Annotated in this window: 54 protein-coding genes and 1 pseudogene (2 of these 55 only partly in view); 31 read left to right on the top strand and 24 right to left on the bottom strand. The window is 60.6% G+C overall.

Annotation, left to right across the window (positions count from 1 at the left end):
- Nucleotides 1-71: the 5' end (the start) of a Do family serine endopeptidase AlgW gene (gene algW, locus N8H71_RS16180; RefSeq protein WP_192563541.1), read on the bottom strand. Its footprint begins 1,087 nt before the window's first position; 71 of the gene's 1,158 nt are visible here — the first part of the coding sequence; it begins with the start codon at nt 69-71; its stop codon lies beyond the left edge, outside the window.
- Nucleotides 72-174: 103 nt separating this feature from the next.
- Here algW and N8H71_RS16175 point away from each other — a divergent pair, with 103 nt between their 5' ends.
- From N8H71_RS16175 to cysN, 3 genes are all read left to right on the top strand, one after another.
- Nucleotides 175-933, top strand: a complete 759-nt coding sequence (locus tag N8H71_RS16175; protein ID WP_262194757.1) for a Nif3-like dinuclear metal center hexameric protein — start codon at nt 175-177, stop codon at nt 931-933.
- Between the two features lie 248 nt (nt 934-1,181).
- Nucleotides 1,182-2,099, top strand: coding sequence for a sulfate adenylyltransferase subunit CysD (gene cysD / locus N8H71_RS16170; RefSeq protein ID WP_007953546.1), 918 nt, complete (start codon nt 1,182-1,184; stop codon nt 2,097-2,099).
- A gap of 9 nt (nt 2,100-2,108) precedes the next feature.
- The gene (gene cysN, locus N8H71_RS16165) at nt 2,109-4,007 is read left to right on the top strand and encodes a sulfate adenylyltransferase subunit CysN (protein ID WP_262194756.1); all 1,899 of its coding nucleotides are present in this window, start codon (nt 2,109-2,111) and stop codon (nt 4,005-4,007) included.
- Between the two features lie 560 nt (nt 4,008-4,567).
- Here the strand turns inward: cysN and N8H71_RS16160 are convergent.
- From N8H71_RS16160 to N8H71_RS16150, 3 genes are read right to left on the bottom strand one after another with little or no spacing between them, the layout of a single operon-like run.
- Nucleotides 4,568-5,473 (bottom strand): acyltransferase, encoded by a 906-nt coding sequence (locus N8H71_RS16160; RefSeq protein ID WP_262194755.1) that lies wholly within the window; start codon nt 5,471-5,473, stop codon nt 4,568-4,570.
- Between the two features lie 4 nt (nt 5,474-5,477).
- On the bottom strand, nt 5,478-7,577 hold the full coding sequence (pta, locus tag N8H71_RS16155) for a phosphate acetyltransferase (RefSeq protein WP_007959085.1): 2,100 nt from the start codon (nt 7,575-7,577) through the stop codon (nt 5,478-5,480).
- A gap of 60 nt (nt 7,578-7,637) precedes the next feature.
- Nucleotides 7,638-7,946 carry a DUF3565 domain-containing protein gene (locus N8H71_RS16150; RefSeq protein ID WP_262194791.1) on the bottom strand — a complete coding sequence of 103 codons (309 nt, stop codon included), beginning with the start codon at nt 7,944-7,946 and terminating at the stop codon, nt 7,638-7,640.
- Here N8H71_RS16150 and N8H71_RS16145 point away from each other — a divergent pair.
- The 3 genes from N8H71_RS16145 to N8H71_RS16135 all read left to right on the top strand — a co-directional run bounded on the left by N8H71_RS16145 (nt 7,945) and on the right by N8H71_RS16135 (nt 10,296).
- A complete protein-coding gene (locus N8H71_RS16145; protein WP_262194754.1) occupies nt 7,945-8,430 on the top strand; it encodes an FKBP-type peptidyl-prolyl cis-trans isomerase in 486 nt (161 codons plus the stop codon). The genes N8H71_RS16150 and N8H71_RS16145 overlap by 2 nt on opposite strands.
- A gap of 122 nt (nt 8,431-8,552) precedes the next feature.
- A complete protein-coding gene (locus N8H71_RS16140; RefSeq protein WP_007959082.1) occupies nt 8,553-9,035 on the top strand; it encodes a glutathione peroxidase in 483 nt (160 codons plus the stop codon).
- 157 nt (nt 9,036-9,192) lie between these two features.
- Complete coding sequence (locus N8H71_RS16135; RefSeq protein WP_262194753.1) at nt 9,193-10,296, top strand: NADH:flavin oxidoreductase; 1,104 nt, start codon at nt 9,193-9,195, stop codon at nt 10,294-10,296.
- Here the strand turns inward: N8H71_RS16135 and N8H71_RS16130 are convergent.
- Nucleotides 10,265-11,485 carry a glycosyltransferase family 4 protein gene (locus N8H71_RS16130; RefSeq protein ID WP_262194752.1) on the bottom strand — a complete coding sequence of 407 codons (1,221 nt, stop codon included), beginning with the start codon at nt 11,483-11,485 and terminating at the stop codon, nt 10,265-10,267. The two genes, N8H71_RS16135 and N8H71_RS16130, sit on opposite strands and share 32 nt — an antisense overlap.
- Nucleotides 11,486-11,527: 42 nt before the next feature.
- A complete protein-coding gene (cysZ, locus tag N8H71_RS16125) occupies nt 11,528-12,280 on the bottom strand; it encodes a sulfate transporter CysZ (RefSeq protein WP_011332493.1) in 753 nt (250 codons plus the stop codon).
- Nucleotides 12,281-12,590: 310 nt separating this feature from the next.
- On the opposite strand from cysZ, the gene trxB reads away from it, so the two are divergent.
- Entirely contained in the window at nt 12,591-13,553 is a 963-nt protein-coding gene (gene trxB, locus N8H71_RS16120) for a thioredoxin-disulfide reductase (RefSeq protein ID WP_262194751.1), read from the top strand.
- A gap of 184 nt (nt 13,554-13,737) precedes the next feature.
- Here the strand turns inward: trxB and N8H71_RS16115 are convergent, their stop codons facing one another.
- The 6 genes from N8H71_RS16115 to N8H71_RS16090 all read right to left on the bottom strand — a co-directional run bounded on the left by N8H71_RS16115 (nt 13,738) and on the right by N8H71_RS16090 (nt 16,724).
- The gene (locus N8H71_RS16115; RefSeq protein ID WP_108559624.1) at nt 13,738-14,076 is read right to left on the bottom strand and encodes a HopJ type III effector protein; all 339 of its coding nucleotides are present in this window, start codon (nt 14,074-14,076) and stop codon (nt 13,738-13,740) included.
- Complete coding sequence (locus N8H71_RS16110; RefSeq protein WP_085608092.1) at nt 14,069-14,365, bottom strand: DUF1244 domain-containing protein; 297 nt, start codon at nt 14,363-14,365, stop codon at nt 14,069-14,071. The genes N8H71_RS16115 and N8H71_RS16110 overlap by 8 nt, the downstream gene beginning before the upstream one ends.
- A 68-nt stretch (nt 14,366-14,433) precedes the next feature.
- Entirely contained in the window at nt 14,434-14,805 is a 372-nt protein-coding gene (gene folX, locus N8H71_RS16105) for a dihydroneopterin triphosphate 2'-epimerase (RefSeq protein ID WP_096819038.1), read from the bottom strand.
- Complete coding sequence (gene folE, locus N8H71_RS16100) at nt 14,806-15,366, bottom strand: GTP cyclohydrolase I FolE (RefSeq protein WP_115076574.1); 561 nt, start codon at nt 15,364-15,366, stop codon at nt 14,806-14,808.
- Between the two features lie 21 nt (nt 15,367-15,387).
- On the bottom strand, nt 15,388-16,098 hold the full coding sequence (gene folM, locus N8H71_RS16095; protein ID WP_262194750.1) for a dihydromonapterin reductase: 711 nt from the start codon (nt 16,096-16,098) through the stop codon (nt 15,388-15,390).
- Between the two features lie 56 nt (nt 16,099-16,154).
- The gene (locus tag N8H71_RS16090; RefSeq protein WP_007957213.1) at nt 16,155-16,724 is read right to left on the bottom strand and encodes an antibiotic biosynthesis monooxygenase; all 570 of its coding nucleotides are present in this window, start codon (nt 16,722-16,724) and stop codon (nt 16,155-16,157) included.
- A gap of 212 nt (nt 16,725-16,936) precedes the next feature.
- Here N8H71_RS16090 and N8H71_RS16085 point away from each other — a divergent pair, with 212 nt between their 5' ends.
- Nucleotides 16,937-17,896 (top strand): MerR family transcriptional regulator, encoded by a 960-nt coding sequence (locus tag N8H71_RS16085; protein ID WP_262194790.1) that lies wholly within the window; start codon nt 16,937-16,939, stop codon nt 17,894-17,896.
- 3 nt (nt 17,897-17,899) lie between these two features.
- Here the strand turns inward: N8H71_RS16085 and N8H71_RS16080 are convergent, their stop codons facing one another.
- Together N8H71_RS16080 and N8H71_RS16075 are read right to left on the bottom strand one after the other, a co-directional pair.
- Complete coding sequence (locus N8H71_RS16080; protein WP_262194749.1) at nt 17,900-18,505, bottom strand: hypothetical protein; 606 nt, start codon at nt 18,503-18,505, stop codon at nt 17,900-17,902.
- Between the two features lie 54 nt (nt 18,506-18,559).
- Nucleotides 18,560-19,036: a PAS domain-containing protein gene (locus N8H71_RS16075; protein WP_262194748.1), complete on the bottom strand. Its 477-nt coding sequence runs from the start codon at nt 19,034-19,036 to the stop codon at nt 18,560-18,562.
- Between the two features lie 153 nt (nt 19,037-19,189).
- Here N8H71_RS16075 and N8H71_RS16070 point away from each other — a divergent pair, with 153 nt between their 5' ends.
- On the top strand, nt 19,190-19,645 hold the full coding sequence (locus N8H71_RS16070) for a flavodoxin (RefSeq protein WP_085608096.1): 456 nt from the start codon (nt 19,190-19,192) through the stop codon (nt 19,643-19,645).
- On the opposite strand, the gene N8H71_RS16065 is transcribed toward N8H71_RS16070, so the two are convergent.
- Nucleotides 19,635-20,522 carry a LysR family transcriptional regulator gene (locus tag N8H71_RS16065; RefSeq protein WP_262194747.1) on the bottom strand — a complete coding sequence of 296 codons (888 nt, stop codon included), beginning with the start codon at nt 20,520-20,522 and terminating at the stop codon, nt 19,635-19,637. The two genes, N8H71_RS16070 and N8H71_RS16065, sit on opposite strands and share 11 nt — an antisense overlap.
- A 95-nt stretch (nt 20,523-20,617) precedes the next feature.
- Between N8H71_RS16065 and N8H71_RS16060 the strand changes: the two genes are divergently transcribed.
- From N8H71_RS16060 to N8H71_RS16020, 9 genes are all read left to right on the top strand, one after another.
- Complete coding sequence (locus tag N8H71_RS16060) at nt 20,618-21,004, top strand: CidA/LrgA family protein (protein ID WP_262194746.1); 387 nt, start codon at nt 20,618-20,620, stop codon at nt 21,002-21,004.
- Complete coding sequence (locus tag N8H71_RS16055) at nt 20,994-21,680, top strand: LrgB family protein (RefSeq protein WP_262194745.1); 687 nt, start codon at nt 20,994-20,996, stop codon at nt 21,678-21,680. The genes N8H71_RS16060 and N8H71_RS16055 overlap by 11 nt, the downstream gene beginning before the upstream one ends.
- Nucleotides 21,681-21,812: 132 nt before the next feature.
- Entirely contained in the window at nt 21,813-22,595 is a 783-nt protein-coding gene (locus N8H71_RS16050) for a class II aldolase/adducin family protein (RefSeq protein WP_262194744.1), read from the top strand.
- A complete protein-coding gene (locus N8H71_RS16045) occupies nt 22,595-23,497 on the top strand; it encodes an alpha/beta fold hydrolase (RefSeq protein WP_262194742.1) in 903 nt (300 codons plus the stop codon). Before N8H71_RS16050 ends, N8H71_RS16045 begins: the two co-directional genes overlap by 1 nt.
- A 152-nt stretch (nt 23,498-23,649) precedes the next feature.
- On the top strand, nt 23,650-24,561 hold the full coding sequence (locus tag N8H71_RS16040) for an SDR family oxidoreductase (protein ID WP_011332507.1): 912 nt from the start codon (nt 23,650-23,652) through the stop codon (nt 24,559-24,561).
- 543 nt (nt 24,562-25,104) lie between these two features.
- Nucleotides 25,105-26,898, top strand: coding sequence for a DUF1302 domain-containing protein (locus tag N8H71_RS16035; protein WP_262194741.1), 1,794 nt, complete (start codon nt 25,105-25,107; stop codon nt 26,896-26,898).
- Between the two features lie 23 nt (nt 26,899-26,921).
- Nucleotides 26,922-28,289, top strand: a complete 1,368-nt coding sequence (locus N8H71_RS16030; RefSeq protein ID WP_262194740.1) for a DUF1329 domain-containing protein — start codon at nt 26,922-26,924, stop codon at nt 28,287-28,289.
- Nucleotides 28,290-28,428: 139 nt separating this feature from the next.
- Nucleotides 28,429-30,975 carry a helix-turn-helix transcriptional regulator gene (locus N8H71_RS16025; protein ID WP_262194739.1) on the top strand — a complete coding sequence of 849 codons (2,547 nt, stop codon included), beginning with the start codon at nt 28,429-28,431 and terminating at the stop codon, nt 30,973-30,975.
- A 162-nt stretch (nt 30,976-31,137) separates the two neighbouring features.
- Complete coding sequence (locus N8H71_RS16020) at nt 31,138-34,656, top strand: dermonecrotic toxin domain-containing protein (protein WP_262194738.1); 3,519 nt, start codon at nt 31,138-31,140, stop codon at nt 34,654-34,656.
- 12 nt (nt 34,657-34,668) lie between these two features.
- On the opposite strand, the gene N8H71_RS16015 is transcribed toward N8H71_RS16020, so the two are convergent.
- Nucleotides 34,669-35,451, bottom strand: a complete 783-nt coding sequence (locus tag N8H71_RS16015; protein WP_262194737.1) for an IclR family transcriptional regulator — start codon at nt 35,449-35,451, stop codon at nt 34,669-34,671.
- 163 nt (nt 35,452-35,614) lie between these two features.
- Here N8H71_RS16015 and hmgA point away from each other — a divergent pair, with 163 nt between their 5' ends.
- The 4 genes from hmgA (at nt 35,615) to N8H71_RS15995 (ending at nt 40,382) form a co-directional block, all read left to right on the top strand.
- On the top strand, nt 35,615-36,910 hold the full coding sequence (gene hmgA / locus N8H71_RS16010) for a homogentisate 1,2-dioxygenase (protein ID WP_262194736.1): 1,296 nt from the start codon (nt 35,615-35,617) through the stop codon (nt 36,908-36,910).
- Nucleotides 36,911-36,913: 3 nt separating this feature from the next.
- Nucleotides 36,914-38,218, top strand: a complete 1,305-nt coding sequence (fahA, locus tag N8H71_RS16005; protein WP_262194735.1) for a fumarylacetoacetase — start codon at nt 36,914-36,916, stop codon at nt 38,216-38,218.
- 12 nt (nt 38,219-38,230) lie between these two features.
- A complete protein-coding gene (gene maiA / locus N8H71_RS16000; RefSeq protein WP_262194734.1) occupies nt 38,231-38,866 on the top strand; it encodes a maleylacetoacetate isomerase in 636 nt (211 codons plus the stop codon).
- Between the two features lie 145 nt (nt 38,867-39,011).
- Nucleotides 39,012-40,382 carry an MFS transporter gene (locus N8H71_RS15995; RefSeq protein ID WP_262194733.1) on the top strand — a complete coding sequence of 457 codons (1,371 nt, stop codon included), beginning with the start codon at nt 39,012-39,014 and terminating at the stop codon, nt 40,380-40,382.
- Between the two features lie 50 nt (nt 40,383-40,432).
- Here the strand turns inward: N8H71_RS15995 and N8H71_RS15990 are convergent, their stop codons facing one another.
- Nucleotides 40,433-41,236, bottom strand: a complete 804-nt coding sequence (locus N8H71_RS15990; RefSeq protein ID WP_262194732.1) for a SirB1 family protein — start codon at nt 41,234-41,236, stop codon at nt 40,433-40,435.
- Nucleotides 41,237-41,420: 184 nt separating this feature from the next.
- Between N8H71_RS15990 and N8H71_RS15985 the strand changes: the two genes are divergently transcribed.
- On the top strand, nt 41,421-42,440 hold the full coding sequence (locus N8H71_RS15985) for a Leu/Phe/Val dehydrogenase (RefSeq protein WP_085685803.1): 1,020 nt from the start codon (nt 41,421-41,423) through the stop codon (nt 42,438-42,440).
- A gap of 167 nt (nt 42,441-42,607) precedes the next feature.
- Here the strand turns inward: N8H71_RS15985 and N8H71_RS15980 are convergent.
- Nucleotides 42,608-42,865, bottom strand: a pseudogene (locus N8H71_RS15980) (YebG family protein); the annotation flags it as partial.
- Between the two features lie 293 nt (nt 42,866-43,158).
- Between N8H71_RS15980 and N8H71_RS15975 the strand changes: the two are divergent.
- Entirely contained in the window at nt 43,159-43,659 is a 501-nt protein-coding gene (locus N8H71_RS15975; RefSeq protein ID WP_007957255.1) for a phosphate-starvation-inducible protein PsiE, read from the top strand.
- On the opposite strand, the gene N8H71_RS15970 is transcribed toward N8H71_RS15975, so the two are convergent.
- From N8H71_RS15970 to N8H71_RS15960, 3 genes are all read right to left on the bottom strand, one after another.
- Entirely contained in the window at nt 43,656-43,973 is a 318-nt protein-coding gene (locus tag N8H71_RS15970; protein WP_262194731.1) for a DUF3509 domain-containing protein, read from the bottom strand. The genes N8H71_RS15975 and N8H71_RS15970 overlap by 4 nt on opposite strands.
- A gap of 199 nt (nt 43,974-44,172) precedes the next feature.
- The gene (locus N8H71_RS15965; RefSeq protein WP_262194730.1) at nt 44,173-45,474 is read right to left on the bottom strand and encodes an HAAAP family serine/threonine permease; all 1,302 of its coding nucleotides are present in this window, start codon (nt 45,472-45,474) and stop codon (nt 44,173-44,175) included.
- 63 nt (nt 45,475-45,537) lie between these two features.
- Nucleotides 45,538-46,914 (bottom strand): L-serine ammonia-lyase, encoded by a 1,377-nt coding sequence (locus tag N8H71_RS15960; protein WP_262194729.1) that lies wholly within the window; start codon nt 46,912-46,914, stop codon nt 45,538-45,540.
- A 135-nt stretch (nt 46,915-47,049) separates the two neighbouring features.
- On the opposite strand from N8H71_RS15960, the gene N8H71_RS15955 reads away from it, so the two are divergent.
- Together N8H71_RS15955 and N8H71_RS15950 are read left to right on the top strand one after the other, a co-directional pair.
- Nucleotides 47,050-47,997, top strand: a complete 948-nt coding sequence (locus N8H71_RS15955; protein ID WP_011332523.1) for a LysR substrate-binding domain-containing protein — start codon at nt 47,050-47,052, stop codon at nt 47,995-47,997.
- A 200-nt stretch (nt 47,998-48,197) separates the two neighbouring features.
- Entirely contained in the window at nt 48,198-48,605 is a 408-nt protein-coding gene (locus tag N8H71_RS15950; protein WP_011332524.1) for an HPF/RaiA family ribosome-associated protein, read from the top strand.
- A 71-nt stretch (nt 48,606-48,676) separates the two neighbouring features.
- Here the strand turns inward: N8H71_RS15950 and fecA are convergent, their stop codons facing one another.
- From fecA to N8H71_RS15935, 3 genes are all read right to left on the bottom strand, one after another.
- Entirely contained in the window at nt 48,677-51,010 is a 2,334-nt protein-coding gene (fecA, locus tag N8H71_RS15945; protein WP_262194728.1) for a TonB-dependent Fe(3+) dicitrate receptor FecA, read from the bottom strand.
- A gap of 89 nt (nt 51,011-51,099) precedes the next feature.
- Nucleotides 51,100-52,029, bottom strand: a complete 930-nt coding sequence (locus tag N8H71_RS15940) for a DUF4880 domain-containing protein (RefSeq protein ID WP_262194727.1) — start codon at nt 52,027-52,029, stop codon at nt 51,100-51,102.
- Nucleotides 52,026-52,514, bottom strand: coding sequence for a sigma-70 family RNA polymerase sigma factor (locus N8H71_RS15935; protein ID WP_262194789.1), 489 nt, complete (start codon nt 52,512-52,514; stop codon nt 52,026-52,028). Before N8H71_RS15935 ends, N8H71_RS15940 begins: the two co-directional genes overlap by 4 nt.
- Nucleotides 52,515-52,689: 175 nt before the next feature.
- Between N8H71_RS15935 and N8H71_RS15930 the strand changes: the two genes are divergently transcribed.
- The 5 genes in view from N8H71_RS15930 to N8H71_RS15910 are tightly spaced (at most 1 nt apart) and all read left to right on the top strand, a layout consistent with a single transcriptional unit that may run on beyond the window.
- A complete protein-coding gene (locus tag N8H71_RS15930) occupies nt 52,690-52,995 on the top strand; it encodes a DUF3649 domain-containing protein (protein ID WP_085685817.1) in 306 nt (101 codons plus the stop codon).
- Complete coding sequence (locus N8H71_RS15925; protein ID WP_262194725.1) at nt 52,992-54,581, top strand: PepSY-associated TM helix domain-containing protein; 1,590 nt, start codon at nt 52,992-52,994, stop codon at nt 54,579-54,581. Before N8H71_RS15930 ends, N8H71_RS15925 begins: the two co-directional genes overlap by 4 nt.
- The gene (locus N8H71_RS15920; RefSeq protein ID WP_262194723.1) at nt 54,582-54,908 is read left to right on the top strand and encodes a DUF3325 domain-containing protein; all 327 of its coding nucleotides are present in this window, start codon (nt 54,582-54,584) and stop codon (nt 54,906-54,908) included. It begins immediately after the preceding gene.
- A 1-nt stretch (nt 54,909) separates the two neighbouring features.
- The gene (locus N8H71_RS15915; RefSeq protein ID WP_007957274.1) at nt 54,910-55,476 is read left to right on the top strand and encodes an RNA polymerase sigma factor; all 567 of its coding nucleotides are present in this window, start codon (nt 54,910-54,912) and stop codon (nt 55,474-55,476) included.
- Nucleotides 55,473-56,007: the 5' portion of a FecR family protein gene (locus N8H71_RS15910; protein WP_262194722.1), read on the top strand. Its footprint extends 455 nt past the window's final position; only the first 535 of its 990 coding nucleotides appear in the window; the start codon lies at nt 55,473-55,475; its stop codon lies beyond the right edge, outside the window. Before N8H71_RS15915 ends, N8H71_RS15910 begins: the two co-directional genes overlap by 4 nt.

Below are 56,007 nucleotides of genomic sequence, written 5' to 3'. Positions count from 1 at the left end.
TGAATAATCAACAGAGCGATAAGCACGCCGGCCAACAGCGGCCAGCCGAAAAAACGCAGCGCCTTGAGCATTAATCACGTCCTGGAAAAGTTGCAGGCGGGGTCAGACCGCCCATAATGTCGCGCATTATACGAGGCCGCGCGTGCCTCTGAACGGGATTTTCAGGAGTCTTTCATGGCCGTTGCCCTCAGTACCCTGGTCGAAGAAGCCGACCGTTACCTCGGCAGTGCGAAAATTGCCGATTATTGCCCCAACGGCCTGCAGGTCGAGGGCCGCCCTCAGGTGATGCGTATCGTCAGCGGCGTCACCGCCAGCCAGGCGTTGCTCGATGCCGCTGTCGACGCCGAAGCCGATCTGGTGCTGGTGCACCACGGTTATTTCTGGAAGGGCGAGAACCCGTGCATCACCGGCATGAAGCAGCGCCGACTGAAGACGCTGCTCAAGCACGACATCAGTCTGCTCGGTTACCACCTGCCGCTGGATCTGCACCCGGACGTCGGCAACAACGTGCAACTGGCCCGTCAGCTGGACATCACCGTCGAAGGGCCGTTGGATCCGGACAATCTGAAGATCATCGGTTTGGTCGGTTCACTGAGCGAACCGATGACCCCGCGCGACTTTGCCCGCAAAGTGCAGGAAGTCATGGGCCGCGAGCCACTGCTGGTCGAAGGCAGCGCTATGATCCGTCGGGTCGGCTGGTGCACCGGCGGCGGTCAGGGCTATATCGACAATGCCATCGCTGCCGGCGTCGATCTGTTCCTCAGCGGTGAGGCCTCCGAGCAGACATTCCACAGCGCCCGGGAAAACGACATCAGCTTCATCGCCGCCGGCCACCACGCCACCGAACGCTATGGGGTGCAGGCGCTGGGCGATTATCTGGCGAAGCGGTTTGCCCTTGAGCATATCTTCATCGACATCCCGAACCCGATCTGAATTCACCCAAATCCTGTGGGAGCGAGCTTGCTCGCGAAGAGGCAGTATCAGTCGCCATCATTGTTGAATGGCAGACCGCTTTCGCGAGCAAGCTCGCTCCCGCAGGGTCCGTATTGGCCGAACCAGCAGGCATATTCATATGCCCTTTCGATCTAGTTGGCGTCCTGATTAGAAGAGGTCGCTGTGCTAGGATTCCCCGCTCGAACACGGCCCGCTGGCCGTTCATAAGAAAGCTTTCGTGAGTAGCCATGGTCGACAAACTGACGCATCTGAAACAGCTGGAGGCGGAAAGCATCCACATCATCCGCGAGGTGGCCGCCGAGTTCGACAACCCGGTGATGCTGTACTCCATCGGTAAAGACTCCGCCGTGATGCTGCATCTGGCACGCAAGGCGTTCTTCCCGGGCAAACTGCCGTTTCCGGTGATGCACGTCGACACCCGCTGGAAATTCCAGGAGATGTACAAGTTCCGCGACAAAATGGTCGAAGAGCTTGGCCTGGACCTGATCACCCACGTCAACCCGGATGGCGTTGCGCAGGGCATCAACCCATTCACCCACGGTAGCGCCAAGCACACCGACATCATGAAGACCGAGGGCTTGAAGCAGGCACTCGACAAGCATGGTTTCGACGCAGCCTTCGGCGGTGCCCGTCGCGATGAAGAGAAGTCCCGCGCCAAGGAGCGCGTCTACTCGTTCCGTGACAGCAAACACCGCTGGGACCCGAAGAACCAGCGCCCCGAGCTGTGGAACGTCTACAACGGCAAGGTCAACAAGGGCGAATCCATTCGTGTGTTCCCGTTGTCGAACTGGACCGAGCTGGACATCTGGCAGTACATCTACCTCGAAGGCATCCCGATCGTACCGCTGTACTTCGCAGCCGAACGCGAAGTGATCGAGAAGAACGGCACGCTGATCATGATCGACGACGAGCGCATCCTCGAACACCTGTCCGACGAGGACAAGGCGCGCATCGTCAAAAAGAAAGTGCGTTTCCGTACCCTTGGCTGCTACCCGTTGACGGGCGCGGTGGAGTCCGAGGCCGAAAGCCTGACGGACATCATTCAGGAAATGCTCCTGACGCGAACTTCCGAGCGCCAGGGCCGGGTCATCGACCACGATGGCGCAGGCTCGATGGAAGACAAGAAACGTCAGGGTTATTTCTAAGGGGTTGTCATGTCGCACGCATCTGATTTGATCAGCGAGGACATCCTCGCCTACCTGGGCCAGCACGAACGTAAAGAGCTGCTGCGCTTTTTGACCTGCGGTAACGTCGATGACGGCAAGAGCACCCTGATCGGGCGCCTGCTGCACGACTCGAAGATGATCTACGAAGATCACCTCGAAGCCATCACCCGCGATTCGAAGAAAGTCGGCACCACCGGTGACGACATCGACCTGGCGTTGCTGGTCGACGGCCTGCAGGCCGAGCGCGAGCAGGGCATCACCATCGATGTCGCCTACCGCTATTTCTCCACCGCCAAGCGCAAATTCATCATCGCCGACACCCCCGGCCATGAGCAGTACACCCGCAACATGGCCACCGGTGCGTCCACCTGTGACTTGGCGATCATCCTGGTCGACGCCCGTTACGGCGTGCAGACCCAGACCCGTCGCCACAGCTTTATTGCCTCCCTGCTGGGCATCAAGCACATCGTTGTCGCCATCAACAAGATGGACCTCAAGGGCTTCGAACAGGGCGTGTTCGAGTCGATCAAGGCCGACTACCTGAAGTTTGCCGAAGGCTTGAAGATGAAGCCGACGAGCATGCACTTCGTGCCGATGTCCGCTCTGAAGGGCGACAACGTGGTGAACAAGTCCGAGCGCTCGCCGTGGTACACCGGCCAGTCGCTGATGGAAATCCTCGAGACCGTGGAAGTGGCGGGCGACCGCAACTTCACTGATCTGCGTTTCCCGGTGCAGTACGTCAACCGTCCGAACCTGAACTTCCGCGGTTTCGCCGGCACTCTGGCCAGCGGCATCGTCAAGAAGGGCGACGAAGTCGTGGTCCTGCCGTCGGGCAAGAGCAGCCGCGTGAAATCCATCGTCACCTTCGAAGGTGAGCTGGAACACGCAGGTCCTGGCCAGGCGGTAACGCTGACCATGGAAGACGAGATCGACATTTCTCGTGGCGACCTGCTGGTCCACGCCGACAACGTTCCGCCAGTGACCGACAGCTTCGAAGCGATGCTGGTGTGGATGGCTGAAGAGCCGATGCTGCCGGGCAAAAAATACGACATCAAGCGCGCGACCAGCTACGTGCCGGGCTCCATCGCCAGCATCGTCAACAAAGTCGACGTCAACACTCTCGAAGAGGGCCCGGCGAGCGCGTTGCAGCTCAACGAAATCGGCAAGGTGAAGATCGCGCTCGATGCGCCGATCGCCCTCGACGGTTACGACAGCAACCGCACCACTGGCGCCTTCATCATCATCGACCGTTTGACCAACGGCACCGTCGGCGCCGGCATGATCGTCGCCCAGCCGGTGACTCACGGTACCGCTACGCATCACGGCAAACTGGCCCATGTAGCGACCGAAGAACGCGCTCAGCGTTTCGGTCAGCAACCGGCTACCGTGCTGTTCAGCGGCCTGTCGGGCGCTGGCAAGAGCACCTTGGCTTACGCGGTCGAGCGCAAGTTGTTCGACCTCGGTCGTGCGGTGTTTGTGCTGGATGGCCAGAACCTGCGTCATGATCTAAACAAGGGGCTGCCGCAGGATCGCGCCGGTCGCACCGAGAACTGGAGCCGTGCGGCGCATGTTGCCCGTCAGTTCAACGAAGCCGGTCTGCTGACGCTGGCGGCATTCGTGGCGCCGAGTGCGGAAGGTCGCGAGAAGGCCAAGGATCTGATTGGCAAGGATCGTTTGCTGACGGTCTATGTTCAGGCTTCGCCGACTGTTTGCGCCGAGCGTGATCCGCAAGGTTTGTACGCTGCCGGTGGCGATAACATTCCGGGTGAGTCCTTCCCGTATGATGTGCCGCTGGATGCTGATCTGGTGATCGATACCCAGTCGTTGTCGCTGGATGAAAGTGTCAAGCAAGTGCTGGATCTGCTGCGTAAGCGTGGTGCGATTTAAGCGTTAGCTGCGAATAAAAAAGCCCGCCGATGAGTGATCATCGGCGGGCTTTTTTATTTCGGGCCAGTTCGGTTAATTGTGGGAGCTAGCCTGCTAGCGATGACGGCCTTTGGGCCGATCAGGCTCTTGGAGTTTTGGGTGAATATCCGTTGCTTCGGGTGCTGCCGCTGGCGGTTCCGCTCTTACAGCGGCTCACTTTTTCAAACGCCAAAAAGTAAGCAAAAGGCTTGGCCCCGGCGTTCGGCACCTCGCTTTGGCTCGGCGTTCCTTCGTTCCGGGATTCATCCGGGGGCATCGCCTACGGTTTGCTTCGCTGCACCTCCTCTCGATGCATGCGGCTTCGCCGCACGGTCGCTGCGCTCCCACCCCCGGATGAATCCCTCCACTCAGCCGGCCGAAGGGGCCGGCACGTCAAAAGCGGTACTCGAGCTAACGCTCATTGTGTTGAGTGGTGGGAAGCTAAAAGCTGAAAGCGAACTGTTTTCCTGTGGGAGCCAGCCTGCTGGCGATGGCGGCCTGACAGACGACCAATTTCTGTCAGGTGTTCCCACAGGGGGGGCTCAGCGTCGTTTGGGATATTCGCGGTGCATCTGCTCAAGCAACGCATCCTTGTCTTGCCACAGCTGGTTGATCCAGCCTTGGAATTGCAGGCGGTATTCGCCGTCCTGGTCGTAGTTCTTGCCGATGAACTGCGGTGGGATTTTCAGTTCTTCGAAGTGCACCACTACGTCTCGTACATTGCCGCACAGCAGGTCCCAGAAGCCAGGGCGTCCGCCGGGGTAGTGGATGGTGACGTTGACGATCGATTCCAGCTGTTCGCCCATTGCATCCAGCACGAAGGCAATGCCGCCGGCCTTGGGCTTGAGCAGGTATTTGAACGGTGACTGCTGCTGTGCGTGTTTGCCTTCGGTGAAGCGTGTGCCTTCGACGAAGTTGAAGATGCCTACCGGGTTGTCGCGGAATTTCGCGCAGGTCTTGCGGGTGGTTTCCAGGTCTTTGCCTTTCTTTTCCGGGTGTTTTTCCAGATAGGCTTTTGAATAGCGTTTCATGAACGGGAAGCCCAGCGTCCACCACGCCAGACCGATGATCGGGACCCAGATCAGTTCCTGCTTGAGGAAGAATTTCAGCGGCTGGATACGTCGGTTGAGCACGTATTGCAGCACCAGGATGTCGACCCAGCTCTGGTGGTTGCTGGTGATCAGGTACGAGTGTTGATAGTCCAGGCCCTGCAGGCCGCTGAGGTGCCAGCGGGTGCGGCGGACCAGGTTCATCCAGCCTTTGTTGTTGCTGATCCAGGCTTCATGGGTGTGGCTCATCAGCCAGCGCGAGGCGCGGCGTGCGAGGTCGAACGGCAGCACTTTGATCAGTGCCACGAGAAACAGGAACGAGCACAGCAGGATCGTGTTCAGCGCCAGCAGCAGCGCGGCGATTACGCCGCGCAGGGTGGCAGGGAGAAAAGCCAGCATCGGGTCAGATATCCAGAGGTCGGTTGGCAGCCTGAATCGCAGTCAGGGCAATGGTGTAGACGATGTCGTCGACCTGCGCGCCGCGCGGCAGGTCGTTCACCGGTTTGCGCAGGCCTTGCAGCATCGGGCCGAGGCTGACGCAATCGGCGCTGCGCTGCACGGCTTTGTGGGTGGTGTTGCCGGTGTTCAAGTCGGGGAATACGAACACCGTGGCGCGACCGGCCACCTGGCTGTTTGGCGCCAGTTGCCGGGCCACGGTTTCGTTGGCGGCGGCGTCGTATTGCAACGGCCCGTCGATCAGCAGAGAGTGCTGTTGTTCGTGGGCGAGCAGGGTGGCCTCGCGGACTTTCTCGACTTCTTCGCCGGTGGCCGATTCGCCGCTGGAGTAGCTGATCATCGCCACGCGCGGGGTGATGCCGAACGCGGCGGCCGAGTCGGCGCTTTGCAGGGCGATCTCGGCCAGTTCACTGGCGCTCGGATGCGGGTTCATCACGCAGTCGCCGTAGACCAGCACTTCTTCGGGGAACAGCATGAAGAACACCGACGACACCAGCGTACAGCCCGGCGCGGTCTTGATCAGTTGCAGGGCCGGGCGGATGGTGTTGGCGGTGGTGTTGATGATGCCGGAAACCAGTCCGTCGACTTCATCCAGCGCCAGCATCATGGTGCCGATCACCACGGTGTCTTCCAGTTGCTGCTCGGCCATCGGCGCGTTGAGGCTTTTGCTCTTGCGCAGGGCGACCATCGGTTCGACGTAGCGCTCGCGGATCAGATCCGGATCGAGGATCTCCAGCCCCGGCGGCAGCACGATGCCTTGGGCACGGGCCACGGCTTCGACGTCAGCCGGTTTGGCCAGCAACACGCAACGGGCAATTCCACGCTCCTGACAGATTGCAGCCGCTTGCACAGTGAACGGCTCGCTGCCTTCGGGCAGAACGATGCGTTTGTTGGCGGCCTGCGCGCGTTGAATCAATTGATAGCGGAACACGGCTGGCGACAGGCGCATTTCCCGTGGCGTACCGCAGCGCTGGTGCAGCCAGTTGGCATCCAGATGGCTGGCGACGAAATCGGTGATGATCTCCGCGCGTTCGCGGTCGTCGACGGGGATTTCCTTGTTCAGGCCGTTGAGCAGGTTGGCGGTGTCGTAGGAGCCGGTGCTCACCGACAGCACCGGCAAGCCAGCCTGCAAGGCGCCACGGCACAGATCCATGATGCGCGGATCGGGCAGGGTGTCGCTGGTCAGCAGCAGGCCGGCCAGCGGTACACCGTTGATGGCCGCGAGGCTGACGGCGAGGATGATGTCGTCGCGATCGCCGGGGGTCACCACCAGCACGCCGGGTTTGAGCAAGTCCACGGTGTTGCGCATGGTGCGTGCGCAAATGATGGTCTTGGTCATGCGCCGGGTTTCGTAGTCGCCGGCGTTGAGCACCTGGGCGCCCATCAGGTCGGCCACATCGCGGGTGCGCGGGGCGTTGAGTTCGGGCTGGAACGGAATGCAGCCGAGCAGACGGAAATCACCGGTGCGGAGCAAGGGCGAATGCTCTTTCAGACGCGCAGCGAAGGCGTCCATGCTTTCGTCGGTCTTGACCTTGTTGAGGATCACGCCGAGGACTTTCGGGTCTTTCGGTCCGCCGAACAGTTGCGCCTGTAACTCGACGCGGCCGGACAGTTCGGTCAGCACTTCGTTTTCCGGCGCCGAGACCAGAATCACCTCGGCATCCAGGCTCTTGGCCAGGTGCAGGTTGACCCGCGCGGCATAGCTGGCGCTGCGGGTCGGCACCATGCCTTCGACGACCAGCACGTCTTTGCCGATGGCTGCCTGCTGGTAGAGAGTGATGATTTCTTCGAGCAACTCGTCGAGCTGACCGTCGCCAAGCATCCGCTCGACGTGGGCCAGGCCCAGTGGCTGCGGCGGTTTCAGACCGTGGGTGCGGGCCACCAGTTCGGTGGAGCGCTCAGGGCCGGTGTCGCCCGGATGCGGCTGGGCAATCGGTTTGAAGAAGCCGACTTTCAGCCCGGCCCGCTCCAGCGTACGCACCAGCCCGAGGCTGATGGAGGTCAGACCCACACCAAAGTCGGTGGGCGCGATAAAAAAAGTTTGCATGCGGATTCTCTAAGGGTGCATGGCAATGGCGATCGTCTCCGTGTGCCGATCTGCCTGAATTCAGTCGCCAAGGTTATCGCTAACCGAGCCTTGAGCGCACCAACCGCAAGCAAAGGGTTGGCCTATTTTTTCAATACGTTGCGCGGCGTCCAGGACCCATGCCCGGGACTGCCAGGGCGGGAGGTGGCGCAGGTGCTGGGTGTGGCCGCAGGACAGCTCGGCGACCCAGTGGCCGTCCTCGTCCTGATGGAATCCGGTGATGGTCACGGGCGCCAATCCGTCCCGTCTGTCCGGGTTCTGTTCGCTTTCGGGCAAATCCTTGTTTAGACTTGTCCGTTCTTCATTCTTATGCAAAAGGTCTCGCCCCATGCTGATCGCCGCCAATAAGGCTGTCTCCATCGACTATACCCTGACCAACGACGCTGGTGAGGTCATCGACAGCTCCGCCGGCGGCGCTCCGCTGGTCTACCTGCATGGCGCAGGCAACATCATCCCGGGCCTGGAAAAAGCCCTGGAAGGTAAAGAAGTCGGCAACGAGCTGGAAGTTTCCGTCGAGCCGGAAGATGCCTACGGCGAATACGCCGCTGAGCTGGTAAGCACCCTGAGCCGCAGCATGTTCGAAGGCGTTGACGAGCTGGAAGTCGGCATGCAGTTCCACGCTTCGGCGCCGGACGGCCAGATGCAGATCGTCACCATCCGTGACCTGGACGGCGACGACGTCACCGTCGACGGCAACCACCCGCTGGCCGGTCAGCGCCTGAACTTCAAAGTGAAGGTCATTGCCATCCGTGACGCCAGCCAGGAAGAAATCGCTCATGGTCACGTCCATGGCGAAGGTGGCCATCACCACTGATTTTCTGCGCTAAGCTCAGAGAACTGGAGAGGCGCCCGAGGGCGCCTTTTTAGTCCGCGGCTGTCCTTGGTGGTCTCGCCAAGTGGCTGTTTCGAGTAGAACACGGGAATCTGGAGTTCGTCATGAGTGCTTTTCACGACCTTAAGTTGACAGCCCTGGATGGTCAGGAGCTACCGCTGGCACCCTTCAAGGGCCAAGTCGTGCTGGTGGTCAACGTCGCCTCCAAATGCGGCTTGACCCCACAGTACGCGGCGCTGGAAAACCTTTATCAGCAATACAAAGGCAAAGGCTTCAGTGTGCTGGGCCTGCCATGCAACCAGTTTGCTGGCCAGGAACCGGGCAGTGAGCAGGAGATCCAGGAATTCTGCAGCCTCAACTATGGCGTGAGTTTTCCGTTGTCGAAAAAGCTCGAAGTCAATGGTCACGACCGTCATCAGCTGTATCGTTTGCTGGCGGGCGAGGGCGCGGAGTTTCCCGGTGACATCACCTGGAATTTCGAGAAATTCCTGCTCGGCAAGGACGGTCGGGTACTGGCCCGATTCTCGCCGCGCACGGCGCCGGATGATCCTTCGGTGATTACGGCGATTGAAAAAGCCCTGAGCTGAAACACAAAAATCGCAGCCATCGAGCTGCGATTTTTTTCGCCTGCCTTTTGACCCTTAATCATTCAGATCAATAGTGCTATCCGCCGGTTGAAACTCCGCATATTATCGCCGTCATATGAATCGTATGCCCGTCGATCAATTTTTCGTGGAGCCTCCCATGCCCGTGCAAGCCCTGTTCAAACCGTTCCAGCTCGGTGCCCTCGAACTTCCGACCCGCGTGGTCATGGCGCCGATGACCCGTTCGTTTTCCCCGGGCGGCATACCCAATTCCAAAGTGATCGAATACTACCGTCGTCGCGCAGCGGCCGGTGTCGGCCTGATCATCACCGAGGGCACCACCGTTGGCCATCAGGCTTCCAACGGTTACCCGAACGTGCCGCACTTCTACGGTGAAGCCGCGCTGGCTGGCTGGAAGAAAGTCGTCGATGCGGTGCACGCCGAAGGCGGCAAGATCGTTCCGCAGCTGTGGCACGTCGGCAATGTGCGCCGTCTGGGCACCGAACCGGACGCGAGCGTGCCGGGTTACGGCCCGTCGGAAAAACTCAAGGACGGCCAGGTCGTCGTACACGGCATGACCAAACAGGACATCCAGGAGGTGATCGCCGCCTTCGCCCAAGCTGCCAAAGATGCCCAAAGCATCGGCATGGACGGCGTGGAAATCCACGGCGCCCACGGTTACCTGATCGACCAGTTCTTCTGGGAAGGCAGCAACCAGCGCACTGACGAATACGGTGGCAGTCTGGCCAACCGTTCGCGTTTCGCCATCGAGCTGATTCAGGCTGTGCGCGCGGCGGTGGGCGAAGGCTTCCCGATCATCTTCCGCTTCTCGCAGTGGAAACAGCAGGATTACACCGCGCGTCTGGTGCAAACCGCCGAAGCGCTGGGCGAATTCCTCAAGCCGTTGTCCGACGCCGGCGTGGATATTTTCCATTGCTCGACGCGCCGTTTCTGGGAGCCGGAATTCGACGGTTCCGACCTGAACCTGGCCGGCTGGACACGCAAGCTGACCGGCAAACCGACCATCACCGTCGGCAGCGTCGGCCTCGATGGCGAATTCCTGCAGTTCATGGTCAACACCGACAAGGTCGCGCAACCGGCCAGTCTGGAAAAACTGCTGGAGCGTCTGAATAACGACGAGTTCGATCTGGTGGCGGTGGGGCGTGCACTGCTGGTGGATCCGGACTGGGCGCAGAAAGTGCGCGAAGGCCGCGAGCAGGACATTCTGCCGTTCAGCCGTGAGGCGTTGATGACGCTGGTTTGATCGTCGTGGGAGGCTTGTCGCGCAGATCGCGGCAAGCCCCCAACAAATGGTTTTCAAACTGCTCGATGATGGCCGCCCAACCCTGGCGGCTGGCGTGTTGGCGTGCGTTCAGGCGTACGCAACGCAACCTTTCGTCTTCTTCCAGCAGCCACGCTGCTGCCTCGCAGAACGCCTCTTCATCGCCGGGCATCGCCAGCACGCCGTTGTAGCCATGGCGAATATGTTGGGCCGCTGCGGCCTGATCGTAAGCCACCACTCCAAGGCCTGAGGCCAGCGCTTCCAGCACGACGTTGCCAAAGGTTTCGGTCAGGCTCGGAAACAGAAAAACATCCCCCGACGCGTAGTGCGCCGCCAGTGCTTCGCCACGTTGCGAACCGCAGAAAATCGCCTCGGGCAGTTCCTTTTCCAGTGCCATTCGTTGCGGCCCGTCGCCGACCACGATCAGTTTCAGCTTGCGTTGTGGATAGGTGCCGGCGAGCTTTTCGAAACTGCGCTTGAGCAGGCCGAGGTTTTTCTCTGGCGCCAGGCGTCCTACGTGAATGACAGCAATGTCCTGCTCGCCAAGACCCCATTGCTCACGCAAGGCATTCAGGCGTTTGGCCGGGTGAAACAACTGACTGTCGACACCCCGGGACAGCAGCGCCAGGCGTTCGAAATGCCGACGCTCCAGCTCCAGACGCTGGCTGACGCTCGGCACCAGCGTCAGCGCAGAACGATTGTGAAACCAGCGCAGGTAATGGGTGAGCAAACGGGTCAGCAAACCCAGCCCGTACTGGTGGGTGTATTGCTGAAAATTGGTGTGGAAGCCGCTGACCACGGCGATCCCCAGACGGCGAGCTGCGCGCAATGCCGACAGCCCGAGCGGACCTTCGGTGGCGATATAGAGCACGTCCGGGCGCTGGCGCGTCCAGCGTCGCAACAGTTTGTGCATCGACGACTGCCCCCATTGCAACCCCGGATAGCCCGGCAACGGCCAGCCCCGGCACAACAGCAGCGAGTCGTCTTCAGTGCGCTGCGGGTCGTCAGCCTGACGCGGTCGCACCAGCTCCACCCGATGCCCGCGTGCGCGCAAACCGTCGCACAAGCGGCCAAGGGTGTTGGCCACGCCGTTGATTTCCGGTGGGAAGGTTTCGCTGATGAGGGTGATATGTAGAGCTGTCGTCATGGCCTCAGTGTCGGCTGAGGCCATGTCGTGGTTGTGACGTTCGGATGATGGATTTGTGACGCGACCTCAGCGTTGCGTCACCAGATTCTCGGCTCCGCGTTCACGCACCCAGAACAGCGTCGCGCCAGCCACGGCGGCCGGCATCATCAGGATGTTGACCACCGGAATCAGCAGCACCAGATAAACGATCCCGCCGAAGCTCATGCTCTGCCAGCGCTTCTGGCGCAGCCAGGCGAGCATCTCGTTCCAGCCCAATTTGTGGTTGTCCGCCGGGTAGTCGATGTACTGGATCGCCATCATCCATACCCCGAACAGCAGCCACAGCGGCGCGGCGACGATGTTCACCACCGGGATGAACGAAAGGATGAACAGGCCGATCGCCCGGGGCAGGAAATAACCGAGTTTGCGCATTTCCCGGGCCAGGGTGCGCGGGATCATGGCGATCAGTTCGCCCCAGCTGAAGGCCGGGAAGTCGTCGGTACCGCGCACTACCACTTCAACCTTTTCCGCGAGGAAACCGTTGAACGGTGCTGCGATCACGTTGGCCAGCATGGTGAAGGTGAAGAACACCATCAACGCCACCAGCACCACGAACAGCGGCCACAGGATGTAACTGAGGAAACTCAGCCATTCGGGCAGCGACGGCATCAGCGTGTCGACCCACAGGCTGAACTGGTGGCCGGCCAGATAGATCAATCCGACGAACAGCACCAGGTTGATGGCCAGCGGCAGCAGCACGAACAGGCGCAGGCCCGGGCTCAAGACAAGTTTGAGGCCTTCGCGCAGGTATTGCGGGCCGGACAGGACAGGGGCGGGCATAAGTTGCTCCGAGCAAGGGAAAACGCGCCGACCTTACCGACTTTGCAGAACCTGTGAAAGCGCGGCAGCGGGATCGACATTCACTGTAACAAAGACGTCCATCTCGTCAGTGTGTCGGCATAGAGACCACCTATGAGCTGGATTGTTAAACCGTATTTCCTTAATCTTGCCCCCCTCGATACGCTGCACCCAACTTTTTACAGGACTGTCGAGCTCACGCCTTCCCCAAGGTTATCCACAGTCCTTTTTTATTCCCGCCGGCAGTCCGGCGTCCGGCCAGGTGTCTTGGCCGGTCAACAGGAGCAGGTTCATGTCTGAAGTCCGTCATTCGCGAGTGATCATCCTCGGTTCCGGCCCTGCCGGTTACAGCGCTGCCGTCTACGCTGCCCGTGCCAACCTCAAGCCGCTGCTGATTACCGGCATGCAGGCCGGCGGTCAACTGACCACCACCACCGAAGTCGACAACTGGCCGGGCGACGTCCACGGTCTGACCGGCCCGGTACTGATGGAGCGCATGCGCGAGCACGCCGAGCGGTTTGAAACCGAGATCGTCTTCGATCACATCAATGCCGTGGACTTCGCTTCCAAGCCCTACAGCCTGACCGGCGACAGCGGCACCTATACCTGCGATGCGCTGATCATCGCCACCGGTGCCAGCGCTCGTTACCTGGGCCTGCCGTCGGAAGAAGCGTTCATGGGCAAAGGCGTTTCGGCCTGCGCGACCTGCGACGGTTTCTTCTATCGCAACAAGCCCGTGGCCGTGGTCGGTGGCGGCAACACCGCTGTCGAAGAAGCCCTGTACCTGGCCAACATCGCCAGCAAGGTCACCCTGATCCACCGTCGCGAAACCTTCCGCGCCGAGAAGATCCTGATCGACAAGCTCAACGCCCGTGTGGCCGAAGGCAAGATCGAGCTGAAACTGAACGCGACCCTGGACGAAGTGCTGGGCGACAACATGGGCGTGACCGGTGCCCGTCTGAAGAACAACGACGGCAGTTTCGACGAAATCAAGGTCGACGGCGTGTTCATCGCGATTGGCCACACCCCGAACACTTCGTTGTTCGACGGTCAGCTGGAATTGAAAGACGGCTACCTCGTCGTTCAGGGCGGCCGTGAAGGCAACGCCACCGCGACCAGCGTCGAAGGCATCTTCGCTGCCGGCGACGTGGCTGACCACGTTTACCGTCAGGCCATCACCTCGGCCGGCGCCGGTTGCATGGCGGCACTGGACACCGAGCGTTACCTGGACGGTCTGCAGAACGCTTCGTTCTAAGATCGCAGGCACAAAAAACCGGCCAATTGGCCGGTTTTTTCATGCTCGTTACTTTGCGTTAAATACTGTTCTCTGTGGGAGCGAGCTTGCTCGCGATGACGGCTTCACATTCAACTCATGTATTGACTGAAACTCCGCTATCGCGAGCAAGCTCGCTCCCACAGGGATAGTGTTGTTTCGGAATTTACCGACGGGTCAGGGGTTGGGTGGTGAACTTCACACCAGCCAGACCGTGCTGGATCAGCGCACGGATATTGCCGTGATCGCTGCCTTCAGGCGTTGCCACGACCGAACGGTAGTGTTCGCCGAACGCCAGCAGCGCTTCTTCATCACTCAGGCCTTCCAGCAGCGCCAGACCCAGGGTCTTGCACGAACCTTCGTTCTGTCCGGCCGCGTTTTCCACGCCACCGTTGTTGAACGCCTGAGGCTGGTAGTCGTAACCGGCGGCGATGAAGGACAAGGTGTCGGCAAAAACGTGTTCGCCGCTCTTGAGGCTGGCGCGCAGGGTATTCAGATCACTCATTGGGTTTTCCTTTGGCGAACGCCGCTTGTTGTTCGGCGCTGGCTTCTTGCTGATATTGGGCTTTCCAGTCGGCGTACGGCATGCCGTAAACCACTTCACGGGCGTCGTCGAGGCTGACCTCGATCTGGCGCTCGTCGGCCTCGGCCTTGTACCACTTGGACAGGCAGTTGCGGCAGAACCCGGCGAGGTTCATCAGGTCGATGTTCTGCACGTCCTTGCGGCTGTCCAGGTGGGCGACCAGCCGGCGGAAGGCGGCGGCTTCGAGTTCGAGGCGTTGTTGCTCGGTCATGATGGGCTCTGTGCAGTCAAATCGTGGCGCGGATGATAAAAGTCTGACGCCCGGAGCGCCAGACACGTTCAGCGGCTGGCCGCGAGGGTGATCGACACCGATTCGGCAAAGCGCAAGGCATGCGGCTTGTCCACTTCGACCTCGGCGTACAGCACCGATTCGTTGACCATCACCAGATCCAGCAGCTCCTGGGTCAGGCGTTCGAGCAGCGCAAAACGGTTGCCTTCCACATGGGCGATGATCGCTTTGGTGATGGTGCGGTAGTTCAGCGCGTGGTCGATGTCGTTGTCACGTACCGCTTCCTGCGCGGCGTACAGGATGGTCAGGTTGATCAGCACGTCCTGCTTGTTGAGGATTTCGTCCTCGTTGATCCCGATAAAGGTGCGCAGGCGCAGATCCTTGACCCGGATGCGCGCCATTCCCGGTTGAAGTTGTGGCATTTACTTGCTCCGTCCAATCAATTGCAGGAACTCCTGGCGGGTGTTGCTCGACTCGCGGAAGGCGCCGAGCATGACCGAGGTGTTCATGGTCGAATTCTGTTTCTCGACACCGCGCATCATCATGCACATGTGCCGCGCTTCGATGACCACCGCAACACCGGCGGCATCGGTGACTTGCTGGACCGCCTCGGCGATCTGCCGGGTGAGGTTTTCCTGGATCTGCAGGCGGCGGGCAAACATGTCCACCAAGCGCGCGATCTTCGACAACCCCAGCACCTTGCCCGTCGGAATATAAGCCACATGGGCCTTGCCGATGAAGGGCAGCAGGTGATGTTCGCACAACGAATAGAGCTCGATGTCGGCGACGATGATCATCTCGTCGGTGTCGGAGGCAAACAGTGCGCCATTGACGATCTCGTCGACACTCTGTTCGTAGCCATGACACAGGTACTGCATGGCCTTGGCCGCCCGCGCCGGTGTGTCGAGCAGTCCTTCGCGGTCAGGGTTTTCACCGAGACCGATCAGGATCTCGCGGTAATTCTCGGGCAGGGAACGGGTCATGAAGCATCCTCGCGGGGCGTATTACTTGACGTGCCGCCCGCCGTTGACGGTAAGGGTCGTGCCGGTGACATACAGGTTGTCGAGCAGATAGCGCAGGCTCTGATAGATCACTTCACTGCCGGGTTCGATGCCCAGCGCGGACTTGGCCAGTGCCTTGGCGCGGTACGCCGCGTCGTCGTCGGGATTGAACAATAGCAGGGCCGGCGCGATGCCGTTGACCTTGATTGACGGCGCATAGCGCGCGGCGAAGGATAGCGTGAGACTGTCGAGCCCGGCCTTGCTGGCGCAATAACCGACGTGTTTGCTGCTGCCCTTGCGAGTGACGTCATCGCTGATGTGGATGATGTCGGCAGGACTCGAACGCTGCAGCAATTCGGCGCAGTGCAGGTTGATCAGGTACGGCGCCAGCATATGAATGTTGAACATGCGACTGAAGGCTTCGGCTTCGCCGTCACCGGTTTCCGCCAGCCACTCCGAGGCGTTGTGCACGATGGCGCGCAGGCTGTCGGTGTGGGTCTTCAATTGGGTGATGAACGCGAGGATCGAGGCTTCGCTGGAAAAGTCCGCGTGCAGCCCGAGGGCGCCCAGATCCCGCAACGTCTTCACCCCCGGTCGTTCGCTGCGGTAGGTGAAGATCACCGGATGGCCGTCTTCCAGCAGACGCTGCGCACAATGCAGGCCGACCCGCTGGCCGGCACCGGTGATGAGGATGGGAGCTGTGGAGGAAGTCATGTACGGCTCGCGTCGAAGTCAGAGCAAAAACTATAACAGCGACGCGAGCGACGGCTTCAGCGATTTTGTGTGGAGGGCGCGGCAGGCAACGGGCGTGCAGGCGCCGGATTGAGCCAGCCGGCCAGCAGGCGGGTCGACAGCGGAATGAAGAAGTAGACCATCAACGGGGTCAGGCACAGCGTACTGATGAAGACCCGGGGCAGCAGGCTCATTTCAGCGAGCAGCGGGCCCAGCACGAAATTGAACAGCAGCGACACCGGGAAGAACGCCAGCCAGATCGCCACGGCCTGTTTCCAGCGTGGAGGACGCGCGCCGGCTGCACCGAACCAGCCTTCGATTCCGCTGACCCGATGTTCTGTCGGGTGAGCAAACAGATCGCTGCCACGAGCCAGCCATGCGGTGCGCGATGCCGAATGTTCCCAGGCGTGCAGGGTCTGTTCGTCGACGAAGCGGAAAATGATCTGGAATTCATCGTCGCCGGGAGGCGGGGCCAGTACGCCGGAGCCGAGGTAACCAGGGAAGTCGGTGGCCAGTTGTTCGCCTTCTCGCAACCAGGCAATCAGATCCTGATAACGACCATTGGCGACACGACGCGCGACCATCAGCGTGACGGGGGAAGTAGACATTGTGTATCTCCGTATTGCATGTGCGTCGCTCCGGGTAGGAGTTTCGCCTGACGCAGCGCCGGGGTAGAGGGCTGCGTTTTTCGACAAGCAAGGATTATTCCTCATTTTCGTGACGAGCCCGAGACTTTCGCTCCGATTCATCGCTTGAACCGTGGCGGGGAGTCAGGGGTAGAATGGGATCCAACTACGCCAACAAGGACGTACCCGCACACATGCCTGTCATGACAGACGTTCGCCCTGCTCCGCAGGCATCTGTTGCGCTGGAGCGCGAAGAGCTTTTTCCGATACGTGAAGTGGCGCGTTTGACCGGAGTCAACCCGGTCACGCTGCGCGCATGGGAACGTCGCTATGGTTTGATCCAGCCGACGCGCACCGAAAGTGGGCATCGGCTGTACTCAATGACCGATATCGAGCGCGTTCGCAGCATCGTCGACTGGATCGATCGGGGCGTTGCCGTGAGCAAGGTCGGCAAGATCCTGGCCAAGACCGAACCGATGAAGGTGCTGGCACATATCATTCCCGATGATCTGGTGCAGGCGGACTATCTCCAGTGGCAGGAACAAGTCCAGCAAGCAGTCAGCTCATTCGATGATCAGTTGCTTGATCGCGTCTATGGCCAGATTTTCTCGTCGTATGCCTTGCCCGTCGTTTTTCAGGACATCCTGATGCCGCTGTGGCTGCAAATGCTGCAGCGCCAGGACGCGTTCGGACAGACCAGCGAGTGGCTGTTCTTCGACGGTTTTCTGAGAGCGAAGGTGCTTCAGCGCATCGTCGTGCTGCGCGGCTCGCAACCGCGCAAAGTCATCGTCAGCGCGCTGGCCGGTCAATGTCGGGAGCTGGAATTGCTGGTGGCGGCGCTGTTTCTCAGTGGCAATGACGCGGGCGTTCGTGTACTCACCACCGGGCAGCCATTTGATGAGCTGACACTGGTATGCGAAAAGACCCGGCCCCAGGCGTTGGTCCTGTTTTCCAATCACGCGCCGACCGCAGAGCTGCCACGACGTCTGAATCGTCTGGCCTTGAGTCTTGATTGTCAGTTGTTGCTGGCGGGCGATGCTGCGGATCTGGCGCAGGACAGCCTGGCCGGATCATCGGTTGGCTGTCTGGGCAATGAAGGGGCAACGATGCGTCAGCGGATGAATCAGTTTCTTGCGGGAACGCTGGATACCTGAGAATCAGGTGTGCAGGGCAGGGTGAGTCAGGCGATGCTGTTGCAGGATGAACTGGCGCAGACGCTCGGTTTCGTCGGCATCGCTCTGGCTTAGCTCGTAAGCATAAAAGCCGCTTTCGGTCTCTCGTTCGAATGTCCCGCGCAGGGAGATCCGCTCATAGCCGGAGGGGCTGAACCACAGGGCAAAATGTTTCGGCGGCTTGGTCTTGTTGCGCACTTCCAGCAGAACGCCTTTGTGCGATACCTCATGTACCCAGAGCATACCCGGCTGACCTTTGGCATTTTCCAGCGCTACTGGTTCTTCCAGGGTCAGGCGCCATGGACGCACCATCGGCCCGTCTTCATAAATGCTCGGCACACCCAGGCGCAGGTGCAGGGCGTGGAACTCGTCTTCCACCAGATGCAGAGGGAAAGTCATCTGCTGATTTTCGAAGTTAGCCTGAATGGTCACTTGCTCATGGGCCGCCAGACGCGTGAGCAGATCACGGATCTGCGAACCACCATTGACCAGCAGGCTCGACGTGGCATCCCGAACATTGAGCTGCGGGTTATGTTGCATGGTCTGGATAAAATCCAGCTCATCCTGGGTCAGGAGGGCGTCGCGCTGCATGGCTAACTCGAAATGAATAATTACAAAGTCATTGGTGATTGTAGTTAATGACAATTAGTTCGCTGTTTTGTTTGCGCCGTTCGTCGCTTTCAGTGTCGCAAGCTCTGCTTCGAGCGCCGCCACCTGGGCTTCCAGTTGCACAACCCGCTGCTGCGCCTTGACCTGAACCGTGACGTCCTTTTGCACGCCTACGAAGTAGGTCTGCCCATCATCGGCATTTTTTACCGTCGACAAAGACAGTTCGTTCCAGAAGGGTGTGCCGTCCTTGCGGTAATTGCGCAGGATTTCCCGGCATGCCCCACCGTTTTTCAATACATCGCGAATCCTCTCCAGACTGGCCTGGTCGCGATCACCGGCCTGCAGGAAGCGACAGTCCTGATAGAGAATCTCTTCGCTGGTGTAGCCGGTCAGCTTTTCGAAAGCCGGATTCACGTAGATCAGGATGTTGTCCTGATCGCCTTCTTTTTCTGCCACAACGATTCCATCGTTCGACGCGTTGATCACCATTTGCAGCAGGCTGGCATTGATCATCTATGAATCCCTTCAGTGTTATCGACCGCTGGCATTCTAGAAGATCGATTGGCGCTGTCTACTGGCCATCAGCGCTTATCGAGAGCCAATCGCAACAGGGCGCCGCCGGCTGTTACTATCGTCGCTCTTTTTTTCAGTTTCAGGATCAGATTGATGAAAGTCGCCATCCTCTCCGGCTCGGTGTACGGCACGGCCGAAGAAGTCGCTCGCCACGCTCAGAGCCTGTTGAACGCCGCCGGTTTTGAAACCTTCTACAATTCCCGCGCCAGCCTTGCCGATCTCCAGGCGTTTGGCCCTGAAGCCTTGCTCGGCGTGACTTCGACCACCGGCATGGGTGAGCTGCCGGACAACCTGCAACCGTTGTATTCGGCGATTCGCGACCAATTGCCGGCGGCCTGGCGTGGCTTGCCTGGCGCGGTGATCGCGTTAGGCGACGCCAGCTACGGCGACACTTTCTGTGGCGGCGGCGAGCAACTGCGTGAGCTGTTCGGCGAACTCGGCGTGCGTGAAGTGCAGGACATGCTGCGCATCGACGCCAGCGAAAGCGTCACTCCAGAAACTGACGCCGAGCCTTGGCTGGAACAGTTGATCGCCACGCTCAAGGGCTGATCCCGCGTTCGCGCAACAGCGCGAGCCAGGCCTGCGCAGCCTTCGACAGATAGGCACCCCGGCGCCAGATGAAAGCGATATCCCAGCGCAAATAGTCCGGCGCGTTCAAGGTCAGGCGCACCACGCCTGGCCGCACCAGTCCGCGCGCCACCACGCTCGGTAGCAACACCACGCCTTGCCCGGCCGCGACCAGCGCTGCGAGAAAATCCGCCTGCCCGCTGCGCCCGCCCTCCTTCGGAGTGAAGCCCATCTGCTGGCACGCCTGAAGCAAGCGATCGTTGAGCACAAAACTGCGCTGATACAAAAGAAACGGCGTATCGGCCAATTCCTCCAGACCAATTTCACCTCTCGCCGCCAACGGGTGATCCACCGGCAGCAGCGCATCCAGCGGTTCATCACAGAACGGCTGAAAGTCGAACTGCGGATCTTTCGGCAGAAGACTCCCGCCCAGTTCCAGTTCACCGTTCAATACCGCCTGTTCGATGTTGCGGCTGCCGCCTTCAAGCAGCTGCACGCTGATGTTCGGATAACGCCGGCGGTACTCGGCGAACAGCCCGGCAAACAACGCATCGCTGCCCAGCAAGGGCAAACCGAGACGCAACTCGCCGCGCGCCAGTTGACTGAGGTCATCCAGTTCACTGAGCAATTCATTGCGCAGTCGCAACATGCCCTCGGCCCGTTGTAGCACCACGCTGCCGGCGGCGGTCAGGCGTAGCTGCGAGCCCAGTCGTTCGAGCAATGGGGTGCCGAGACTCTGTTCGAGCTGGGCGATCTGCTTGCTCACGGCGGACTGGCTGATGTGCAGGGTCTTCGCGGCCTGGGTGAAACCGCCCTGATGCATGACTTCGACGAAGCTTTTGAGCTGTTTGAATTCCATGGCCTGATTCCAGATTGGAATGGCTTTGAGTCTAACAATTCGCTTCGGAGATGGTAGTCGGGTTCGTAAAATAGGCATCTGAAAGGAGCCCCCCGATGAAAGCCTCGACCTTTAAATACCTCTCCCGGCTGCTGGCCGAACTGGCCGTGCTGCTCGCTCTCTACCTGCTCGGCTGCCAGATCGCAGCGTGGCTGGCCTGGCCGATTCCCGGCGGCGTGATCGGCATGGCGCTGTTGCTGCTGGGCTTCGCGTTCGGCTGGATCAAACCGGCGGCGCTGCAAATGGGCGCAGGCTTGTTGATGGCCGAGATGCTGCTGTTCTTTATTCCGGCGCTGATGAGCCTGCTGGATTACGGCGCATTGCTGCGCGATGACGGCTGGCGGATCTTGTTGGTGATCGCGGCCAGTACGCTGATGGTGATGCTGGTGACCGCGTTCACCGTGGAACTGGCCGTGCGCCTGAGGCGGTCCCATGAAGCTTGAGCTGATGCCGATGTTCTGGCTGGCGTTCACGTTGCTGGCTTATCTGTTCAGCCGCTGGCTGTATCGCCGGAGCGGGCGCTACGTGCTGTCGCCATTGATTCTGGTCCCCGCGTTGCTGCTGGCGCTTGCCGTGCCGCTGCACACCGCTTATGCCGAATATTCGAGCAACACCCATTGGCTGATGCTGGTGCTCGGGCCGGTCACCGTGGCATTTGCGGTGCCGATCTGGCAGCAGCGACGGTTGTTGGTGCGGCATTGGTCGGCATTGCTGCTGGGCATGCTGGCCGGCAGCGCGGCGTCGATCGCCACGTCGTTCGGCCTCGCGAAAGCGCTGGCGCTGGACAGTTCGGTGACGCTGTCGCTGGTGCCGCGCTCGATCACCACGCCGTTCGCCATGCCGCTGGCGCAGGACCTCGGTGGTGTGCCGGAGCTGACGGCGGTGTTCGTGATGTTCACCGGGGTGTTCGGCGCCATGCTGGGCGGGGTGCTACTCAAGTGGCTGCCGCTGCGCAGTGCCCTGGCGCGCGGCGCCCTGTTTGGCGTGGGCGCTCATGGTGCGGGCGTCAGTCGCGCCCATGAAGTGGGCGGCGAAGAAGGCTCGGTGGCGGGACTGGTGATGGTGCTGACGGGGCTGCTCAATCTGTTTGCCGCGCCTTTGTTGGCGTCGTTGCTTTGACATGGATCCAAGCTGTTTGCGTAGCTGACTCGTTCAGTCATCAAGCTGGCTGCCAATGCAACTACACGACCGTCTGCGGCTGTCTAGACTGCTGACACGTGCAAAAACAATAAGAACTCAGAGGTGCATGCAGTGAGCGTAGCCCCCGTCCCTTCGTCCGTGAACGTCAAAGATCAGGTCAGTGCCGCGGAATGGCAGACCCGGGTCGATCTGGCCGCCTGTTATCGTCTGGTCGCTCTGCATGGCTGGGACGATCTGATCTTCACCCACATTTCCGCCAAGGTGCCCGGCACCGAAGATTTCCTGATCAACCCGTTCGGCCTGATGTTCCATGAGATCACCGCCTCGAGTCTGGTGAAGGTCGACCAGGCCGGCAACAAGCTCATGGACAGCCCGTTCGAAATCAATCCCGCCGGCTACACCATCCACAGCGCCGTGCACGAAGTGCGGCACGACGTGGCCTGCGTGCTGCACACCCACACCGCTTCCGGTGTCGCGGTGTCGGCGCAGAAGCAGGGCGTGTTGCCGATCAGTCAGCAATCGCTGTTCGTGCTGTCGAGCCTGGCGTTTCACGCCTATGAAGGTGTGGCGCTCAACCATGAAGAGAAAGCGCGGTTGCAGGCGGATCTGGGCGACAGCAATTTCCTGATGCTGCACAACCACGGTCTGCTGACTTGTGGCGGCACCATCGCCGACACGTTCCTGATGATGTTCACCTTTCAGCGCGCGTGCGACATCCAGGTCATGGCGCAGACCGGCGGTGCCGAACTGATCGCCATCGAACCGCAGATTCTGGCAGGCGCCAAGGCGATGATCGCCGGCGTCACCAAAAGTGCTCAAGGCATGGGTGGCGCGCTGGCCTGGCCGGCGCTGCTGCGCAAACTCGATAAACAGGATCCGGGGTATAAACTCTAATGCCTCTCGCCGAGATTCCGCTGAGTGTCTGGCGCAAACGCAGCCAGACGTTCGTTTTCCATGGTCAGTCGATTCGCTACTGGACAGCCGGGCAGGGCGAACCGCTGCTGCTGATCCATGGCTTTCCGACGGCCAGTTGGGACTGGCATTACCTGTGGCAGCCGCTGTCCCAACGCTACCGGGTGATTGCCTGCGACATGCTCGGTTTCGGCGACTCGGCCAAACCGCTGAATCACACCTACAGCCTGCTGGAGCAGGCCGATCTGCAACAGGCTTTGCTGGCGCATCTGCAGGTCGAGCAACCGGTGCACATTCTGGCCCACGACTACGGCGACAGCGTTGCCCAGGAACTGCTGGCCCGGCATTACGAAGACCGGATCGAGGTCGCCAGTTGTGTGTTCCTCAACGGTGGTCTGTTCCCGGAAACCCATCGGCCGTTGCTGACGCAAAAACTGTTGCTAAGCCCCTTGGGCTGGATGATCGGCCGGGCGTTCACCCGTGATGCGCTGGTGAAAAGTTTCCATCAGATTTTCGGCCCGGACACCCGGCCCAGCGAAAGCGAGATGGATGATTTCTGGAGCCTGATCGAATGCAATCGCGGGCCGCGGATCATGCACAAGCTGATCCAGTACATTCCCGAGCGCCGCGCCCAGCGCGATCGCTGGGTCGCGGCGATGCAACGCGGTGAAGTGTCGCTGCGGGTGATCGATGGCGAGGTCGATCCGATTTCCGGGGCGCACATGGTCGAGCGTTATCGCGAGCTGATACCCGACGCGGACACCGTGCTGTTGCCGGGCATCGGTCACTACCCGCAAAGTGAAGCGCCGGTGCAGGTGCTCAAGCACTACCTCGAATTTCGTGATCACTTCGTGGTGCCGCCGCGCAAGGTGGCGTGCTCCTGAGTTTGTGCCGGAGGCGCCTGGCGCCTCGGCACGTTTCCATCATCCCCCAGCCTTATCGCGCACCATTCAGCCTCAGCCGTGTTCGTTGTGACCGAACGCGTCGTGCCTGACACTCAGGGACATTGTCCCTCAGGCCTGCTGGAGTTGCCCCGATGAATGAGTCTGTGCGTTTCGAAGATAAAGTCGTGATCGTCACCGGAGCCGGTGGTGGCCTGGGGCGGGCTCACGCTTTGCTGTTCGCCAAACAGGGTGCCAAAGTGCTGGTCAACGACCTTGGCGGCTCGACCCAGGGCGAAGGCGCCAACGCTTCGGCCGCTGATCGCGTGGTAGCGGAAATCCGTGAAGCTGGCGGCATCGCCGAAGCCAACCATGACTCGGTCACCGACGGTGACAAACTGGTGCAGAACGCGCTCGATGTGTTCGGCCGCGTCGATGTGGTGGTCAACAACGCCGGGATCCTGCGCGACAAGACCTTCCACAAAATGGAAGACGCCGACTGGGATCTGGTTTATCGCGTCCACGTCGAAGGTGCCTACAAGGTGACCCGTGCCGCATGGCCGCACCTGCGTGAGCAAAACTACGGTCGAGTGATCTTCACCGCTTCGACCTCGGGCATCTATGGCAACTTCGGCCAGTCCAACTACGGCATGGCCAAACTGGGGCTCTACGGTCTGACCCGCACCCTGGCCATCGAAGGCCGCAAGAACAACATCCTGGTCAACGCCATCGCCCCCACCGGCGGTACGCGCATGACCGAAGGCCTGATCCCGCCGCAAGTGTTCGAACAACTCAAACCGGAACTGGTCAGCCCGCTGGTGGTGTACCTGGCCAGCGAACAATGCCAGGAAACCTCCGGCCTGTTCGAAGTCGGCGGCGGCTGGATGGGCAAGGTGCGCTGGGAGCGCAGCCTGGGCGCCGGGTTTGATCCTCGCGTCGGGTTTTCCCCGGAAGACGTCGCGGCGCACTGGCAGCAGATCTGTGATTTCGAAGGGGCCGCGCACCCGAAGGACAACATCGAGGCGCTGAAGGAAATGATGGGGAATTTGCAGAAGTATTCGCTCTGATCCCTTGGGTTATCCGGCAGGACTTTCCCGGTCCTGCTTTCTCTTTTGAGCGCTCGCCTCATGAGCCTCTGCCGCTGACTTCCAGCTAAAACATCGCCCATAAAAAAGGCCGCTGCAAACGCAGCGGCCAAGGTAAGACGTTGGATCAAGGAGCTACAAATCAACGTCAGTGAACACCGGGGCGATGAATCGAAAAACGCTTCGGTCCATCAGAAATCGGTTGCCGACGACTCGGTCGCGGACTTGGTGCTTTCTGGCGGTCTGCCGTGAAAGCCCGCTCAGAATAAGGGCTGGCGCCTCAGGGAAAAATAGCGATTCCGGACATGCACTGTTACGGGGCATGTAACAGTGGCGCGCACCGGGGTCGTCATTATCCGTTGCGTTGATAGTGGTGCATCCAGCCTGTTCATGGCGGGCGCAAAGCCTTGTCGCAGGCGGGGATTCATCCTTTCGTGCGACAGCGCGAATACCTCCTTGGTGCGCTTATCGTCCCCGTGTGGCGGCAGTAGGGTGGGGCCTTCTGTCACTCACCGGGGAAGACGCATGACAAAAACAACAATGCGCGCCATCTTCACGCCGCACGCGCTCGCCGCTGCGGTGGCCTTGGGTTGCTGTGCCCAGGCGCACGCGGTCGCTTTCAATATCGGGGAAATCGAAGGCACGTTCGATTCGTCGCTGTCGGTCGGTGCGAGCTGGGGCATGCGCGATGCCGACAAGTCGCTGGTCGGTACGGTCAATGGCGGGACCGGCCAGTCCTCCACCGGTGATGACGGGCGTTTGAACTTCAAGAAGGGCGAGACCTTTTCCAAGATCTTCAAAGGCATCCACGACCTCGAGCTGAAGTACGGCGACACCGGTGTGTTCGTGCGCGGCAAGTACTGGTACGACTTCGAACTCAAGGACGAAGACCGCGAGTTCAAACAGATCAGTGACAAGGGCCGCAAGGAGGGCGCGAAGTCGTCCGGCGCGCAGATTCTCGATGCGTTCATTTATCACAACTACAGCATCGCTGACCTTCCGGGCACCGTGCGCGCCGGCAAGCAGGTGGTGAGCTGGGGCGAGAGCACCTTCATCGGCAACTCGATCAACAGCATCAACCCGATCGACGTTTCGGCGTTTCGCAGGCCGGGTGCGGAGATCAAGGAAGGGCTGATTCCGGTGAACATGCTGTTCGCCTCTCAGGGGCTTACCGATCAACTGACCGTCGAGGGCTTCTATCAACTGGAATGGGATCAGACCGTCCTCGACAACTGCGGGACCTTTTTCGGTGTCGACGTGGCGGCGGACGGCTGCAACAACGGCTACACCGTCGGCAGCCCGGCGATCGCCCCGTTGGCGCCACTGGCTGCAGCCTTTGGCCAGCCGATCCAGGTGACCCGCGAAGGCGTGATCGTGCCCCGTGGCGGCGACCGCGATGCGCGTGATTCCGGGCAATGGGGCACGGCGTTGCGCTGGCTTGGCGATGACACCGAGTACGGCCTCTACTTCATGAATTACCACAGCCGCACACCGACCGTCGGCACCAGCACCGCCGGCCTGTCGACCCTCGCGGCGCTGCCGGGCATGGTCGGGATCGCCAACCGGCTGGCGCCCGGCAGCGGCTCGGGACTGGCGCAAAGCGTGATGCTCGGGCGCGGTCAGTACTACCTCGAATACCCGGAAGACATCCGTCTGTACGGCGCGAGTTTCTCCACCACACTGCCGACCGGTACCGCCTGGACCGGCGAGATCAGCTATCGCCCTAACGCGCCGGTCCAGGTCAACACCAACGACCTGACCCTGGCGTTGCTCAATCCGATTGCCGGCGGTGCCGCATCGCCGCTGGTCACCTCGCCGGGCGCCGACAACAAAGGCTATCGACGCAAGGAAGTGACTCAGATCCAGAGCACCCTCACGCATTTCTTCGATCAGGTGTGGGGCGCCGAACGTCTGACTCTGGTCGGCGAAGCGGCGGTGGTGCGGGTCGGTGGTCTGGAGTCGCGCAGCAAACTGCGCTACGGCCGCGACTCGGTCTACGGCCAGTACGGTTTCGGCGGTGACACCGACGGTTTCGTCACCTCCACCTCCTGGGGCTACCGCGCCCGGGCGATCCTCGATTACGCCAACGTGATCGGCGGGATCAACCTCAAGCCCAACCTGTCCTGGTCCCACGACGTCGCCGGCTATGGCCCCAACGGTCTGTTCAACGAAGGCGCCAAGGCTGTCAGCGTCGGGGTCGATGCCGACTACCGCAACACCTATACCGCGAGCCTGAGTTACACCGACTTTTTCGGTGGTGACTACAACACCCTCGAAGACCGCGACTTCGTGGCCTTGAGCTTCGGTGTGAACTTCTGATCTGCCCGAGAAGGATGAATGCAATGCGCAAGATGATTCTGCAATGCGGTGTCCTGGCCCTGAGCCTGCTGGCCGCCAACGTGATTGCGGCGGTGTCGCCGGACGAAGCCAACAAGCTCGGCACCAGCCTGACCCCGCTGGGGGCCGAGAAGGCCGGCAACGCCGACGGATCGATTCCGGCCTGGACCGGAGGGATCCCGAAAAACGCCGGTGCGGTCGACAGCAAGGGCTTTCTGGCTGACCCGTTCGCCAGCGAAAAACCGCTGTTCACCATCACCGCCGCCAACGTCGACAAATACAAGGACAAGCTGTCCGACGGCCAGGTGGCGATGTTCAAACGTTACCCTGAAACCTACAGGATCCCGGTCTACCCGACCCATCGTACTGTGGCCGTACCGCCGGAAATCTATGAGTCGGCCAAGCGCAGTGCGCTCAATGTCACCAGCATCAATGACGGTAACGGTCTGGCGAATTTCACCGGCAACCGTTACTACGCGTTCCCGATTCCGAAGAACGGCGTCGAGGTGCTGTGGAACCACATCACCCGATATCACGGCGGTAACCTGCGGCGGATCATCACTCAGGTAACACCGCAGACCAATGGCAGCTACACGCCGATCCGCTTCGAAGAAGAGATCGCCGTGCCGCAATTGATGAAGGATCTGGACCCTGAAAAAGCCGCCAACGTCCTGACCTTTTTCAAACAGTCGGTGACCGCTCCGGCACGCCTTGCCGGCAACGTGCTGCTGGTGCACGAAACCCTCGATCAGGTGAAAGAGCCGCGCCTGGCCTGGATCTACAACGCCGGCCAGCGTCGGGTGCGTCGGGCGCCGCAGGTTGCCTATGACGGGCCGGGTACCGCTGCCGACGGCCTGCGCACTTCGGACAACTTCGACATGTTCTCCGGCGCGCCGGATCGCTATGACTGGAAACTCATTGGCAAGAAGGAAATGTACATTCCCTACAACAGCTACAAGCTCGACTCGCCGAGTCTCAAGTACGACGACATCGTCAAGGCCGGGCACATCAACCAGGACCTGACGCGCTATGAACTGCACCGGGTCTGGGAAGTGGTCGGCACGGTGAAACCGAACGAGCGGCACATCTACGCCAAGCGCCACATGTACATTGACGAGGACAGTTGGCAGGTGGCACTGGCAGACCATTACGACGGTCGCGGACAACTGTGGCGGGTCGCCGAAGGTCATGCCCAGTACTACTACGATCACCAGGCTCAGGCCTACACCCTTGAGGCGCTCTACGACATCATCGCCGGTCGATACATTGCCCTGGGGATGAAGAACGAAGAGAAGCACAGCTTCGAATTCGGCTTCGAGGCCAAGGCCGCCGACTACACCCCGTCGGCCCTGCGCGCCGAGGGCGTACGGTAAGGGTTTCGATACATTGGCAGGGCAAAAGGCGACCGCACGGTCGCCTTTTTTATGGGCGCCAATCAGCGTACTGAATACTCGTCAACAAGCGCCGGGGAGAGGGCTAGGGTGAGCGTACAACGATAAAAAGGCGTACCCGATGACCGCCATGAATCACGCTCCGGATCGTCCGGGATTCTTGCCCAGACTCTCGGCTCACCACCTCCCGCGTGCGCGTCTGAGTGAAGCGCTGCTTGAGTCTGCTGCACGGGTCCGGCTGATCTGCGCACCCGCCGGCAGTGGCAAGAGTACGCTCCTCACCGAATGTCTGTTGCAGGCGCCTGCCGAATGTACGGTGTGCTGGTTGCCGCTGGCGGGCATGTCGATGAGTGTCGCGGCATTTTGCGAGCAACTGGCGCAGGCGATGGGGCTGACGACTGCGGATCAGTCATCGCTGCTGCAAGGGCTGGCGCGTCGGTCCTCGCCGGTCTGGGTGTTTCTCGACGATTACTGCCGTGTTGAAGATCCGGCGCTGGACGCGCTGCTTGATCGCATGCTGGCGCTCGCGAGTCCCGCCGTCACCTGGTGGATCGGCACGCGCCGACGCCCGCAATGCAATTGGCCACGCCTGCTGCTCGATGACGCCTTGTACGAGTGCGAAAGTGCGGCCCTGGCCTTGAACCGCAGTGAGATCGCGCAGTTGTTGCGGCACCTGCCGTCCGCCCAGGCTGACGACGTGGCCGGGCGAATCCTGCAGCGCAGCGGTGGGTGGTGCGCCGGGGTGCGGATACTGTTGATGCAAAAATGCGACTGGTCGCAAAAGACCTTGCCGCAGCAACGCATGGACACTCTGCTGGACTATCTGCAACACGAACTGTTCAGTGGTTTGAGCCCGGAACTGGCCGAAGCCTGGCGTGTGCTGGCGCATTTGCCGCGGTTCAACGCCAGCCTGTGCGATCACCTGTTCGGTGCCGGCGATGGGGCGCAGTGGATGCGCACTCTGCAAACGCTCGGGTGTTTTATCGAGCCCTGGCAAGGGTCGCCGGACTGGTTGCAGGTGTGCGCTCCGCTATCGCGTTTGATGCGTGACGAACCCTGGTCGGCCGGAGGTTCCTGGCATCGCCGCGCCTGTCAGTGGTTTGCTGCCGGACAGCATTGGAAATGCGCCTTCGAACAGGCGCTGCTGGCCGAAGAGTACGAAGTCGCGGTGAGCCTGCTACAGCACTTCAGCTTCGAGCACCTGTTCGAGGAGCAGACGGTTGTGTTGTTGCTGCGTCTCTATGAGCAGCGCGGTGAGGAACTGCTGCTGGGTTCGGCGCAACTGGTCGGGCTGATCACGGCAGCGCTGTTGTTTGCCGGACGATTTGCTCAAGCGGCGGATTGCATCGGGCAACTCTCGCGTTTTTTACCGCCCCCGTCGGCGGGCCAGCAACGGCAGTTGATCGCCCGCTGGCAGGCTCAGCAAGGCTGGCTGCTGCACTTGCAAGGGCACATGGACGAGGCGCGCGAGCATTTCGAGCAAGCCTTGAACGATCTGTCGCCGCAGGCCTGGACGGCGCGTCTGCTGTGTTTGTCGGGCCGCACTCAGCAGGCGTTGCTGTGCGGTGATCTGGAGCAGGCTCATTCGATCAATCGTGAGGCGTTGTGCCTGGCCCGGGCCGAGGGCTCATTGCTGTTCGAGGCATTGCTGGAGCTGGATCACGCCCAACTGCTGGAGCAGCGGGGGGCGTCGGCTCGTGCCGAAGAATTGCTGGCCAATCTTTGCGAAATGCTCGGCGCGTCAGTCGAGCGACCGACGCCACTGCTGGGGCGTATCGCCCTGCGTCGAGGCCGACTGGCGCTGAGCATGGGCCTGCCGATGCAGGCTGCCGAATTCTTCCAGCAGGGACTCGACGACTGTCTGCGCAGCTTTGACAAACGAGTGCTTTACGGCTTTTTGGGGCAGGCACAACTGGCTGCCGATCAGGGCGATTACCCGCAGGCGTTCATGCGCCTGCGCGATGCTGAACGGTTGATGCAACAGCGGCAGATTCCGGACACGGTTTATCGCGGCGTTCTGTTGCAGGTCAGCAGTGAGTTCTGGCTGCAACAAGGACGGCCCGAACTGGCTCGCGAGGCGCTGAGCCGTGTGCTCAGGCACTATCGTGGCCCGCGTTCAAGGCAGGCTCCACCGGCGACACTGGAGCTGATTCCACGTATCGAGTGCCTGTTGGTTCTGGCCGAAGCCCGGTTGCAGCAGGCGCAGCAGCCAATGGAGCGACTACAGTCCTTGCTCGAACATGCTCGTGCCTGCCGCATGATCGTTCTTGAGTCCGGACTGTTATTGGTGATGAGTGAGGTGGCAACGATACTCAATGACCGGGAATCTGCCCGACACTATTTCAACAAGGGGCGAGCACTGGCCTGTGATTCAAATTTGCAGCGCCTGGTGTTGAAGTTTGATGCGGCGGTTGCAGATATTCGACCCGGAATTTTGCCCGAACAACTGATGTTTGATGGCGGTGATAATGACAATTCATTGAGTTTCAGAGAGTCGCAAGTTCTGGAGCTGGTCGCGTCTGGAAGTTCCAATCAACAAATAGCGGACAAGTTGTTCATCTCATTGCATACGGTTAAAACTCATGTCAGGCGGATTTATGTGAAATTGGGTGTTGAGCGCCGGACTCATGCCGTGGCGCGGGCTAGAATGCTGGGGTTATGCTGTTAATTTTAAATTAACGATGTCGTGGGTTTTTTTAAAAGTTGATGGGTATCAATATTTGGCAAAAGGTGGTGAATGTTTTTGGGGGTATCTCTCGGGCTAAGTTAGATGCACGGTCCGGACGGCGATTCGTTGTCTGGTTATCAAGTGCGCTAACGGAGTTTGTATATGAGTTTTGTGAATAGGAATCCGATTGAATTTAGTCTTGAGGAAGTTGATAAAGGTCTCGTTGAACTTGAACATGTGCTGGGGGAAATGCCGTCGTTCAAATCGGTTTTGCAGGGTGTGGTGTTAAAGGAACTTCAACAGTTGTCACCGGAGATTTACATCAGCAGGACGTACATCACCGCCCTGCGCGAAGGAATTGCAAACCCGCAACCGACCGGTCTGGTCATGGATGTATTCATGAAGTGTCTGGAGCTCGGTCGGGCTCCTGTCTATGACGCCACTCAATATGGCGTTTACGACTGGCCAGACTCCACGGATGAACTGGACCGGGTTCACGGTCTGGATGTGGTTGCCCTTGGCTCACTGATCGGCGAGGTATTGGGTTCGCTGGAGCAAAAGTACCCGCCCTTGCTGGAGCAGCACTGGTCCGCTTCTTCGGGCAAGGATGCCGAGCGACCTGAGCTGGTCTCGCGCCGCCGGCGATTGCAGGAAGTTCATGCAGCGCTCTTCTGGCGGGAATTGAGAGCGACGGTGCAGATGCAAGGCGGGATGGCGGAGGTCGAGGAAAGCTACGCCGGCTTTATCAAGGGTAAATCCCCGACTCCGGCCTACGGTCTCTCTCTACAACTGGAGAGCGGGCGATTTGCAACGCTGGCCGGTTGTTTTGTCACTTACCTCACGGGCCGTTCCGTCACCGAACTGGTACCGGGCGATGACGAGTGGGTTGTCCTCTACACCCCTGTGAGCGGACTCGAAACTTTCCGTACCTCTGCTTTGATGCAACGTACTCTGGAGCAACGCCTGGATAACGCGGACAGTCGGGCGCAACTGCTCAAAGGTGTTTTCCTGGAGGAAACCGATCAGATCAAGGGTGCTGCGGTCATTCGTTATCTGAATATTCAAGGTGAACTCTTCCAGACGCTCACAACCCAGTTGCTTGAAAAACAACGACGGGACGTTGCCTACCATTTTCGCCAACTGAAAAAACCGGGCGCAGATCTGCAAGCCATTGTTCGTTTGATCGAGTCGACCCATCGTCAGCAGACAATGTTCGATGCTGCCAAAGGGCGTATGGCTAATCTGCTGGTATTGATGAACAACAACGCCAGGCCACAATGGCTGAAGGCGGCTTCTGCCACCAATCAGGAAGTGTTCGCTTCGCTGGAAAAAGAACTGCTTAGAGGTCAGGTGGCCTTGCATGAGGCAATGGGAGGGGTGTCCTCCTTTCAGGATTATGTGCGCGGTGTTGTCGAAACTCATGTTTGCGCGGGCGATACCCAACATGTGGACCCTGATTCGGTCTGGGTGACAGTACAGCATTCGCTGCGTATGGGTGCTCGGCGTATTGAACATGTCGAGCGCAAGACTCTGACTCAGTTATTCATGTATGGCGTGCATGACGCGGCGGCTCCCTACACGATCAAGCTCGAAGCCTTTCACAATAATCCGCGGCTGACGCCTCCCAATATCGAACTTGCCATTCGTCAATTCGACTTGCGTGTGCAATACGCCAACGAACGCAATGACCGCTTCGGACAGGCACGTGTCAGGGAAGCAATGCGCGAAGTGTTGGGGCAGCAGATTGCCGTCAGCAACTTCGCTGCGACTCTGCAAAAAAACATAAGTCCGCAGGCACAGAACATTGTGCAGCGCTATCTGTTTGGCGATCCGGCATTTGAGGCATTCGGTGTTGCTTTCCGCCGATACTACAGACCGTTCAAGGACATGATTGCCTTTCGAGCGAAAGGCCCGGCGTCTGATCGCTTGATGCATGTCCTGTATGCACCCGGAGCACCGACCGGGCAACAGTGGTTCGAATTCTCCGATCTGACGGCACTGAAACGCCAGTTCATCGCCTGGGGATTCGAGCCGCGGGATCGTGAATTCCTGACCGGGCAGGCATTCAGCAAGGACCGTGAAGCGTTCGTCAGGAATGAGCTTTCCTATACCGAGCCCGCGCCGTTGTTCCAGCCGTGGTGGTGGGACGACGTAACTCTGGTGCAATGGACACAGGGGGACGATGGCGGACCGTTGATGGGCGCCATTCGCCAGATCATCGAGTGGGAGGTCGCTGAGGAGCAGGTGGCCACGCCCGTCTGGTACCGAAACGCCGCTGCACAGGATCGTGAGCTGCTCACCCGGTTAAGCACAGAGCTCAAAGCCATCCATCAAGTATCAAAAGACGAACTGCCCGGCGAATCGTTGGCGGCATTTTCGCGCAATCTGGTCATGAAGGAGCTGAATGACTACCTGCGTCGTTCGGGGCCGCATCCGGAAATCGATCCGGACAGGGTGACGGTCAAATTGAAAGGGCAGGATTGGATGACGCTGACGAATCTGTTCCTCCAGTGGCAAGTGTGGAGCAGAGAGTTTGTCGGAGTTAACTTGCCCTCGGAGGCTAGCGACCCCTATACCAGTAATCTTCTGGAACGGAGGAAGTTGCTCCAGACCGCAATATTCGAGTCACTGGACAATACCTCGCTGGGCCGTTTGAACTCTCCGACGATTGATGCACTGATTGACTTGCGCCCAGGCGAAAAGTACGCGGCGAACTTGAAGTCGAATTTTCTGGCTGCGCCTGCAACGGAGCTGAAGGCCAAGCTCTACTGTAAATCCGTGCAAAATCAGATGCTCAGGGCAGCCGTGACGCAAAAGATGCAGGGGTCGCTGTCTGCCAACCAATTCAACTGGCTCAAGGGGTTGATCGACGCACTGGATCATGATCGTCCGGGGGGACCGAACTCGTACCAGCTCAATCCGGTCGATGGTGTGAATACATTGTCATTGGAAGGTCAGCGTCTGGAAGGCGGCTACACTTTTGCACGAACGTCGGGAGGTTGGCAGGAATGTTTGCTCTACATTCCGAATGCGCCGGACGGCCTTATGTTTCGTCCGCTCGAGAAGCTGACAGAGGGGTTGCGCAATTACACAGTGGGAGAGCATGTCATCGGGTTGGCAAGACTGGCGGATAGAACGCAGGTCACGCGCTTTGTAGAACTATGCCGGCGCACTTCGGGGCCGGCATTGCAAACTCCGCGGTTGCAACACAATCTCGCGGTGAAGAATTTCGGTTCAGAATACTTCTCCATGGTGCATCGACTGATTGACGACATTGATCATCAGACCATTTCGTGGGGTGAATACTTCTGGGGCAAGGTATTGTTCGCTGCAGAGTTGGTGGTGGATGTTATCTCTCTGTTTGTCCCGCCAGTGGGGCTGGTCGCCAGTATCGTACGAATCACACGGTCGATTGTTCAGGGGATCGTTGCGTACAGTCTGGGCGATGACGACGCAGGCAGGAACCACCTTGCCTCGGCCTGGAGTAGCTCAATTCTCCTGTATGTCGGTGTGATCGCGGGTGTTGGCGGATCGGTTTCGGCGGTGGGAGCATTGTCACGGGTCAAGGATATTGCCGAGATCGTATCGACCGCGACCGGCGTGCCGGTGGGTGTCGGTTTCATCACCACAGCGGTTTCTCCCCACGTTATCGCGGGCAGCAAAACCCACATCGTCGGCTGATCAATCAGTCCTTCAGGCTGGCTGATACCCCATCCGCCAGCTCACGGCCCGCGTCGCCGCCAGCAACCGCTGCGCCGCCGGGCCGTTTTCGTCGGCGTGGAACAGCGAGGTCGGGCCGACGATGGTCAACACCGCAGCGATCTGTCCGAGGGCGTTGAACACCGGTGCCGACAAGGCGTCGACGCCGGGCATCAGCAAGCCGTGGACATGATGCAGACCGCGTTCGCGGATCTGTTCGCACAACGCCGCATAGGCTTTTTCGTCTGCCAGCGGATGGCCGCCGCTGGCGATTTCCTGTTCGCGCAATTCGTCGGTTTCCCGGTGCGGCAGGTACGCGCCGAAGACCAGACCGGTGGAGGAACTGAGCAGCGGCAATACCGAGCCCAGTTGCGTCACCACCGTCACTGCGCGCACGGCCGGTTCGATGTGCACCACGGTTGCGCCCTGATTGCCCCACACCGCGAGGAAACAGGTTTCGTTGAGTTCGTCGCGCAACTCGGCCAGCGGCAGGGCGGCGACTTTCAGCACGTCCATACTGTTGAGAGCGGCCAGGCCCACGCGCAGCGCCTCACGGCCGAGGCCGTAGTGGTTGGTGGCGGCGTTCTGTTCGGCGAAACCGCTGGCGATCAACGCCTGTAGATAGCGATGCACCTTGCTCGCCGGCATCTGCACGTGTTCGGCCAGACGCGACAGCGAAGTGGACGGCGACAATTCGGCCAGGGCCTTGAGGATGTCGGTGCCGACTTCGGCGGAGCGGACTTTCTGTTTGCCGTTGCTGTCGCTGGTTTTTTCCATGGTGCTGCCGTGTCCCGGAACGAATGGGCGTCTTTATAGCTTGACGCTGGATAGCGAGCAAATTACGTTATGCGTAATTGAATTACGATAAAAATAACCCCGGCGTGCCAAGACCTCTGATCCAGAGCGTCCGGCCATGCCGACTCCCTGTTCAGGAGGCTCCATGAACCTCGATTCAGCCCTGGCTTACCAATCCGGTTTCGGCAACGAATTCAGCTCCGAAACGTTGCCGGGCGCACTGCCCGTCGGCCAGAACTCCCCGCAGAAAGCACCTTACGGTCTGTACACCGAACTGTTCTCCGGCACCGCGTTCACCATGACCCGCAGCGAAGCGCGGCGTACGTGGATGTACCGGATCCAGCCGTCGGCCAATCACCCGGCATTCGTCAAACTGGAGCGGCAACTGGCGGGCGGACCATTGGGTGAAGTCACCCCCAATCGCCTGCGCTGGAACCCGCTGGACATTCCGACCGAACCGACCGATTTCATCAACGGTCTGGTCAGCATGGCGGCCAACTCCGCGGCCGAAAAACCGGCCGGCATCAGCATCTATCACTATGGCGCCAACCGTTCGATGGAGCGCGTTTTCTTCAACGCCGACGGCGAGCTGCTGCTGGTGCCGCAACTGGGGCGCCTGCGCATCGCCACCGAACTGGGTGTGCTGGAAGTGGCGCCGCTGGAAATCGCCGTGCTGCCACGGGGCCTGAAATTCCGCGTCGAACTGCTCGATCCACAAGCACGTGGCTACGTCGCCGAGAACCATGGCGCGCCACTGCGTCTGCCGGATCTGGGACCGATCGGCAGCAACGGCCTGGCCAATCCGCGGGACTTCCTGACCCCGGTCGCCGCCTACGAAAACCTGCAACAATCGACCCCCCTGGTGCAGAAATTCCTCGGCCAGTTGTGGGGCACCGAGCTCAATCACTCACCGCTGAACGTGGTCGCCTGGCACGGCAACAACGTGCCGTACAAATATGACCTGCGCCGTTTCAACACCATCGGCACCGTCAGTTTCGATCACCCGGATCCGTCGATCTTCACCGTGCTGACCTCGCCGACCAGCGTCCCCGGTCTGGCCAACCTCGACTTCGTGATCTTCCCGCCGCGCTGGATGGTGGCCGAGAACACCTTCCGTCCGCCGTGGTTCCACCGCAACCTGATGAACGAATTCATGGGCCTGATCCAGGGCGAGTACGACGCCAAGGCCGAAGGTTTTGTGCCCGGCGGCGCGTCCCTGCACAGCTGCATGAGCGCCCACGGCCCGGACGGCGAGACCTGCACCAAAGCCATCAACGCGGACCTCAAGCCGGCGAAGATCGACAACACCATGGCCTTCATGTTCGAGACCAGCCAGGTGCTGCGCCCAAGCCGCTTTGCCCTCGACTGCCCGCAACTGCAATCCACTTACGACGCCTGCTGGGCCACGCTGCCCGCCACGTTCGACCCGACCCGGAGATAACCCATGACTCAGAATTCCATCACCCGCAGTTGGGTCGCTTCGGCCAACGGCCACACCGAATTCCCGCTGCAGAACCTGCCACTGGGCGTGTTCAGCATCGAAGGCTCGGCGCCGCGTGCGGGCGTGGCGATTGGCGAGCACATCTTCGATCTGCAAGTGGCGCTGGAGGCCGGTCTGTTCGACGGCGTCGCGCGCAGTGCCGTCGAAGCCATGCACGGCGGTCAGTTGAACGCTTTCTTCGAACTCGGTCGCGAGGCTCGCGTTGCCTTGCGTGAACGTCTGCTGGAATTGTTCAGCGAAGGCAGCACTCATCGCGGCAACATCGAAGCCCAGGGCGCAAAACTGCTGCCATTGGCCGTTGATTGCCAACTGCACCTGCCGGCGCGCATCAGCGATTACACCGACTTCTACGTCGGCATCGAGCACGCGCAGAACGTCGGCAAACTGTTCCGTCCGGACAACCCGCTGCTGCCCAACTACAAACACGTGCCGATCGGCTACCACGGTCGTGCGTCCACCGTGCGCGCCTCCGGAGCCGACGTACGCCGCCCGAAAGGCCAGACCTTGCCAGCGGGTGCGACCGAGCCGACCTTCGGCCCGTGTGCGCGGCTGGACTATGAGCTGGAACTGGGGATCTGGATCGGCCAGGGCAACGAGATGGGCGAGCCGATCGCCATCGGTGACGCCGCTGAACACATCGCCGGTTTCTGCCTGCTCAACGACTGGTCGGCCCGTGACATCCAGGCCTGGGAATACCAGCCGCTCGGCCCGTTTCTGTCCAAGAGTTTCATCACCAGTGTCTCGCCATGGGTGGTGACCGCCGAAGCGCTGGCGCCATTCCGTACAGCGCAGCCGGCGCGTCCAGAGGGTGATCCGCAGCCGCTGCCGTATCTGCTCGACAAACGCGATCAGGATGGCGGTGGCTTCGACATCGAACTGGAAGTGCTGCTGCTCACCGAGAAAATGCGCGAGCAGAACCTGCCGGCTCATCGCCTGACCCTGAGCAACACCCGCTACATGTACTGGACCGTTGCACAAATGGTCGCGCACCACAGCGTCAACGGTTGCCAGTTGCAGGCCGGTGACCTGTTCGGTTCGGGCACCTTGTCCGGCCCTGAAAACGGCCAGTTCGGCAGCCTGCTGGAGATCACCGAGGGCGGCAAAAAGCCGATCGAACTGGCGTCCGGCGAAGTGCGTAAATTCCTTGAAGACGGCGACGAAGTCATCCTGCGCGCCCGCTGCGCCCGGGAAGGTTTTGCTTCGATCGGTTTCGGCGAATGCCGGGGCACCGTGCTGGCGGCACGCTGACAGGAGCGGCTCATGGATCTTTACACCTATTACCGTTCCACCTCGTCGTACCGGGTGCGGATCGCGTTGGCACTCAAGGGCCTCGACTATCAGGCATTGCCGGTCAATTTGATCGCGCCGCCCGGTGGCGAGCATCGGCAACCGGCGTACCTGACGATCAATCCCCAGGGCCGGGTGCCGGCGCTGCGCACTGACGAAGGCAAGTTGCTGATTCAGTCACCGGCGATCATCGAGTACCTGGATGAACGTTATCCACAGGTGCCGCTGCTGCCCGAAGACCTCGTTGCCCGCGCGCAGGTGCGCGGCGTGGCGGCGGTGATTGGTTGCGACGTGCATCCGCTGCATAACGTCAGCGTGCTCAATCGCCTGCGCGGTCTGGGGCATGACGAGCCGCAGGTGAACGAGTGGATCGGCCACTGGATCAGTCAGGGGCTGGCGACGGTGGAGCAGCTGATCGGCGACAGCGGCTTCTGTTTCGGCGAGTGGCCGTGCGTGGCAGACGTGTACCTGATTCCGCAGCTGTACGCGGCCGAGCGCTTCAACGTATCGCTGGAGGCGTATCCACGGATTCGTCGGGTGGCTGCGTTGGCCGCGGAACATCCGGCGTTCATTGCGGCGCATCCGGCGAATCAGCCGGACACCCCGTAAACCCTGTGGGAGCGAGCCTGCTCGCGAAGAGGGAGGGTCAGCGCCAGCAATGTCGCCTGACTGAACGCTTTCGCGAGCAAGCTCGCTCCCACAATAGATCTGCGCTGTGACCAAAAAATCATAAAAACAAAACAGGTACCTTGCGATGCACAACCAGATTGCCAGCTTTCGGGCGGCACTCGACGCCCGTCCTGTGTCCCGCTTTCAGTGGTTGCTCCTGATTCTTCTCGCCTTGCTGCTGGTCACCGACGGCTATGACGCCCAGGTGCTTGGTTACGTGGTGCCGGCGCTGGCGCAGGACTGGGGCCTGGAAAAATCCGCATTCGGCCCGGTGTTCAGCGCCAACCTGCTTGGGCTGACGCTTGGCTCTCTCGCTGTGACGCCGCTGGCCGACCGCTTCGGCGTTCGACGGATTCTGCTCGCCTGCGTGCTGATCTACGCCAGCCTCACCGTGCTGATGGTGTTCGCCGATTCCCTGAATACCCTGATGATCGCGCGCTTCATCTGCGGCATCGGCATGGGCGGTGCGATGCCCAGTGCCATGGCGTTGATGTCGGAATATTCGCCGCCACGCCTGCGCACGTTGATGGTCACGCTGGCGGCCTGCGGCTTCTCCTTCGGCGGGGCGGCGGGTGGTTTTGTTGCAGCCGGCTTCATCGACCGTTTCGGTTGGCAAGCGGTGTTCCTCGCTGGTGGTGTCACGCCGTTGCTGCTGTTCCCGTTTCTCTGGTGGATGCTGCCGGAATCCTTGCCGCGTCTTCTACGTGACGCGCCGCCTTATGCGCGCCTGCGCAAGGTCACCGCGCGGATGCTGCCGGACTGGCAACCGCCCGCCGCGTCGGTTGAACAGAACGAACGCGAGCAGGGCAGCAAACTGACCGTGGTGGAGTTGTTCCGCAACGGTTACGCACGTCCGACCTTGCTGATCTGGGCGACGTTTTTCGTCAGCCTGATCCTGCTGTATTTCATGATCAGCTGGCTGCCGTCGCTGCTGCTGGAAAGTGGTCTGAAACTTAACGAAGCGAATCTGGTGACGTCGATGTTCCTGTTCGCCGGCACGCTGGGCGCGATCTGCATGGCGTGGTTCGCCGACCGGTTGAAAAGCAAGGTGCGACTGTTGTCCGGCGTGCTGGCTGGCGCGGCGGTGTGCACGATTTTGTTAGGCCTGAATCACGACAATCCGCGCTATCTGGTGGCCTGTGTGTTTGCGGCGGGGTTTTGCATCATCGGCGGGCAACTGACGCTCAATGCGTTCGCCAGCAATTTCTATCCGGCGCACGTGCGCGCCACCGGTACTGGCTGGGCATTGGGAGTAGGGCGGTTCGGCTCGATTCTCGGGCCGCTGTTCGGCAGCCTGTTGTTGGCGATGCATATTCCGGTGGAGCAGATTTTCTTCTTCTGCGCGATTCCGGCGGTGATTGCGGCGTTGCTGATCATTCAGGTGCGTACGCCTTCGCAACTTGCGCAAAATCCTGTGGGAGCGAGCCTGCTCGCGAAGAACGATAACGCGGTTTGACTGATCGACCGCGTCGCCTGATTCGCGAGCAAGCTCGCCCTCACAGGGGATCAGTGGACGACTGAGTTCGGCGGCAGATGCCCCAGCCGTTCCGTCAGGCGAAGTCGCTGAATCGGGTCGTCACTGAGCAATAGCGCGTGTTCCAGATCGAAACGCTCGGCGTTCGGGCAATCGAGGCGCTGATACAGACTGGCCCGCGCCAGATAGTCGGCGGCGCTGGCGTTGCCCAGTTCGAGCACGCGCTCGGCATCGATCAGCGCCGCAATGAAGTCGTCGTGGGTCAGGTGCAGCTGGCGCAGGTTGCGTGACAGACGTTGAAGCATCTGCACCGGCTCGGCGGTCAGCAGGTGGTCGGCGTTGAGTTTCATCTGGTGGCCGTACTGGCGATGCAGTAATTCGCGGCAGTCGTTCGGATACAGACGTCGTCCGCCGCACGGATCGAGCAGGTGATCGGCCCCGGGAACCTTGAGCAGGAAATGCCCGGGGAAGTTGACGCCAACCAGCGGAATCTCCAGGCCACGGGCCAGTTCCAGGGCGATCAGCGCCAGCGCCAGCGGCTGGCCGCGTTTGGTCTGCATGACTTTGTGCACCATCGCGGCCTGCGGGCGCAGCGGAACGAAATCATCCTGGGCAAACCCCAGATCGGTCATGCGTCGCAGCAGCGGTTGCGCCAGCTCGCTGACCGGCAACAACGGCAAGCCATAGCTGACTCGCTGTTGCAGTTCCTTGAATTCCTGCAACAGCGCGTCGGGATCGGCTTGTTTATCGTGCTCGGCAGCCATCCACAACGCCGCTTCGAACAGCGCGGGCGGTGAACGGTGCAGACAATCGAAGAAGCGTTGGCGCGGACTCATCTAAATCTCCGGGGCATGCCTCGTTTTAGCCCTGTCTTTGCCATTCGTCCAGTGCCGGGCCGCTCTGCCATCGGGTTATGCCACAAGCCTCTGATCGATGGGGACGCTTATTCCGGCGCGCTTCAGCAATTTTCAGGCGCAAGCCTATACTGGCGTCTACCAGAAGTGATTCGGGAGCTTGCCGATGTTCGCTCTCATGCAAAGCACTCGCCTGGAATCGCTGCACCTTAGCGTTGATCCGGTGTCCGGATTGAAGGCGGTCATTGCCATCCATAACAGTCGCCTCGGGCCCGCCCTGGGCGGGTGTCGTTATCTTGCCTACCCGAACGACGAGTCCGCCGTCGAGGACGCCATACGTCTGGCCCAGGGCATGAGCTACAAGGCCGCGCTGGCAGGTCTCCCCCAGGGCGGAGGTGTCGCCGTGATCGTGCGGCCGGCCCATGTGGAAAACCGCGCCGCTCTGTTCGAAGCTTTCGGGCGCTGCATCGATCAGCTCGACGGGCGCTACATCACCGCCATCGACAGCGGCACGTCAGTGGCGGACATGGATTGCATCGCCCAGCAAACCCAGCATGTCACCAGCACCACCTCGGCCGGCGACCCCGCGCCGCATGCGGCGATGGGCGTGTTCACCGGGATTCGCGCCACGGCCATGGCGCGGCTGGGCAGTGACAACCTCGAAGGCTTGCGCGTGGCGATTCAGGGGTTGGGAAATGTCGGCTTTGCGCTCGCGGAGCAGTTGCACGCAGCGGGGGCCGAACTGCTGGTCAGCGATATCGACCACGGCAAGGTGCAACTGGCGATGGAACAGCTCAACGCCCATCCGATTGCCAACGACGCTCTACTCAGCACGCCGTGCGACATCCTTGCACCGTGCGGACTGGGCGGTGTGCTCAACAGCCACACGGTCACCCAGTTGCGCTGCTCGGCGGTGGCAGGCTCGGCCAATAATCAGCTGACGCACCTGGACGTCGCCGATCAACTGGAACGGCGCGGCATCCTGTATGCGCCGGATTACGTGATCAATGCTGGCGGGCTGATCTACGTTTCCCTCAAGCATCGGGGCGAAGAACTGACGACCATCACCGCGCACCTGTCGAAGATCAGTTCGCGGCTGACCGAAGTCTTCGCCCACGCCCAGGCGGAAAAACGTTCACCCGCGCGGGTGGCGGACGAGCTGGCGGAGAAGGTGTTATACCGCTGAGATTTGTCCGGGCATGAAAAAGCCCCTGAGTCTTTCAACTCAGGGGCTATTCAATTCAGAGGCTCCAATTCAGGTGCCGATTACTTCGCAGCCTTTGCCGCCTTGGCAGGTTTGGCTGGCGCTTCTGCCGGTTCAGCCACGTCTGCTGGCTCGGTTGCCACAACCGGTGCCGCCGGTGCGTTGATCAGCTCCGACAGTGCGTCAGGCTGGCTTTTGAACGCCCGGGCGAACACATCGCGGTTCTTCGCCATGAAGATCCCGACTTCTTCCACTTGCTGCTCGCTCAACGAAGGAACGGCTTTTTCCAGCACTTCGGCCAACAGTTCGGCCAGTTCGAGCATTTTGTCATGACGGTCAGCTTCGGCTTTATCCATGAACAAGCGCTCCAGATCTCGGCTGCTGCGGTATACCACTTCGACGGCCATTCACCACCTCACATGCCTTCACATTAAGTTGTCTTTGCGACTACTGTATCTATATACAGCGAAAAGGATAAGCGAATCCCTGCGCTTTGGGTAGTGGCTTTTTAATGTAGACCGGATTCGGATTTTGTCAGCCCGGCACCTGCGCGCAGGTGCGACCAAACGCCACGGCGCGGGTTTTGCGGCGGCTCGCCATGATGGCGTGGCCTCTTTTCTGCATGCATCTGTGTACGTGCGCAATAACCGTCACGTCCAGCACGCAACATCCGCTCGAACCGGGCTAAGGAACCTTCATCGTGAAAATCAACTGGGCCGAGAAACTGCGGCAAAACGTACATCAACTGGCCGAGTCCCTGGGCAACCTGTTCGTCGAGACCTTCCATTACCTGGCGCTGTTCGCCATCGGTGCGGTGACCGCGTGGGCGGCGGTGATGGAATTTCTCGGGATGCTCGAGGAAGGGCACATCAAGATCGATGACATTCTGTTGCTGTTCATCTATCTGGAACTGGGGGCGATGGTCGGGATTTACTTCAAGACCAACCACATGCCGGTGCGCTTTCTGATCTACGTGGCGATCACCGCTTTGACGCGACTGCTGATCTCCAACGTCTCGCACCACAACCCGCCGGACATGGGCATCATCTACCTGTGTGGCGGGATTCTGCTGCTGGCGTTTTCGATCCTGGTGGTGCGTTACGCCTCGTCGCAATTTCCTTCGGTGAAAATCGAGAACCCGCACCGCAAGATCGGCACGGGTTCCAGTGAACATCCGGAAGTGGAGAAGGGCGAACTTTAAAGGCCGGCGGCTGACCGGGGCTGATGTTTGGCCTGACGCGGTGGCGGCGTGATTCCGTCGCCGCGGGTCATGGCATCGAGGATCGCCATGGCGCTGTGGCCCTGTTCGATGGCGATGCCGAACTGAATGCTCTGAACCAGGCGCTTCAGGCGCTTGGGATCGTTGCGCTGTTCGGCGCTGATCATTCGTTTGGCGACGATTCGGCCGCCATTGGAGAGGGTCAGCATGATGCTGCCGTCGAGGCCCTGAATGCTCAGGTTGATCTGATAGTCCGGCGCGAAGGCATCGGTAATGATCTGAAAAGGATTGTCCATGATGCGTCACCGCCTGATTGAACGTGCAGTTGTTGACCGGCCTTGATCGGGTTGGTTCGCCAAACCTGACCATCGGCCCTTCCGTGGTCCTGTCTCCTTCAGTGATGTAGCAAGGGACATGCCGGGAATATTGTCGAACAATGAAACCGGCCAAAAAGAAGGCGAGCCCATGGCTCGCCTTCTTCGTTTACGGCCCGTTTCAGGGCAGAACCGAGTAGATGATCGCTGACAGTGCAATCAGGCCGATCAGCACCACGAACACGTTCGACACCTGGCCCGAATACTGGCGCAAGGCTGGCACGCGGCGGATGGCGTACATCGGCATCAGGAACAGCAGGCAGGCAATCACCGGCCCGCCAAGGGTTTCGATCATGCCGAGGATGCTCGGGTTGAAGGTCGCCACGGCCCAGCAACTGAGAATCATGAACAACGCGGTCGCACGGTTCAGCCAGCTCGCCGACATCACCCGGCCACGGCTGCGCAGACTTTTGACGATCATGCCCTGGAAGCCTTCGCTGGCGCCGATGTAGTGGCCGAGGAAGGATTTGGTGATCGCCACCAGCGCAATCAGCGGCGCGGCGTAGGCAATGACCGGGGTCTGGAAGTGATTGGCCAGGTACGACAGGATCGAAATGTTCTGCGCCTTGGCCGCTGCCAGATCCGCCGGCGACAGCGCCAGCACGCAGCTGAAGCAGAAGAACATCACGGTCACCACCATCATGCCGTGGGCCATGGCGAGAATGCCGCTGCTCTTACGTTCGGCCTGGTCGCCGTAGCGCTGTTTCTGCTCGACGGCGAAGGCGGAAATGATCGGCGAATGGTTGAACGAGAACACCATCACTGGAATCGCCAGCCACAGGGTCTTGAGGAACACCGACATTTCCATCGGTTCCTGAGCACTGGCGAAGAATGCGCCGTTCCAGTTCGGAATCAGGCTGATGCCGAGCAACAGCAGCGCGGCGACAAACGGATACACCAGCACGCTCATGGCTTTGACGATGACGCTTTGACCGCAACGCACGATGGCCATCAGACCGAGGATCAACACCAGCGACAGTACCGCGCGCGGTGGCGGGGCGATGTGCAGTTGATGTTCGAGGAAGCTGCTCAGGGTGTTGGTCAGCGCCACGCTGTACACCAGCAGGATCGGGAAGATCGCGAAGAAATACAGCAGCGTGATCAGCTTGCCGGCACCGATGCCAAAGTGTTCTTCCACCACTTCGGTGATGTCACCGGAACGGCCCGACAGTACGAAGCGGGTCAGGCCACGGTGAGCGAAAAAGGTCATCGGAAAGGCGAGCAGCGCCAGGATCAGCAACGGCCAGAAGCCGCCGACACCGGCGTTGATCGGCAGGAACAAGGTGCCGGCACCGATGGCCGTGCCGTACAGGCCCAGCATCCAGGTGGTGTCGAATTTGCTCCAGCCCTTGTGGGCGGTTTCGTTGTTGCGTGTGCGGTCTACAGCGGGATTTTCGGCAGCAGGTGTGCGTACATCGGTCATCGTTTTTGCCTCGTTATTATTCTTGCTCGGGCTCACGTGTTACGGGCGGTCAGGGAGTGCTCCTCAGCACTCCACCCAGCTCACGGCCAGGCCGCCCCGTGAAGTCTCTTTGTATTTGTCATGCATGTCGGCGCCGGTATCGCGCATGGTGCGGATCACCCGGTCGAGGGAAATGAAGTGTTTGCCGTCGCCGCGCAGGGCCATTTGCGTGGCGTTAATTGCCTTCACAGCGGCGATGGCGTTGCGCTCGATGCATGGCACCTGCACCAGCCCGCCGACCGGGTCGCAGGTCAGGCCGAGGTTGTGTTCCAGACCGATTTCGGCGGCGTTTTCCAGTTGCTCCGGAGTGGCCCCCAGCACATCGGCCAGACCCGCAGCAGCCATCGCACAGGCCGAACCGACCTCGCCCTGGCAGCCGACTTCGGCCCCGGAAATCGAGGCGTTTTTCTTGCACAGGATGCCGACCGCTGCCGCGCCCAGAAAGAACGCGACCACGTCATCGTCGGACGCATCCGGATTGAACTTCATGTAGTAGTGCAGGACGGCCGGAATGATCCCGGCGGCACCGTTGGTCGGCGCGGTGACCATGCGCCCGCCGGCGGCGTTCTCTTCGTTGACGGCGAGGGCGAACAGGTTGACCCATTCCATCGCTGACAGGGTCGAACTGATGACGTTCGGCTTGCCGATTTCCAGCAGGCTGCGGTGCAGTTTCGCCGCACGACGCGGCACATTCAGACCGCCGGGCAGGACGCCTTCGTGACGCAGGCCCTGCTCGACGCATTCGCGCATTACCGACCAGATGTGCAGCAGGCCCTTGCGGATCTCGGCGTCGCTGCGCCAGGCCCGCTCGTTGGCCATCATCAGTTCGGAAACCCGCAGGTTGTGCTGCTTGCACAGCGCGAGCAGTTCGACGGCGCTGGAAAATTCGTAAGGCAACTCGACGTCGCCGGCCGGCGCCACACCCGATTCCGCTTCGGCCGCTTCGATGATGAAACCGCCGCCGACCGAGTAGTACGTTTGCTCGAACAGTTGCCCGGATGCACCGAAGGCTGTCAGCGACATGGCGTTCGGGTGGTAGGGCAGGCTCTCGTCCAGCAGCAGGAGATCGTGCTGCCAGTTGAAGGCAATCGAGCGTTCACCGGCCAGAGACAGTTGGCCGGTCTCGCGCAGTTGCTGGATTCGCGGTTCGATGGTCGACGGATCAATGCTGTCCGGCCATTCGCCCATCAGACCCATGACTGTCGCGCGGTCAGTGGCATGGCCGACGCCGGTGGCCGAAAGAGAGCCGTACAAACGGATTTCCACCCGTTGCACATCGTTCAGCAAATGTTGCTCGATCAGCGCCTGGACGAAGGTTGCTGCGGCGCGCATCGGGCCGACGGTGTGGGAACTGGACGGGCCGATGCCGACTTTGAATAGATCGAAAACACTGATAGCCATGCTAAACCCTTACAAGCAATGGAGTAGGAATCGCTGCCATTTTTTGTAGGACAAGCGCAATGTCGGCGATACTGCCTACCTCGCTTCAACGTGACTAACGAAACCTCCTAAGTAAGCCTTTAGCAGGACTAAACCATGAGTCGTCAATTGCATGCCCAGACTTACGTCTGGCTGCAGGTGTTTTCCTGTGCCGCGCGGCACCTGTCATTCACCCGCTGTGCCGAAGAACTGCACATCACGCCGGGGGCGGTGAGTCAGCAAATCCGACAGCTGGAAGAGCGTCTGGGCTTTCGCCTGTTTCACCGCCGCGCGCGCGGTGTGGAGCTGAGCGCGGAAGGGCAGCGACTGGCGATCACGGTCAACGAGGCTTACGGCAGCATCGATGCGGAATTGCGTCGGCTGGATGCGGGGATGATCAGCGGGATTCTACGGGTGCGTTCGATTCCATCGTTCCTCAGCAAATGGCTGACCCCGCGTCTGCCACGCTTGCAACAGCGTTACCCGGACATTCAGCTGCGGCTGGTGGCCGAGGACAGCAGCGTGCCGTTGCATGAGGGAGATTTCGACCTTGCCATCGACCTGAACGACGGCAGCTATCCGGGACTGTTATCCACAGCCTTGCTCGATGAGCAGATTTTCCCGGTGTGCGCGCCGGGCCTGCTGCGCGGACGGCCACCGCTGCACGGGCCGGCGGATCTGGTGCATTTTCCGCTGTTGCACGACATCACCGCCTGGCGCGGCAGCTATGAATACGCGGAGTGGGAGTTTTATCTCAACGCGATCGGCTTCGAGGGCGCTGATGTCCGGCGCGGGCACACGTTCAATCGCAACCACCTGACCATCGAAGCGGCGATTGCCGGCATGGGCGTGGCGATTGCCCGACGCACGCTGCTCAACGACGAACTGGAGCGGGGGACGTTGATCGTGCCGTTCGGGATTTCTGTACCCAATCACAAGCGCTATGTCCTGCTGTATGCGCCGGGGGCGTTGAGCCATCCGGGCGTACGGGCGGTGCATGACTGGCTGGTGGAAGAGGCGGGGATTTTCCGCAGCCTGCACCCTTTGGGTGATGGCCAATTGTGAGCAGATTTTTCGGGGAGGCGGGGCGACCCAACTCCCGACCTTACCAGCGCTTTACTCGGTTGTCCGGCTTTTTTTGCGTATGAATATTTATCTTTTTTAAGGGGTTGAAATGTTCGTCCGGCGGGCCGATTGTTGTAATCAAGAGGTCACGAAATCCTGTTCCAGGCCTCTTGCGAGCTAGCTGAAATAAGGGATGAACTATGCAAATCCAAGTCAACAGCGACAACCATATTCAAAGCAGCAAACGACTGGAGGAGTGGGTACGCACCACAATTGAGAGCACGCTCGACCGTTATGAGGAAGACCTGACCCGTGTCGAAGTCCATCTGAGCGACGAGAACGGTGACAAGCCAGGTCCCCATGACTTGCGCTGCCAACTGGAAGCGCGGCCAAAAGGCCATCAACCGATTTCCGTCACCCACAAAGCCGATTCGCTGGAACAGGCGATCGATGGTGCAGCCGAAAAACTGGAGCACGCGCTGGAGCACCTGTTTGGCAAACTGCGCGGCAAACCGCGAGCCGCTGTGGTGCCATTCACAAGCAAAGCCAATGACAAACTGTTGGCGGAAGAGTTTGACGAGAACGAACAGGCAGCGATCAACAGTTGATACGCTGATTTTTCAAGCCACCCAATGAGAAAGGGCCTGCAATTGCAGGCCCTTTCTGTTTTCAGCAGGGATCAGAAAGCGACGGAAGTCTGCACGTACACCGTGCGCGGCTCACCGACATACTTGCCTTTGTTGTTGTCATCGAACGAACGGGTGAAGTACTGGGTGTTGAAGATGTTCTTCACCCCCACCGCCACGTTCAGATCCGACAGCTGCGGGCCGAAGTCATAACCGGCGCGGCTGCTGAACAGCATGTACCCCGGGATCTTGCCGGTACTGCCGTCGGCGCTTTCTTTGGAGGTGTTGGCGTTGTCGGCGAACTGGTCGCTCTGGAAGCTGCTGTCCAGATTCAGTTTCCACGGCCCTTCGGTGTAACCGACGCCGATCGTGCCTTTGTGCTTGGACGAGAACGGCACACGATTGCCTTTGTTCGGGCCGTCTTCGCGGATGGTGGCGTCGACATAGGCGTAAGTGGCGTAGACGTCGAAACCGGCCAGCGCCGGGCTCAGGTCGTCGAGAGCGTAATTGACGCTGGTCTCGATGCCCTGATGGCGGGTTTCGCCACGGGCGATCACCGAGTCGTTGGTCTGGTTGCTTTCGTACTGGTTGTCGAAGTTGATCAGGAACGCGCCGATCTCCGCTCGCAGCGCACCGTTGTCGTAGCGGGTGCCGACTTCCCAGGTGCGGGCCTTCTCCGGTTTCACTTCGCCGCTGCTCACTCGGTTGGGCATCTGGCTGTATTGCACGCTGCCGAACGAACCTTCGGTGTTGGCGTACAGGTTCCAGCTGTCGGTCAGGTGATACAGCACGTTCAGCGCCGGCAGCGCGGTGTTGTAGTCACCCTTGTATTTGACGTTGGTCAGGTTGTTGGTCTGCTGCGACTCAATCATTTCGTAGCGCACGCCCGGGGTGATGGTCCACTTGCCGATGTCGATGCGGTCATCGACGAAGAACGCATTGGCTTCGGTGCCGCCACGGGTGTCGCGGTCATTGCGGCTGTTGGTGGTCGGGTATTCATTGCTGCTGATCGGCGTGCGATAGCGCAGTTCGTGGCCGGCTTCGTTGATGTAGCGATAGCCGACGCCGACTTCATGGCTGGTGGCGCCGAGGTCGAAGCCCTGGGCGAAGCGGGTTTCCAGACCGCGTACCCAATATTCGCGCGGCGACAGCGACAGGAACGAGCCCTGATCCAGATAGCCGCTACGCAGAGTCTTGGTGAAGAACGTGTTGGCGGTGAATTCGCGGCGATCTTCCTGATAGCGATAGCCGAAGTTGAACATCGTGCGACGGCCCCAGAACTGGTCTTTCGCCCGGGTCGACTGGTACGGGTCGGCATCGTAATCGGCGACATTCAGACCGCCGGGCATGTCGGCTTTGCCTTCGTAATACTGGGCCATGGCGTTGAAGCTGTTGGCTTCATCAAGCTGGTATTTGCCCTTGAGGATCAGGTCGTCGATTTCCGTGTCGCTGTGCTCACGCCAGTCGCCACCGCGAGTGCCGGAGTACAACAGCGCGCCGCCGAGACCGTTGGCATTGGTGCCGCCGGCCAGCAGGTTGGCGCTGGTCTTGAAGCCGTCATGGCTGGACGAAGGACTGGTTTCGGTCTGGAAACCACCCTTGACGGTCGGCTCGTCCGGAATCGCCCGGGTCACGAAGTTGACCACGCCACCGACGTTCTGCGGGCCGTAACGCACGGCGCCGCCGCCACGCACCACGTCCACGGCGTCCATGTTGCCCATGCTGATCGGCGCGAACGACAACTGCGGCTGACCGTAAGGCGCGAACGGTACAGGAATGCCGTCCATCAACACCGTCGAACGTGCGGCCAGGCGCGGGTTGAGACCGCGAATACCGAAGTTCAGCGCCATGTCGTGGCTGCCGGTGCCGTTGTTTTCCGGCGCGTTGACGCCGGGAATGCGATTGAGCACATCGCGGGCCTGGGTCGCGCCCTGGCGTTCGAACTCTTCGCGGCGGATAACGTCACGGGCACCGGGATGTTCGAAGACGTTGACCTGCGCGGCTTCACCCAGCCAATCGCCGACCACTTTCGACGTGTCCAGCTCCAGGGCGCTGTCGTTCGACGGTTGCAGGCTGAAGGCATTGCCGCCCTCGGCGCGGGCTTGCAGACCTGTGCCCTCAAGCAGCGCGTTCAGACCTTGTTCCGCTGTGTAGCTGCCTTCCAGGCCACGGCTTTGCACACCGCTGGTGACTTGCGAGCCGAACGAAATCAGCACGCCGGCTTCACGGCCGAACTGGTTGAGGGCGTTTTCCAGTGACGACGGGGCGATGTGATAAGCCTTGGTTTCGTCGGCCTGCGCAAGGGGCAGGGCGCTGAAGCTCAGGCTGGCGCCGAGGACAAGACTGCGCAGGGTTCGGGCCAGCGGCGTGAGGTGGGTGGAGTGCATGGAGGACGGTCCTGAGAAGGTTGAATCAAGGGGGCTTTCCTTCTCTGTCACGCCAGATCTGAAAAACGGCTCATTTTTTTTACGGCTGATCAAACCTTGGCTTCGACCGTCACCCAATAACGAGTAAAACGCTTCACTTTCACCGGCAGGCTGATTTCCAGCAGGTCGAGAATCCGCTCGCTGTCGTCCAGTGGATAAGTCCCGGAGATCAGCAAGTCTGCGACTTTCGCATCGCAGTTGAGCTGCCCGCGCCGGTAGCGACCGAGCTCGTCGAGGAAGTCGCCCAAGCGCATGTGCGCGGCCACTAGCATGCCGTCGACCCAGGCACCGCTGTTGGCGTCCAGCGGTTTTGCCTCGCTGACGCCGGTGGCGCTGAAACTCAGTTGTCGGGCGACCGGCAGCAGCATCGGCGCGCGACCTTGCGCGCTCAGTTCGACCCGACCCTCAAACAGTGCAACCTGCGTACGATCAACAAACTGCCGCACGTTGATTCGCGCGCCCTGGGTTTTCAGCAGGCCTTGGGCAGTTTGCACTTCGAAAGATTGAGTGGCGGTCAGCAGCATTTCGCCTTCGAGCAAACGGATCAAACCATCGCCCCGGACATCCGCCGCACTCGCGGTGTTGAGCTGCAACTGGCCGCCGGCGCCGAGCGAGATCTTGCGTCGCTGACCGATCGGGCTGCGGTAATCGGCCAGCAGCGATTGCAATGGATTGTGCTCGCGCATCCCCCAGGTGACCGCCGAGCCGGCGCCGAGAATCAGCAACAGCTTCAGCGCCTGACGACGGCTGCCGGACTTCGGCGCATTCAGGGCGGCGTGGGCCAGTGGCGACGACAACCCGCGCAACCGTGAATTGACCCGTTGAATGTGTTCCCACGCGCGGCGGTGTTCGCTGTGGGCATCGATCCATTGCTGCCAGGCTTGTTGCTGGCGCGGATTCAACGGGCCTTGCTGCATTTCCAGCAACCAGTGCACCGCCTGTTCGGCGACCTGCGCGGAAAAATCCATCGGCGGGTTCACAGGGCGAAGTAGCAGCGCATCGCCGCTTTATTCAGATGACGTTTGACCGTGGCCACGGAAATGCCCAGTTCGGCGGCGATCTGCGGATAGGTCAGGCCATCGACCTGCGCCAGCAAAAATGCGCGTTTGACCGCGCGCGGCAGACCGTCGAGCAACTGATCCAGCTCCATCAGGGTTTGCAGGATGATGGCTTTCTCTTCTTCCGAAGGCGCGACCATTTCCGGCATCTGGGCGAGGGTGTCGAGGTAGGCGCGCTCCAGATCATGACGGCGGTAGTGATTGAACAGTACGCGTTTGGCCAGGGTGGTGAGGAATGCGCGCGGCTCGAGGATCACCGGAGGCTCGCGGGCGGTCAGTACCCGGATGAAGGTGTCTTGGGCCAGATCGGCGGCGCTGTCCGGGCAGCCGAGTTTGCGCCGCAGCCAGCCGGTGAGCCAGCTGTGGTGGGCCTGATACAGCGATTCGACAGGATGGGCGGACGACAACGGCATTACTCCGGGCGCATGCGGGATGCGTTAGAGAACAAGAATGGTTCGCATTGTAGGGTCGTGAATGCCCGCCGGCAATCAGACTCTTTTGCGTATGAGAATATTTATCATTAATATTGCTCGCCTGTCGTTCGGCGTGTTGGCCGGGCGTTAACCGTTTCAGGGTCGAAACATGAAAGCCAAACTCGCCGCACTTCCCATGTCCTATCGTCTGGCCGTCACTTCGCGGGTGCTCGCGGCGGTGTTTGGCGGCTATCTGGTCGCGGCGCTGGCCAGTGTCACGCTGACGCTGTGGCTGCCGCTGAACCGCGCCGAAGCGGTCATCACCGGCATGACTGTCTCGTTCCTGGTCTATCTGGTGGCGGTGCTCTGGTGTTTCGCCTGCCGCACGGCGTGGTCGGCGTGGGTCGGTCTGCTGGTGCCGAGCGTGATCCTGGCGACCGTTTCCGGGGCTGCACGCGGTCTGGGGCTGGCATGAAAGAGGGCTTCCGTCAGGCGATGGCCTGGCTGCATACGTGGACAGGGCTGGTTTTCGGCTGGCTGTTGTTCGCGATTTTCCTCACCGGAACCCTGGCCTATTTCAAGGATGAAACCACTCACTGGATGCAGCCGGAAATCCAGGCGCACCCATTGGATGCCGAAAAAAGCCTGACGCTGGCCCAGCAGTATCTGCAACAACAAGCCCCCGACGCTTCGCGCTGGATCATTGGCCTGCCCGACGCCCGCGATCCCGGTCTGAGCGTGGGCTGGCAGCAGACGCCAGCCAGACCGGGCGAGCGCGGCGCATTCACTCGCAAGACCCTCGACGCGCAGACCGGTGCCGAAGTGCAGCCCCGGGAAAGCATGGGCGGGGAGTTTTTCTACCGCTTCCATTTCCAGTTGCAAATGCCTTACCCCTGGGGCCGCTGGCTCTCGACCATCGCCGCGATGGTGATGTTCGTCGCGCTGATCACCGGGATCATCACCCACAAGAAAATCTTCAAGGACTTCTTCACCTTCCGCCCGCGCAAGGGCCAGCGTTCGTGGCTCGACGGGCACAACGCGGTGGGTGTGCTGGTGCTGCCGTTTCATCTGATGATCACCTACAGCAGTCTGGTGATCTTCATGTCGATGGTAATGCCGGCGAGCATCCTTGCCTCTTATGGCAACAACGCCCGGGCGTTTTACGACGAGGTGTTTCCAGAGTCGAGCATTCCTGAACGCGCGAATCAACCGGCGGCAGTGGCACCGCTGGCGCCCCTGTTGCTGGCGGCCAGCGAACAATGGTCGGGCGGGCATGTCGGGCGCATCAGCGTGTTCAATCCGGGAGATGCCAACGCCTGCGTGGTGATGTCCCGCGCGGGCTCCGACCGTGTGGTGACCGATTCCGGCAGCGCCGTGACTTTCAACGGTGTCAGCGGGCAGGTCATCGGCACGACACCTGATCAGCCGATAGCGATGGCAGTTGCCGGCAGTTTCTACGGCTTGCACATGGGCCACTTTGCCGGGCCGGTGTTGCGCTGGCTGTATTTCATCTGTGGTCTGGCGGGCACGGCGATGATCGGCACCGGGCTGGTGATCTGGCTCGGCAAGCGTCAGCTCAAACACGCCAAGACCGGTGGGATGCCTTTCGAGTTGCGGCTGGTGGAAGTGCTGAACATTGCCAGCATGGCCGGACTGGTGGCAGCGGTCGCCGTGTTCTTCTGGGCCAATCGTCTGCTGCCAGTGAGTCTGGCCGGGCGTGGCGATTGGGAAGTGAACGCGTTCTTCATCACCTGGGGCTTGAGCGTGGTGCACGCCATGTTGCGGCCGGGGCGAAAGGCCTGGGTCGAACAGCTGTCACTGGGGGCCGCGCTGTTTGTCACGGTGCCGCTTCTTAATGGTTTGACCTCCCCGTATCACCTCGGCGTGACAGTGCCCGAAGGCGACTGGATCTTGGCCGGTTTCGACCTGACGTGTCTGGGCAGTGGCCTCTTCCTCGCCTGGGCCGCGCGGAAAATGCAGCGTGCCGGACACGCCGTCAGCGTGAAGAAACCAGCCCGCGAAAAGGCCCGGCCGATCACCCTTGAGCAAGGGGCGAACTGAATGCTGTTGGCGCTGCTGCTCTGTTATTCCGCTTTCACGGCGCTGTGCCTGGCGATGCCCCGGCATCACGAAGAGCTGCTGGATCACAAACCTTCGGTTCGCCGTCGGCAGGGTCTGAAACTCGCAGGCTGGTTGTTGCTGGGGCTGTCGCTCTGGGCAGCGGTTTCCGAGAAGGGCTGGAGTTTTGGTCTGGTCGACTGGTGCGCGGTGTTGATGCTCAGCGCGCTGACTCTGGTGCTGTTGCTGCCCTATCGCCCACGTCTGGCTTTGACCATGGCCGGACTGAGCCTGCTCGCCAGTCCGGTCGCTGCGTGGGCATTGAACTGACATGCTGATCGGCCATCCTCCCGAGCACCGCGACGGCGAACCCCATGGCGCCCGTGCGCATTTTCTTCAGGTGTTCCTGTCCCAGCGTTCGCAGATGGAAGCGTTGGTGAGCCGGCGCGTCGGTTGCCGGGCGACGGCAGCGGATCTGGTGCAGGATCTGTTTCTGCGATTCTGGCGTCGGCCGCTGGTGCAGGTCGAAGAACTCAGCACTTATCTGTTGCGTTGTGCCGGCAATATCGCCATCGATCATTTGCGCAGCGAAGGCGCGCGGGTGCGGGTCAACGAAGGCTGGCAACCGGACGAGCCGGACAGCAGCGCCAGCGAACCGCAGGCGGCGCTCGAAGCGGGCAACGATTTGCGCCATGTTGAAGCGGCGTTGCGCGCGTTGCCCGAGCGCACGCGGCAGATCTTTTTGCTCAATCGCATCCACGGGCGCAAGTACGCCGAGATCGCCAAAGCCATGGGCCTGTCCCAAAGCGCCGTGGAAAAACATATGATGCGCGCCCTCGAGGCCTGCAAGGCCAGCCTGCGCGAACCCGCGCCACGCCTGCCAGGGAAAGCACCGTGAACAACACCGACCGCGTCATCCCGACGCCCGCTCAGGAACAGGCCGCTTTCGCCTGGCTGAGTCTGCTGCATGACCGCCCGAGCACCGGTGATCAACTGACCTTCAGTCAATGGCTGCACGCCGATCCAGCTCACGCCGAGGCCTACGCCCAGGCGCAGGTGGTGTGGGAATTGAGCGAAGGGCCGGCGCGCACTCTGGCCGATGAAGACGCGTTGGCGTTGCAGGGTTTGCTCAATGCGATGGACCGGCCGCGCCGTGTACCGATTCGACGCTGGACTGGTGCGCTGGCGATGGCGGCCTGTCTGCTGCTGATGATCAGCCTCGGGACGGGTTGGCAACCGCAACGCTGGATCGATGATCTGGGCGCCGATTACGTGTCGGCGCCCGGCGAGATCCGCACCGTGACCCTGGCCGATCAATCGCAGGTGACGCTGGACGCCGACAGCGCCATCGCCGTGGATTTCAGTCACGGCGAGCGGCATGTGCAATTGCGCCGCGGCGCCGGATTTTTCAGCGTGACTCACACAGGCG

It is taken from the genome of Pseudomonas koreensis (assembly GCF_025447595.1).
In the GTDB taxonomy this organism is placed as follows: domain Bacteria; phylum Pseudomonadota; class Gammaproteobacteria; order Pseudomonadales; family Pseudomonadaceae; genus Aquipseudomonas; species Aquipseudomonas koreensis_H.
Note: the sequence above shows the minus strand (reverse complement) of the source record. Positions and strands in the feature narration are given on the sequence as shown.

Coding starts and splice junctions, on each gene's coding strand:
- cysZ (WP_011332493.1), bottom strand. CDS start 12,280: ATGCCCGCCCCTGTCCTGTCCGGCCCGCAATACCTGCGCGAAGGCCTC.
- maiA (WP_262194734.1), top strand. CDS start 38,231: ATGGATCTTTACACCTATTACCGTTCCACCTCGTCGTACCGGGTGCGG.
- N8H71_RS15995 (WP_262194733.1), top strand. CDS start 39,012: ATGCACAACCAGATTGCCAGCTTTCGGGCGGCACTCGACGCCCGTCCT.
- N8H71_RS16065 (WP_262194747.1), bottom strand. CDS start 20,522: ATGGAATTCAAACAGCTCAAAAGCTTCGTCGAAGTCATGCATCAGGGC.
- N8H71_RS16035 (WP_262194741.1), top strand. CDS start 25,105: ATGACAAAAACAACAATGCGCGCCATCTTCACGCCGCACGCGCTCGCC.
- N8H71_RS16070 (WP_085608096.1), top strand. CDS start 19,190: ATGAAAGTCGCCATCCTCTCCGGCTCGGTGTACGGCACGGCCGAAGAA.
- N8H71_RS16115 (WP_108559624.1), bottom strand. CDS start 14,076: ATGAGTGATCTGAATACCCTGCGCGCCAGCCTCAAGAGCGGCGAACAC.
- N8H71_RS16110 (WP_085608092.1), bottom strand. CDS start 14,365: ATGACCGAGCAACAACGCCTCGAACTCGAAGCCGCCGCCTTCCGCCGG.
- N8H71_RS16015 (WP_262194737.1), bottom strand. CDS start 35,451: ATGGAAAAAACCAGCGACAGCAACGGCAAACAGAAAGTCCGCTCCGCC.
- N8H71_RS16060 (WP_262194746.1), top strand. CDS start 20,618: ATGAAAGCCTCGACCTTTAAATACCTCTCCCGGCTGCTGGCCGAACTG.
- folX (WP_096819038.1), bottom strand. CDS start 14,805: ATGCCACAACTTCAACCGGGAATGGCGCGCATCCGGGTCAAGGATCTG.
- cysN (WP_262194756.1), top strand. CDS start 2,109: ATGTCGCACGCATCTGATTTGATCAGCGAGGACATCCTCGCCTACCTG.
- N8H71_RS16160 (WP_262194755.1), bottom strand. CDS start 5,473: ATGCTGGCTTTTCTCCCTGCCACCCTGCGCGGCGTAATCGCCGCGCTG.
- N8H71_RS16030 (WP_262194740.1), top strand. CDS start 26,922: ATGCGCAAGATGATTCTGCAATGCGGTGTCCTGGCCCTGAGCCTGCTG.
- N8H71_RS16080 (WP_262194749.1), bottom strand. CDS start 18,505: ATGCAGCGCGACGCCCTCCTGACCCAGGATGAGCTGGATTTTATCCAG.
- N8H71_RS15990 (WP_262194732.1), bottom strand. CDS start 41,236: ATGAGTCCGCGCCAACGCTTCTTCGATTGTCTGCACCGTTCACCGCCC.
- N8H71_RS16145 (WP_262194754.1), top strand. CDS start 7,945: ATGCTGATCGCCGCCAATAAGGCTGTCTCCATCGACTATACCCTGACC.
- pta (WP_007959085.1), bottom strand. CDS start 7,577: ATGCAAACTTTTTTTATCGCGCCCACCGACTTTGGTGTGGGTCTGACC.
- cysD (WP_007953546.1), top strand. CDS start 1,182: ATGGTCGACAAACTGACGCATCTGAAACAGCTGGAGGCGGAAAGCATC.
- N8H71_RS16040 (WP_011332507.1), top strand. CDS start 23,650: ATGAATGAGTCTGTGCGTTTCGAAGATAAAGTCGTGATCGTCACCGGA.
- N8H71_RS16085 (WP_262194790.1), top strand. CDS start 16,937: ATGCCTGTCATGACAGACGTTCGCCCTGCTCCGCAGGCATCTGTTGCG.
- N8H71_RS15950 (WP_011332524.1), top strand. CDS start 48,198: ATGCAAATCCAAGTCAACAGCGACAACCATATTCAAAGCAGCAAACGA.
- N8H71_RS16025 (WP_262194739.1), top strand. CDS start 28,429: ATGACCGCCATGAATCACGCTCCGGATCGTCCGGGATTCTTGCCCAGA.
- N8H71_RS15930 (WP_085685817.1), top strand. CDS start 52,690: ATGAAAGCCAAACTCGCCGCACTTCCCATGTCCTATCGTCTGGCCGTC.
- trxB (WP_262194751.1), top strand. CDS start 12,591: ATGTCTGAAGTCCGTCATTCGCGAGTGATCATCCTCGGTTCCGGCCCT.
- fecA (WP_262194728.1), bottom strand. CDS start 51,010: ATGCACTCCACCCACCTCACGCCGCTGGCCCGAACCCTGCGCAGTCTT.
- N8H71_RS16020 (WP_262194738.1), top strand. CDS start 31,138: ATGAGTTTTGTGAATAGGAATCCGATTGAATTTAGTCTTGAGGAAGTT.
- N8H71_RS15985 (WP_085685803.1), top strand. CDS start 41,421: ATGTTCGCTCTCATGCAAAGCACTCGCCTGGAATCGCTGCACCTTAGC.
- N8H71_RS16075 (WP_262194748.1), bottom strand. CDS start 19,036: ATGATCAATGCCAGCCTGCTGCAAATGGTGATCAACGCGTCGAACGAT.
- folE (WP_115076574.1), bottom strand. CDS start 15,366: ATGACCCGTTCCCTGCCCGAGAATTACCGCGAGATCCTGATCGGTCTC.
- N8H71_RS16140 (WP_007959082.1), top strand. CDS start 8,553: ATGAGTGCTTTTCACGACCTTAAGTTGACAGCCCTGGATGGTCAGGAG.
- fahA (WP_262194735.1), top strand. CDS start 36,914: ATGACTCAGAATTCCATCACCCGCAGTTGGGTCGCTTCGGCCAACGGC.
- N8H71_RS15915 (WP_007957274.1), top strand. CDS start 54,910: ATGCTGATCGGCCATCCTCCCGAGCACCGCGACGGCGAACCCCATGGC.
- N8H71_RS15960 (WP_262194729.1), bottom strand. CDS start 46,914: ATGGCTATCAGTGTTTTCGATCTATTCAAAGTCGGCATCGGCCCGTCC.
- N8H71_RS15970 (WP_262194731.1), bottom strand. CDS start 43,973: ATGGACAATCCTTTTCAGATCATTACCGATGCCTTCGCGCCGGACTAT.
- N8H71_RS16150 (WP_262194791.1), bottom strand. CDS start 7,946: ATGGGGCGAGACCTTTTGCATAAGAATGAAGAACGGACAAGTCTAAAC.
- N8H71_RS16045 (WP_262194742.1), top strand. CDS start 22,595: ATGCCTCTCGCCGAGATTCCGCTGAGTGTCTGGCGCAAACGCAGCCAG.
- N8H71_RS15920 (WP_262194723.1), top strand. CDS start 54,582: ATGCTGTTGGCGCTGCTGCTCTGTTATTCCGCTTTCACGGCGCTGTGC.
- N8H71_RS16090 (WP_007957213.1), bottom strand. CDS start 16,724: ATGTCTACTTCCCCCGTCACGCTGATGGTCGCGCGTCGTGTCGCCAAT.
- N8H71_RS16055 (WP_262194745.1), top strand. CDS start 20,994: ATGAAGCTTGAGCTGATGCCGATGTTCTGGCTGGCGTTCACGTTGCTG.
- N8H71_RS15955 (WP_011332523.1), top strand. CDS start 47,050: ATGAGTCGTCAATTGCATGCCCAGACTTACGTCTGGCTGCAGGTGTTT.
- N8H71_RS16130 (WP_262194752.1), bottom strand. CDS start 11,485: ATGGCCTCAGCCGACACTGAGGCCATGACGACAGCTCTACATATCACC.
- N8H71_RS15965 (WP_262194730.1), bottom strand. CDS start 45,474: ATGACCGATGTACGCACACCTGCTGCCGAAAATCCCGCTGTAGACCGC.
- hmgA (WP_262194736.1), top strand. CDS start 35,615: ATGAACCTCGATTCAGCCCTGGCTTACCAATCCGGTTTCGGCAACGAA.
- folM (WP_262194750.1), bottom strand. CDS start 16,098: ATGACTTCCTCCACAGCTCCCATCCTCATCACCGGTGCCGGCCAGCGG.
- N8H71_RS16135 (WP_262194753.1), top strand. CDS start 9,193: ATGCCCGTGCAAGCCCTGTTCAAACCGTTCCAGCTCGGTGCCCTCGAA.
- N8H71_RS15925 (WP_262194725.1), top strand. CDS start 52,992: ATGAAAGAGGGCTTCCGTCAGGCGATGGCCTGGCTGCATACGTGGACA.
- N8H71_RS16175 (WP_262194757.1), top strand. CDS start 175: ATGGCCGTTGCCCTCAGTACCCTGGTCGAAGAAGCCGACCGTTACCTC.